The organism is Methanothermococcus sp. (assembly GCF_015523155.1).
Taxonomy (GTDB): Archaea; AGJL01; Methanococci; order Methanococcales; family Methanococcaceae; genus Methanofervidicoccus.
Genome location: NZ_WAKW01000012.1, coordinates 1 through 57,671, shown reverse-complemented (window position 1 = coordinate 57,671; position 57,671 = coordinate 1). Strand labels below are relative to the sequence as shown.

Annotated in this window: 55 protein-coding genes and 1 pseudogene (1 of these 56 running past the window's edge); 23 read left to right on the top strand and 33 right to left on the bottom strand. The window is 30.8% G+C overall.

The window, feature by feature from the left end:
• The 5 genes in view from F7B34_RS01970 to F7B34_RS01950 are tightly spaced (at most 60 nt apart) and all read right to left on the bottom strand, a layout consistent with a single transcriptional unit that may run on beyond the window.
• Positions 1–349, bottom strand: the 5' portion of a protein-coding gene (locus F7B34_RS01970) for a CRISPR-associated endonuclease Cas6 (protein WP_292459933.1). Its footprint begins 329 nt before the window's first position; the window shows 349 of its 678 coding nt (coding positions 1–349); the start codon lies at positions 347–349; the stop codon falls past the left edge of the window.
• 8 nt (positions 350–357) lie between these two features.
• Positions 358–2,688, bottom strand: coding sequence for a CRISPR-associated helicase Cas3' (cas3, locus tag F7B34_RS01965; protein ID WP_292459932.1), 2,331 nt, complete (start codon positions 2,686–2,688; stop codon positions 358–360).
• Positions 2,689–2,705: 17 nt separating this feature from the next.
• Positions 2,706–3,431 carry a type I-B CRISPR-associated protein Cas5b gene (gene cas5b, locus F7B34_RS01960; protein WP_292459931.1) on the bottom strand — a complete coding sequence of 242 codons (726 nt, stop codon included), beginning with the start codon at positions 3,429–3,431 and terminating at the stop codon, positions 2,706–2,708.
• Positions 3,432–3,491: 60 nt separating this feature from the next.
• A complete protein-coding gene (gene cas7b, locus F7B34_RS01955; protein ID WP_292459929.1) occupies positions 3,492–4,487 on the bottom strand; it encodes a type I-B CRISPR-associated protein Cas7/Csh2 in 996 nt (331 codons plus the stop codon).
• The gene (locus F7B34_RS01950; protein ID WP_292459927.1) at positions 4,480–6,342 is read right to left on the bottom strand and encodes a TIGR02556 family CRISPR-associated protein; all 1,863 of its coding nucleotides are present in this window, start codon (positions 6,340–6,342) and stop codon (positions 4,480–4,482) included. The genes cas7b and F7B34_RS01950 overlap by 8 nt, the downstream gene beginning before the upstream one ends.
• Before the next feature lie 146 nt (positions 6,343–6,488).
• Here F7B34_RS01950 and cas1 point away from each other — a divergent pair, with 146 nt between their 5' ends.
• The 3 genes from cas1 to cas4 are packed head-to-tail and all read left to right on the top strand — an operon-like array spanning position 6,489 to position 8,373.
• Positions 6,489–7,490, top strand: coding sequence for a CRISPR-associated endonuclease Cas1 (gene cas1 / locus F7B34_RS01945; protein ID WP_292459925.1), 1,002 nt, complete (start codon positions 6,489–6,491; stop codon positions 7,488–7,490).
• Positions 7,491–7,533: 43 nt separating this feature from the next.
• Positions 7,534–7,779 (top strand): CRISPR-associated endonuclease Cas2, encoded by a 246-nt coding sequence (gene cas2 / locus F7B34_RS01940; RefSeq protein ID WP_367116331.1) that lies wholly within the window; start codon positions 7,534–7,536, stop codon positions 7,777–7,779.
• Complete coding sequence (cas4, locus tag F7B34_RS01935; protein ID WP_292459923.1) at positions 7,780–8,373, top strand: CRISPR-associated protein Cas4; 594 nt, start codon at positions 7,780–7,782, stop codon at positions 8,371–8,373.
• Between the two features lie 317 nt (positions 8,374–8,690).
• On the opposite strand, the gene pfkC is transcribed toward cas4, so the two are convergent.
• The 3 genes from pfkC to F7B34_RS01920 all read right to left on the bottom strand — a co-directional run bounded on the left by pfkC (position 8,691) and on the right by F7B34_RS01920 (position 13,224).
• Positions 8,691–10,133: an ADP-specific phosphofructokinase gene (gene pfkC, locus F7B34_RS01930; RefSeq protein WP_292459921.1), complete on the bottom strand. Its 1,443-nt coding sequence runs from the start codon at positions 10,131–10,133 to the stop codon at positions 8,691–8,693.
• 73 nt (positions 10,134–10,206) lie between these two features.
• A complete protein-coding gene (gene pgi / locus F7B34_RS01925; protein WP_292459919.1) occupies positions 10,207–11,523 on the bottom strand; it encodes a glucose-6-phosphate isomerase in 1,317 nt (438 codons plus the stop codon).
• Positions 11,524–11,649: 126 nt separating this feature from the next.
• A complete protein-coding gene (locus tag F7B34_RS01920; protein ID WP_292459917.1) occupies positions 11,650–13,224 on the bottom strand; it encodes a glycogen synthase in 1,575 nt (524 codons plus the stop codon).
• A gap of 189 nt (positions 13,225–13,413) precedes the next feature.
• On the opposite strand from F7B34_RS01920, the gene F7B34_RS01915 reads away from it, so the two are divergent.
• The 7 genes from F7B34_RS01915 (at position 13,414) to F7B34_RS01885 (ending at position 20,435) form a co-directional block, all read left to right on the top strand.
• Positions 13,414–14,589 carry a glycosyltransferase family 4 protein gene (locus tag F7B34_RS01915; protein ID WP_292459914.1) on the top strand — a complete coding sequence of 392 codons (1,176 nt, stop codon included), beginning with the start codon at positions 13,414–13,416 and terminating at the stop codon, positions 14,587–14,589.
• A 54-nt stretch (positions 14,590–14,643) separates the two neighbouring features.
• Complete coding sequence (locus F7B34_RS01910; RefSeq protein ID WP_292459913.1) at positions 14,644–14,856, top strand: winged helix-turn-helix domain-containing protein; 213 nt, start codon at positions 14,644–14,646, stop codon at positions 14,854–14,856.
• Between the two features lie 91 nt (positions 14,857–14,947).
• Positions 14,948–16,975 (top strand): glycoside hydrolase family 15 protein, encoded by a 2,028-nt coding sequence (locus F7B34_RS01905; RefSeq protein ID WP_292459912.1) that lies wholly within the window; start codon positions 14,948–14,950, stop codon positions 16,973–16,975.
• Between the two features lie 59 nt (positions 16,976–17,034).
• Positions 17,035–18,627 carry a polysaccharide deacetylase family protein gene (locus tag F7B34_RS01900; RefSeq protein ID WP_292459911.1) on the top strand — a complete coding sequence of 531 codons (1,593 nt, stop codon included), beginning with the start codon at positions 17,035–17,037 and terminating at the stop codon, positions 18,625–18,627.
• 30 nt (positions 18,628–18,657) lie between these two features.
• On the top strand, positions 18,658–19,308 hold the full coding sequence (gene engB / locus F7B34_RS01895; RefSeq protein WP_292459909.1) for a GTP-binding protein EngB: 651 nt from the start codon (positions 18,658–18,660) through the stop codon (positions 19,306–19,308).
• A gap of 21 nt (positions 19,309–19,329) precedes the next feature.
• Positions 19,330–19,605, top strand: coding sequence for an RNA repair domain-containing protein (locus F7B34_RS01890; RefSeq protein WP_292459907.1), 276 nt, complete (start codon positions 19,330–19,332; stop codon positions 19,603–19,605).
• Between the two features lie 32 nt (positions 19,606–19,637).
• The gene (locus F7B34_RS01885) at positions 19,638–20,435 is read left to right on the top strand and encodes a CBS domain-containing protein (protein WP_292459905.1); all 798 of its coding nucleotides are present in this window, start codon (positions 19,638–19,640) and stop codon (positions 20,433–20,435) included.
• A 49-nt stretch (positions 20,436–20,484) separates the two neighbouring features.
• Here the strand turns inward: F7B34_RS01885 and hypD are convergent, their stop codons facing one another.
• Positions 20,485–21,600: a hydrogenase formation protein HypD gene (gene hypD / locus F7B34_RS01880; RefSeq protein ID WP_292459903.1), complete on the bottom strand. Its 1,116-nt coding sequence runs from the start codon at positions 21,598–21,600 to the stop codon at positions 20,485–20,487.
• A gap of 108 nt (positions 21,601–21,708) precedes the next feature.
• Between hypD and F7B34_RS01875 the strand changes: the two genes are divergently transcribed.
• The 3 genes from F7B34_RS01875 (at position 21,709) to F7B34_RS01865 (ending at position 23,521) form a co-directional block, all read left to right on the top strand.
• On the top strand, positions 21,709–22,098 hold the full coding sequence (locus F7B34_RS01875; RefSeq protein WP_292459902.1) for a nascent polypeptide-associated complex protein: 390 nt from the start codon (positions 21,709–21,711) through the stop codon (positions 22,096–22,098).
• A 212-nt stretch (positions 22,099–22,310) separates the two neighbouring features.
• Positions 22,311–23,204 (top strand): radical SAM protein, encoded by an 894-nt coding sequence (locus F7B34_RS01870; protein ID WP_292459901.1) that lies wholly within the window; start codon positions 22,311–22,313, stop codon positions 23,202–23,204.
• A gap of 44 nt (positions 23,205–23,248) precedes the next feature.
• Positions 23,249–23,521, top strand: coding sequence for an ACT domain-containing protein (locus tag F7B34_RS01865; RefSeq protein WP_292459900.1), 273 nt, complete (start codon positions 23,249–23,251; stop codon positions 23,519–23,521).
• Here F7B34_RS01865 and F7B34_RS01860 read toward each other — a convergent pair.
• The 10 genes and pseudogenes from F7B34_RS01860 to nifH all read right to left on the bottom strand — a co-directional run bounded on the left by F7B34_RS01860 (position 23,518) and on the right by nifH (position 32,224).
• A complete protein-coding gene (locus tag F7B34_RS01860) occupies positions 23,518–24,069 on the bottom strand; it encodes a methanogenesis marker 17 protein (protein ID WP_292459898.1) in 552 nt (183 codons plus the stop codon). The genes F7B34_RS01865 and F7B34_RS01860 overlap by 4 nt on opposite strands.
• 110 nt (positions 24,070–24,179) lie before the next feature.
• Positions 24,180–24,464 carry a hypothetical protein gene (locus F7B34_RS01855; protein WP_292459897.1) on the bottom strand — a complete coding sequence of 95 codons (285 nt, stop codon included), beginning with the start codon at positions 24,462–24,464 and terminating at the stop codon, positions 24,180–24,182.
• Positions 24,465–24,499: 35 nt separating this feature from the next.
• Positions 24,500–25,837: a nitrogenase component 1 gene (locus F7B34_RS01850; RefSeq protein ID WP_292459895.1), complete on the bottom strand. Its 1,338-nt coding sequence runs from the start codon at positions 25,835–25,837 to the stop codon at positions 24,500–24,502.
• A gap of 61 nt (positions 25,838–25,898) precedes the next feature.
• Positions 25,899–27,238: pseudogene (locus F7B34_RS01845) on the bottom strand (nitrogenase component 1).
• Positions 27,239–27,337: 99 nt separating this feature from the next.
• Positions 27,338–27,658 (bottom strand): hypothetical protein, encoded by a 321-nt coding sequence (locus F7B34_RS01840; protein WP_292459894.1) that lies wholly within the window; start codon positions 27,656–27,658, stop codon positions 27,338–27,340.
• A gap of 11 nt (positions 27,659–27,669) precedes the next feature.
• Positions 27,670–29,085 carry a nitrogenase component 1 gene (locus F7B34_RS01835; protein WP_292459893.1) on the bottom strand — a complete coding sequence of 472 codons (1,416 nt, stop codon included), beginning with the start codon at positions 29,083–29,085 and terminating at the stop codon, positions 27,670–27,672.
• A complete protein-coding gene (locus F7B34_RS01830) occupies positions 29,082–30,512 on the bottom strand; it encodes a nitrogenase component I subunit alpha (RefSeq protein ID WP_292459891.1) in 1,431 nt (476 codons plus the stop codon). The genes F7B34_RS01835 and F7B34_RS01830 overlap by 4 nt, the downstream gene beginning before the upstream one ends.
• A gap of 49 nt (positions 30,513–30,561) precedes the next feature.
• Entirely contained in the window at positions 30,562–30,948 is a 387-nt protein-coding gene (locus F7B34_RS01825; protein ID WP_292459889.1) for a P-II family nitrogen regulator, read from the bottom strand.
• Between the two features lie 17 nt (positions 30,949–30,965).
• Entirely contained in the window at positions 30,966–31,283 is a 318-nt protein-coding gene (locus F7B34_RS01820; RefSeq protein ID WP_292459888.1) for a P-II family nitrogen regulator, read from the bottom strand.
• 89 nt (positions 31,284–31,372) lie between these two features.
• The gene (gene nifH / locus F7B34_RS01815) at positions 31,373–32,224 is read right to left on the bottom strand and encodes a nitrogenase iron protein (protein ID WP_292459886.1); all 852 of its coding nucleotides are present in this window, start codon (positions 32,222–32,224) and stop codon (positions 31,373–31,375) included.
• Between the two features lie 287 nt (positions 32,225–32,511).
• Between nifH and F7B34_RS01810 the strand changes: the two genes are divergently transcribed.
• On the top strand, positions 32,512–33,294 hold the full coding sequence (locus F7B34_RS01810) for an RlmE family RNA methyltransferase (RefSeq protein WP_292459885.1): 783 nt from the start codon (positions 32,512–32,514) through the stop codon (positions 33,292–33,294).
• A gap of 168 nt (positions 33,295–33,462) precedes the next feature.
• On the opposite strand, the gene F7B34_RS01805 is transcribed toward F7B34_RS01810, so the two are convergent.
• From F7B34_RS01805 to eif1A, 3 genes are all read right to left on the bottom strand, one after another.
• Positions 33,463–34,023 carry a KH domain-containing protein gene (locus F7B34_RS01805; protein WP_292459883.1) on the bottom strand — a complete coding sequence of 187 codons (561 nt, stop codon included), beginning with the start codon at positions 34,021–34,023 and terminating at the stop codon, positions 33,463–33,465.
• 141 nt (positions 34,024–34,164) lie between these two features.
• On the bottom strand, positions 34,165–34,977 hold the full coding sequence (locus tag F7B34_RS01800) for a serine protein kinase RIO (RefSeq protein WP_292459936.1): 813 nt from the start codon (positions 34,975–34,977) through the stop codon (positions 34,165–34,167).
• Positions 34,978–35,050: 73 nt separating this feature from the next.
• Positions 35,051–35,359 (bottom strand): translation initiation factor eIF-1A, encoded by a 309-nt coding sequence (gene eif1A, locus F7B34_RS01795; protein ID WP_292459881.1) that lies wholly within the window; start codon positions 35,357–35,359, stop codon positions 35,051–35,053.
• A 142-nt stretch (positions 35,360–35,501) separates the two neighbouring features.
• Here eif1A and F7B34_RS01790 point away from each other — a divergent pair, with 142 nt between their 5' ends.
• Positions 35,502–35,900: an HIT family protein gene (locus tag F7B34_RS01790; protein ID WP_292459879.1), complete on the top strand. Its 399-nt coding sequence runs from the start codon at positions 35,502–35,504 to the stop codon at positions 35,898–35,900.
• A gap of 16 nt (positions 35,901–35,916) precedes the next feature.
• Here F7B34_RS01790 and speE read toward each other — a convergent pair whose 3' ends face one another.
• From speE to F7B34_RS01775, 3 genes are all read right to left on the bottom strand, one after another.
• A complete protein-coding gene (gene speE, locus F7B34_RS01785) occupies positions 35,917–36,759 on the bottom strand; it encodes a spermidine synthase (protein WP_292459877.1) in 843 nt (280 codons plus the stop codon).
• A 69-nt stretch (positions 36,760–36,828) separates the two neighbouring features.
• A complete protein-coding gene (gene speD / locus F7B34_RS01780) occupies positions 36,829–37,182 on the bottom strand; it encodes an adenosylmethionine decarboxylase (RefSeq protein ID WP_292459875.1) in 354 nt (117 codons plus the stop codon).
• Between the two features lie 81 nt (positions 37,183–37,263).
• Positions 37,264–37,752: a pyruvoyl-dependent arginine decarboxylase gene (locus F7B34_RS01775; protein ID WP_394355308.1), complete on the bottom strand. Its 489-nt coding sequence runs from the start codon at positions 37,750–37,752 to the stop codon at positions 37,264–37,266.
• Positions 37,753–37,966: 214 nt separating this feature from the next.
• On the opposite strand from F7B34_RS01775, the gene F7B34_RS01770 reads away from it, so the two are divergent.
• Positions 37,967–39,553 carry a dihydropteroate synthase-like protein gene (locus F7B34_RS01770; RefSeq protein WP_292459871.1) on the top strand — a complete coding sequence of 529 codons (1,587 nt, stop codon included), beginning with the start codon at positions 37,967–37,969 and terminating at the stop codon, positions 39,551–39,553.
• A 151-nt stretch (positions 39,554–39,704) separates the two neighbouring features.
• Here the strand turns inward: F7B34_RS01770 and F7B34_RS01765 are convergent, their stop codons facing one another.
• From F7B34_RS01765 to rnhB, 3 genes are all read right to left on the bottom strand, one after another.
• A complete protein-coding gene (locus tag F7B34_RS01765) occupies positions 39,705–40,160 on the bottom strand; it encodes a 30S ribosomal protein S15 (RefSeq protein WP_292459868.1) in 456 nt (151 codons plus the stop codon).
• A 105-nt stretch (positions 40,161–40,265) separates the two neighbouring features.
• Positions 40,266–41,102, bottom strand: a complete 837-nt coding sequence (locus F7B34_RS01760) for a tRNA (adenine-N1)-methyltransferase (RefSeq protein ID WP_292459867.1) — start codon at positions 41,100–41,102, stop codon at positions 40,266–40,268.
• A gap of 43 nt (positions 41,103–41,145) precedes the next feature.
• Entirely contained in the window at positions 41,146–41,970 is an 825-nt protein-coding gene (rnhB, locus tag F7B34_RS01755) for a ribonuclease HII (RefSeq protein WP_292459864.1), read from the bottom strand.
• A gap of 341 nt (positions 41,971–42,311) precedes the next feature.
• Between rnhB and eno the strand changes: the two genes are divergently transcribed.
• The 7 genes from eno (at position 42,312) to F7B34_RS01720 (ending at position 53,640) form a co-directional block, all read left to right on the top strand.
• Positions 42,312–43,604, top strand: a complete 1,293-nt coding sequence (eno, locus tag F7B34_RS01750; protein ID WP_292459862.1) for a phosphopyruvate hydratase — start codon at positions 42,312–42,314, stop codon at positions 43,602–43,604.
• A 157-nt stretch (positions 43,605–43,761) separates the two neighbouring features.
• The gene (locus F7B34_RS01745) at positions 43,762–44,211 is read left to right on the top strand and encodes an acylphosphatase (protein ID WP_292459860.1); all 450 of its coding nucleotides are present in this window, start codon (positions 43,762–43,764) and stop codon (positions 44,209–44,211) included.
• 257 nt (positions 44,212–44,468) lie between these two features.
• Complete coding sequence (gene alaS, locus F7B34_RS01740; protein ID WP_292459858.1) at positions 44,469–47,171, top strand: alanine--tRNA ligase; 2,703 nt, start codon at positions 44,469–44,471, stop codon at positions 47,169–47,171.
• A 108-nt stretch (positions 47,172–47,279) separates the two neighbouring features.
• Complete coding sequence (locus tag F7B34_RS01735; protein WP_292459856.1) at positions 47,280–48,116, top strand: pantoate kinase; 837 nt, start codon at positions 47,280–47,282, stop codon at positions 48,114–48,116.
• 69 nt (positions 48,117–48,185) lie between these two features.
• The gene (locus F7B34_RS01730) at positions 48,186–49,946 is read left to right on the top strand and encodes a DUF262 domain-containing HNH endonuclease family protein (RefSeq protein WP_292459854.1); all 1,761 of its coding nucleotides are present in this window, start codon (positions 48,186–48,188) and stop codon (positions 49,944–49,946) included.
• A gap of 46 nt (positions 49,947–49,992) precedes the next feature.
• The gene (gene metG, locus F7B34_RS01725) at positions 49,993–52,020 is read left to right on the top strand and encodes a methionine--tRNA ligase (RefSeq protein WP_292459852.1); all 2,028 of its coding nucleotides are present in this window, start codon (positions 49,993–49,995) and stop codon (positions 52,018–52,020) included.
• 108 nt (positions 52,021–52,128) lie between these two features.
• A complete protein-coding gene (locus F7B34_RS01720; RefSeq protein ID WP_292459850.1) occupies positions 52,129–53,640 on the top strand; it encodes an AMP phosphorylase in 1,512 nt (503 codons plus the stop codon).
• Here F7B34_RS01720 and hjc read toward each other — a convergent pair.
• The 5 genes from hjc to F7B34_RS01695 all read right to left on the bottom strand — a co-directional run bounded on the left by hjc (position 53,637) and on the right by F7B34_RS01695 (position 57,479).
• Complete coding sequence (gene hjc, locus F7B34_RS01715; protein WP_292459935.1) at positions 53,637–54,035, bottom strand: Holliday junction resolvase Hjc; 399 nt, start codon at positions 54,033–54,035, stop codon at positions 53,637–53,639. The genes F7B34_RS01720 and hjc overlap by 4 nt on opposite strands.
• Before the next feature lie 89 nt (positions 54,036–54,124).
• Positions 54,125–54,568, bottom strand: a complete 444-nt coding sequence (locus tag F7B34_RS01710; protein ID WP_292459848.1) for a methanogenesis marker 6 protein — start codon at positions 54,566–54,568, stop codon at positions 54,125–54,127.
• A 123-nt stretch (positions 54,569–54,691) separates the two neighbouring features.
• Complete coding sequence (gene cobT, locus F7B34_RS01705; protein WP_292459847.1) at positions 54,692–55,762, bottom strand: nicotinate mononucleotide-dependent phosphoribosyltransferase CobT; 1,071 nt, start codon at positions 55,760–55,762, stop codon at positions 54,692–54,694.
• Positions 55,763–55,809: 47 nt separating this feature from the next.
• On the bottom strand, positions 55,810–56,160 hold the full coding sequence (locus F7B34_RS01700) for a DUF2283 domain-containing protein (RefSeq protein ID WP_292459846.1): 351 nt from the start codon (positions 56,158–56,160) through the stop codon (positions 55,810–55,812).
• A 158-nt stretch (positions 56,161–56,318) separates the two neighbouring features.
• Positions 56,319–57,479 (bottom strand): bifunctional 5,6,7,8-tetrahydromethanopterin hydro-lyase/3-hexulose-6-phosphate synthase, encoded by a 1,161-nt coding sequence (locus F7B34_RS01695; RefSeq protein WP_292459844.1) that lies wholly within the window; start codon positions 57,477–57,479, stop codon positions 56,319–56,321.
• Positions 57,480–57,671: the final 192 nt, after the last annotated feature.

Genomic DNA, 57,671 nt, shown 5'->3' with positions numbered 1-57,671 from the left:
TATATTTTTTTAAATCATCACATACTCCAAATTCCTCAGATTTTACAGAAATATAGCCATCAATAACTTTATAAGTTTCATGATTTAATTCTAACTCTCTGAGCTCAAGCACTATGCCCCCTAAAATATTTGTTCCTTCATCCATGCCAATTATATAGGCATTACCTCCCATTATTTTGTACTGAATTTTAGGGTAAGAATATATAAATCCATTTCCGCTATGATTATGTAATATTTCATAACCGCACTTATCAAACTTATTTAATATATACCCCCTCAAATAAGGAGTTTGAGATTTTTTTAATGGTTTATCTGTTTTTAATTTACAATACATGGTTTTTAATTTCATATTTTCCCTCACAATATTAACATGTTATCTTCAACAACTTTAAACCCTGTTTCCATATCGTAATATGTTTCATCAATTACATTTATATCCTTATTTTCATCTATTAAAATATTTTTTCCCTCGATGGCATACTTAGGGACTGATATTGTATATTGATAAAACTTCTTTTTTATTTTTAAAAATTCATTCCTTCTTTTAAATGGGTCTTTTATACTTTTTATCCGCACATATTCATCATATACTTCCTCTGCATCATCTTCAACATTCACAAATAGATTTATTTGGGGTATTTCGTCAATTAATTTAAAATTTTTAGGTACATCATTATATTTGAACTTTTTAATAATTTCCAAGAGCTCCCTCGATGAATCATCATAACCTTTCAATTTTTCAAAATAACAATTGTTAATATTTAGGAGCTCCCTTTCTTCAATCTCATCATAATTTTTTAATAACTCCTCAGTCTTTGAAATGAGAGCTCCGTTATAAATATACCTACTGAATGGATGACCCTTGTCATTGGTTAGTTTGACTATGTTTATAACCCCCTTTTCTGTTCCTTCTCCGTGTCTGTTGCATCTCCCAGCAGTTTGATTTATTGAATCCAACGGTGCAATATCTCGATATACAATATCAACGCTTATATCTACTCCTGCTTCGATTAACTGGGTGGATACTATAATTTTTCGATTATTGCATTTACCGTCTTTATTTTTATTAATCTTCTCAATACGGTTTAAACGCTCCTTTGGGTATATATTGGTGGATAAGTAATAATATTCGGTATTTTCATAGTTATATCCCTTTAATAAGTCATAAACTTCTTTTGATGATTTTATGGTATTCAATACTATTAAAAAATCTTTATCTGGATTGTTGTTTATGTTCTCGTCCAATACATCTACAAATTCAGTTAAATCCATGGGCTCATTATGTATTTTCATCTTTATTCTATTTAAGTTTGAAAAATAATGTTCTTTATCGTCAAGAAGTTCTACGCATTTATTTTTATCAAAAATCATAGGTAATGTAGCTGTTGTAAGTATAAAATATATATTATACTCCTCTGCCAAAAATTTAAATATTTTATTGACTAAATGCCAGTATTTGTGAGGAATGGACTGTATTTCATCCAATACAATTATGCTGTTAGATAAACTATTAAACTTTTTTAAATCGCTGTTTTTATTTGAAAATATGCTGTAAAACAACTGCATAAATGTTGTTGTAATTATCTTGGAGCTCCATGTTTCTATTAAGTGAAGTGATTTGTTTTCATCCAATATATTTTCTTCCCCATTTTCTTCATGTCTATATACCACATCCGACAGATGATGATGTTTTAAAAGGATATTTGAAGGTGGATTTTTTAAAACTTCGTTTAAAACTTTGTAGTTTTGGTCAATAATACTTAAAAATGGAAGGCAGTATATTATTTTCATATCGATGTTTTTTTCAGTTTTTATCCGATTTGACAGTTTTAAGGCAAAATTAAAAATAGTAAGAGTCTTCCCAATTCCTGTTGGGGCATTTAATGTGTATATTTTCTGATTTAAATCTAAATTATGCACTTTATTTGAAATTTTATAAAATATTTCTGTTCTTAGATGGTCTATTGGTTTAGTTTTAGGTTTATTTTCAATATACTCAATAATATCAGTTGGGATTGTGTCTGAATTCGCTGGATAGTTGTTAGAAGTTTGTCTAAATATGGCATCCTCTTTATCTGATGATATTAATAGAGAAAATAAATATTGATATAAATAATACGCTTCAATTTTCATTTCATCGTTGGTTTCATATTTTAGTTCATCACAAAGATACTCCAATTCTTCAACTTCTGAAATGAGCTCCTCAAAATTACAATTCAATTTTGAGATATTATTTTCCTCTAAAATACAGTTTATAAAATTGAAATCTAATGATTTGAACTGCTTTTTTAAAATATTTTTATCCGATATATCTGCATCATGTATGAGCTCCGATAAACTGCTATGATGATTTTTTACACATAATGAAAATATTTGGTAGTATTTGTTATTTACCTCTTTTGCCTCTAAATAATCCTTTATAATATAGTTTGCTAAAATAAAAGATATTTCTGAATGTCTTTTTAATATCTTTTTTTCTATTTTCTCGTTTCTTATATATTTTTGAAAATAGGTTGTAGTCTTTCCAAAATCGTGAGACAAGCATATTATTTTTAAAATATCCTTGATTAGGTCATTATTAAAATATTTTAATTTTGGTGGATTGTATTTAGATAATGCTCTATTTTTTGTGTTTATAAGATGGTTTTTTAAAGGATAGTCAGGATTGGTATGAGATATAAGCTCCATATAGAGTCCCTCAATATCTAAATAAAGGTAATATTCTCATTTAATTCTGGAATATGATAATACTCTTTAACCTTGCAACTTATTGGCTCTCCATTTCGTTCGTAAAATATGTCTATATACTCCGTGGTTATTCTATTTTCATCCATTTCATTTGGTATTTTTGAAAATAAATACTCTCTATCCATTTCCAAATTAATATCATCATTTATTAAATTATCTCGCCTAATTACTGAGTTAATGGGCGTGTATTCATTGTCAGAAACTTTTTTCTCAACTTCAAATTCTCCCACATATCCAAAATTTGCTATGAGCTCCGATAGTCCCAACGATATAGTATATACTGTTTTATGCTGTTCCAACAAGTTCTTTAATTTTGAATATGATTCTTTATCCGTTAAATAAACATACAACCGATATTTTGGATTTTTAAGCATTTCAAATCGTATTTGTGTTCTGCCGTTTATTAGGTTAAAACCGGGTCCTTTTACCCTACCCTTTTTTGTATCAATTAGATTCAGGGCAATATTGGTTTTTTGTATAGGATTTTTTATTTTTAGGGCTATCTTTACAGTATCTTTATTTATATGCCTTAAATAATTCTCTTTGTCTAATCCTAAAAATGCTCCCAACATGCCATATATTGAAGTTTTTGGGGGAAAATCATAAGATAAAGGACTTGTAGTTGTATAGATTTTTTTAAAATGCCCATAATCCCCCCAAATATCGAAAACTATCATCTTCATATTTTCACCAAAAAGTGTGAAATAAATTAAAATAAAATAATATGGTGTGTGTTGAATATATTAAATATTAATTTCTTTAAACTCAATTTCATTGCCATCTACATTGAATTTAAACTCTTCGTCGTTGTAAGTTAGTTTTAATCTATCATCCCACACATATTCAACATTTTCAATTTTATCTTTATTTTTCAACAATATATCTATTAATTTTGTCATATCAATTTTATAGTCATCGGAGCTCCTAATTTCTTCATCATTAACATTGGATTTAAGTGCTAAACATTTATCCAAATCTCCAACATGGTAGTTGTTTTCCTTGTAATTCACTTTAATTAATAACCTTGGAGTTTGTCCCATCTTACTTCTGCTAATAAGGTTTTTTGTCCCATTCCATAGAGCATCAATAAGTTTGTTTATGTCTTCTGTTGATAGATTGGTGTGTTTTGCAGCATTTTCGTTTATTATTCCATAAAATGATATTAAAGAATATGGAACGACATATTCTTCCCTAAAAGTTTTTTGTCCTTTGTCTTTTCCAGATGCGAATGCCCCTGTTCCCTTTATGAACATCGGTTCTACTTTGTGAAGTGACCTTCCAAATCTAAACTGAACAGGTCCTGTAAGTGTGATGGAGCTCTTCTTGTTTTTATCTAACTCGATAGGAATTGTGCCTCCAAAAAGTCTAACATCTATACAACTGCTTAAAATGTTATTTCTCATTATTTCTTTCATTTCATTCAGTTTTAGTTTTGATTTATTAATTTTATTGTTATTTTCATCATAAAGGAAGTCCTCAGCTCTCAATTTTGCATCTTGAATATTACCTTCATTGTCTTCAATTTCCCTTACAAATATTTCCTCCCCTTTAAATTCATTTAAATAGTCCCTAATGGTTCTTTTTAATCTGACATCACTTACTAAATTTATTCCAGTAGATGGGTCAATCCTTGGCTTGTTATCATCTAATGGGTCCCCATTTGGATTTGCATATTGAACATCGTATAAAAATATTAATTCACTTCTATTTATGCCGTTTGATTCAGGTTTATTACTCATCATCCTCACCCTTGTTATTTTTATTATTTTTTAAGTTGTCAAAGACGGAGCTCATGGCGAGTCCCAATGAAAATATATATGATATTTCGTTGTTTGATAAATTCCAATTATCACCAGATGTTATAAATCTGCGTGCAGTTTCTTCTTTTAAGCGGGAATAATAATTTATATTATCCTCCTGCCCATATTCCATTAACTTTTGAGTTGCCTCTTTGAATATACTTTCAATTTTGGATTTATCCAATTTTAAACCATGAAGTTTTGCTAAAAATGGCTTTGATTGTCGTTTTTGATATTGAAGTCTTAGTAGTTTATCAACTAAAACGCCAGTTAAGAACACAGCCTTTTTATCCTCACTGTTAAAAAAATCTTTATAATCTTCAAAAAACTTATCTATTTCGCCATAATCATATATGGATTTTTCTGTGATGATTTCACCCCTTGATTTTAGGTTATTACTTAGTAAATTTGTGTTAATTAGGAAGTAGATAATCATGAGAGATTTATAAGCGGATAAAGAAATAGATTCACTGGTTTTAAATTCTCGCCGTATTTTTGAGATAAATTGGTTAATTAGATAGTGGTAATCGATTTTTTTATTTGAAAATATGTTATTCATCAGTTTTAAAAATACTTCGTTATCATTATCGACAAATTCTTTAATATATCCAAATAAAAACTTCAATTCTTCCAAATCCTCGTTGTTTTTAAATATTGAAGCAAAATACTTGCGTTGATTTTTATTTAATTTTTTTAAATTATTTTTATTTATTTTATAGTTTTTAAATAGTGGAATGTTCTCAGTTTTTTCCATGGCATTGTATAATACACTAAATCTTGAAGGAAGAACATCCTCAATCATTTGAAGAACTTTGAAATCATTACCTTCATTAAAAAACATAAATGTAGTGTAGCAGTAAATATCACTATTTTTTAGAAATCTCAGCAAAAGTTTTTCTCTTTTAGAATAATCTCTGTTTTTTACATTTTTTACTAAATCATTATAACTATTTAGGATTCGCTCCATGTCTTTGTCAAATAATACCTTTGGAATCATATAAAATTCTGTTCCGTAAAATTTACCTCTTAAATTTTCGTCCAAATATTTTTTCCCCTCTTCAACAGCTAATGCACATTTTAAACATATTGGAAAGGTCTTCCAAGCATTATTTGGATTAAATCCACTTACATTTCCAATTTTATCGATTGAATAAAATTTAAATCGTCCAAATACTCCATATACTTCTTCATTTTCTTTATTACATATAGAGCATATTCCCGAACCTTTTGAGATTATATTCCCTGTTGTCATATAATAATAATCCATAGTGGCTTTATGTATGAAGTAATTTATAAATTCCTCAATATCTCCTACAAAATACTCATTTTCACCGTCTTTAAATGTTATGGTGAGTATTGTGCCGTCTTTTCCCTTTTTATTTAGGATATCTTTTAAAATTTTATCCTCATTATCTTTTAAGGATTTTTCCAATTTTTTAAGAAAGTTTGAGTTTTTATATTTTTCGTATTTTCTGGTTTTAGATACTGCTCTGATTATTTTCTTTTTTAAGGTTCTCTCAGTATCCCCTGCAATTTTTGAAGTTGGTGAAAAATCAGCATCGTTAGCCCCTCTTGATTTTTTATACATTAGTTTTAATAAATGCTTGGTTTTATCAAATTCATCAGGATATACTCCCAAATATTCCAATGTATTGTAATCAAAGGTTATTTTCAATATATTTTTATACTTTCCATTTACATTGGGATTCTCAATCAATATAGACATTGGATTGTTTAAATCCTTTCCTTCATTTTTTATTATATAATTCCCAAGTTGAGCTACACTGGATAACATACTCCCCTCCATTAATACCCTAAATAAACTAAACATTAACTTATAAATATGGTGGTAATCATATTCTATTTAATGCTATATATAAATTTTTTGTTATATTTTTTTCTAATTTCTATTTCAAAAATAAAAGATAAAATTGGGAGAATATGGATTTACTTTTAAAAACTAATGGATTTTTCATATCTAAAAAAGAAGATAGATTCCATGTAGAATTGAAAAATGATGGTAAAACCGTAAAAACAGACATACCTGCAATCAAAGTAGAAAGAATAATCCTTTCAAACAATGGAACAATTACTACGGGGGCTATAACCCTTGCCATTGAAAACAATATTCCAATAATATTTTTAAAATGGGAAGAACCAACAGGTATGGTCTGGCATTGTAGAATTGGAAAAACTGCTAAAACTCGAAGAAGTCAGTTAAAATTCAGCGAATCCATTGAAGGCATAAGGTTTGCATCCAATTGGATTAAAAGAAAAATGAAAAATCAAATGGATTATCTAAAAGATTTAAAAAAGAATCATGGCAATAAGGGTGATTTCGACACAATAATAAAAAACATTGATAACTGTATGGAGGAGCTCACCCAATACACAAACAATATCGATGATAAACTACCTCATAGAGAAATAAAAGATACGATAATTGGAATAGAAGGAATTGCCTCAAAATACTACTTTGAAGGTATAAATTATGCCCTTCCTAAGAAATATAAATTCAAAGAAAGAAGTAGAAGACCTGCAAAGGATAGGTTCAATGCCTTTCTAAATTATGGATATGGAATGCTCTATCCAATGGTTGAAAAATGCCTTATTGTTGCAGGTTTAGACCCATATGTTGGGTTTATACATGCCGATAACTACAATAAAACAACACTGGTTTATGATGTAATTGAAATGTATAGAGCTCACATAGATAGAGGGGTTGTGAATTTTATAAACTCTAAAAAAGTTAAGGATAATCATTTTGATACTTTGGAAAACGGAATTTCATTATCTGATGATGGGAAGGGGGAATTTGCACTATATATAAAAGATAATGTATTTGGAAAGGAGTTTTATTTTAAGAATAAAAAATATTTATTGCCTGATTTTATACAGAAGGAATGTTATGAGATTACTAAATCAATAAGGGGGAAATTATGATTTATGTGATTTATGACATTAGCGACAATAAAATAAGGAAAAAATATCGGATAAATGCTTAAATTATGGACTTTATAGGATTCAGAAGTCAGTTTTTGCAGGAAGTTTAAATAACAATAGGGTGGATGAGCTCAGGGTTTTTTGTGAAAATATTCTTAAAAATGGTGGTGAGAACGATAAAATATACATTATACCGGTATGCAAAAAATGTTTTGGAAGTTTGATATGTATTGGGGAAGAATTTGATAAGGATTTAATCACAGATAATAAAAATACGCTGGTGCTTTAAATGAGCAGTGAAGAGATGATAACAGTTTCCGATGTTGTGGAGTATATGTATTGTCCTAGATTTGTTTATTTTGAGAGAGTTTTAGGCATTCCACAATATGAAGAAAAAAGGGAAAAAGTTATTATTGGAAGGAATATCCATGAACTAAGGGAGAAAATAAACAAAGGATATATTAGAAAAAGTATAAATGCAAAATCAAAATATATTGATGTTTATTTATCATCTAAAAAGTATAGAATTGTTGGAGTAGTGGATGAGATTGTAGAGCTCGGAGATGGTAGCTATTCACCACTTGATTATAAGTTTGCCGAGTTTAAGAATAAGTTATTTAAAACTCATAAGTATCAGTCAGTGCTGTATGGGTTATTAATTAAGGATAATTTTGATGTGGATGTTAAAAAGGGCTATGTGGTTTATGTTAGAAGTGGAAATTTAGTTAAGGAAATAGAATTTAAGAAAAAAGATTTTGATGATGCAGTTGCATTTGTCGATTTGATATTTGATATAATTGAAAATGAAGAATTTCCTGATAATATTAAGGTAAATAAAAGAAAATGTGTTGATTGTTGTTATAGGAATGTGTGCTGTAAATAATTAATATTTTTAACTTATTCCGCAAGAAGTCCCTTTCAGTCTTAAAAATCAAAGATTTTTAAAATCACCAACAAAGTTGGTGAGCTACAAAATGCGAAGCATTTTGTTTAATCTCCTCGCTTCGCGAAGATAAGGTATTAAAAAATCCTTTGGATTTTAGCTAGCAAATAAAGATTTGCGATGAGGGAGTCCATTTTAAGACGGAGGGGAGTAATTCACTCAGAGTTATACTTTATATAAAGGTAATCTCTGGGCTAAAATCTCCTATGAGTAGGAAGGTTTGCCCGAAGGCGAGGGCTACGAAAACCTTTCGGTTTTCATTTAACCCCTCCCTTACGGGAGGGGTAATTCACTAAGGACACATATGTAATAAAAGCACCAGCAGATATTGTATCCCCTAAACCAACAGTAGATTTTGGATTTTTAACCAATCTTGATGGCACCATGGCAATTTTATAATCTTTATATCTATCGCTATTTTTTAAATTTACCAATATTGAATTTAACAACTTGGCATGGGTATTGTAAGGAATACACAAACCTTCTTTTAAATCTTCAATCTTTGATATGTCTCCAAGTTTGGCTTTTGTAGATGCAAGGACAGTAGCCAACTCTAAGGTTTTTTTGAGTTCCTTATCATTTAATGGATTATCCTTTCTACACATGCATACTATATAATACATGGTATGAGTTTGCACGAGTTCTAAATTAGGATATTCATCCAATAATATTTTTGAAGCCTCAATAACATCTTCAATCATGCTATTTTTTATTATACTATTACTTAGATTATCATATCCAAGTATATGGATAATATTTGCAATTTCTGTATCATCCATGCCCAAACAATTAACATTTGGTATTATTCTTTCTGCAATTTTTTTTCTGAGATTTTTACTTTGGATAGATGCAAATTCTAGGTGAATTTTTATATCCATGTTTTTCTGTTTTAAAAGTTTTATATCTTCCTCCGCCTTTTTAAAATAATATTCATCAGTTTTTCCATCGCTGTATTTCTCCTTTATTCCCTGGTATCCTGAAAGTATTGCACAATCCACAACTTCTCCTATTTCGGGCAATTTCTTTTTTAATTCTCCCTTTATTTCAAACCTCAATGCATCTGGTCTTGAAGCTACAATAAATCTATTAGCCTGTGGTGTAATTATCTTTTCATCTCCAAGTTTAAATTCAATACCTTTAATATATTCAAAAATTCTGTTTATTTTTAGAGGGTCTTCTTTTCGGTATGATTCGATAGGTTTTTTTAGAACTAAATTTCCTTTTATAACAGATGGATAAAGTAAATTTTCTTTATTTACAAACATTTCTGCCTGTTTCTTTGATAGTATTGGAGTATATGCCACCACTCTTTTTAAATTCAAAATTGATAAAAGATTTGATATAATTCCAACCTGTCCCCCCATTCTTTCCTCATCATATTTTAGCTCATCAAACCATATATTTAATAGTTTATCCTCTGAAACAGGGACTTCTGCTGGTTTTCCAGTTTTCATAGAATAAACCAACCTTGCTATAAAATCTACCGGACTGTTTATTTTTCTTGGATATAGTTTAATTGTTTTTATAATTTCCCCTTCATCAAACAAGTCAATGAGCTTCTGTACCTCCTTACCATCTTTAAAGTATTTTATAGCATCTACATTAACATTGTATGCTAAAAAAACGCTTATATTTGAAAAATTATCGATATATTTGAGGCATTCTTTGTAGTGCCCTACATAACTATTCCCATTATCCATATATTTCACCAATATAAGATATAAAGACATAATAAAAGAAATAAAAAATAAGAAAAATTATAAAATTCACATTTCACATTTCAATTATATATCTATTATTTAATGATTTAAATCCAGTTAATTCTTCAATGGATTTTCCCATTAGCAATTCACGGGTTATTTTTTTTCCATCTTCAACCGCAGGTTGGTCGAACGCATTTATTTCAAGAAGCTCGCCCATAAATGCAGTTTGCATTTCATACATAAATATCAATTTTCCAAGGGTGTATTCGTTTAATTCATCCAATATAATAGAAACATTTGGAACTCCCTTTGAGGTTAAAGCTGCTTCACTACCTTCCTGCTCTGCATTTATGAGCTCCGATAATGTGTGGTTGTTTAAATAATTCGAATCTTTAATATACAAATCCTGTTTAAAATTATTTACCTTTAAAAATGTAATGATTTTATCTCTTGGACCATCCAAATATAGTTGCAGTTGAGAATGCTGGTCTTTTGCACCAACAGACACAATGGGGGTTTGTCCCTTCCCATCCTTTCCAAGACTTTCTGCCCATAACTGTCTATACCACATACCAAATTTATGCAATCTTTCAATATAAGGCATAAGAACAGAGATAGTTTTTCCATTATTGTTATATAGTATGTAATGAATCGCTGCATTCATAAGAGCAGGATTTTTAAAAATATCGTCATTTTTACATAACTTATCCATTTCCCTTGCACCCTTCATCAGCATTTCTATATCTATGTCCATACATGATAGGGGAGCCAGTCCCACAGCAGATAAAACAGAAAATCTTCCTCCTACATTTTTAGGAACATCAAAAAGCATATAATTTTCATTTTTTGCAATATTTCTTAATGTTCCGTCATTTGCTATTGCAACTATATTTTTATTGTAATTTTTAACATTATTTTTCAATAGGTTTCTGATTATATAAAAGTTTGCAAGTGTTTCAGAGGTATTTCCAGACTTACTTATTACAAATATAAGAGTTTTATTCAAATCCACTAAATTGATAATATCGGATGTTTTTTCCGGGTCTGAATTATCCAAAAAATAAACCTTTTTATTACTGTATTCATTGTAATAAACTCCTTTGATGCCTTCATACACCATCTGAGTCCCTAAAATAGAACCGCCCATTCCAATAACTATGATATATTCAAAATCTTTTGAATGTTCCATTAATTCATAATATTTGTTTAAATCATCGTAAATTATATCCATATATCCCAGTTGTTTATTGCTGTATTTTTCTAGTAGTTTATTGTATGATGCCTCTATTTTATTTGATATATTCTTGATATCTGTTAGAGATAATCCATTGTTGCCTACGGTCTCTACTATGGTATTTGTGTATTTAAACAAACATTTACCTTTCATTTTTCCCCTCTTCTCATTTAAATTACAATTTAATTTATTTTTTTAAATTATATAAAAATATATATTTAATAATTTTTATGAGAATGATAATAATATAATGTTATAAAATATTATAACTTTTTTAAATTATTTTAAAAAATGCTTATAAATTGCCCCTCCATAAATACCCTTATATTTATTTATACTTTCATTATTTTGCCAGCTTAAATTTTTATGGGTATGATTGTAACAATTTTTCATCAATGTTGTCAATGGGCTATCTTTTTCATAAGGGCTTTCTGGGCAATTTATATGTCTATAATTTATATATAAGCATATTTCTTTTAACCTATAAAATGTCCAGTTCAAAGCGTGCTCTACTCCCCATTTTAAACCACATTTATCATAATTTTTAAACAATACTCCTGTTGCTTTGTTGAAATTTGGATTGGTTAATGGGTCTGGGTTTAATGATATAATGGTGTCTCTTAATCCTCCAACTTCCCTTGCTATCACGGGTGTGCAGTATGCCATGGATTCCATTTGAGTTAAACCACATGGTTCCCAAACTGATGGCACAATTGTCCAATCACTTCCTGCATATATAATGGATGTTAATGGAGGACAATAACCCACCAACGAAATAACCTTTTCACTGTAACTCTCAGCTAAATCTTTCATACCATCTTCTATGTGTTTTTCACCTTTTGAAAGCATAACAAATTTTAAATCATGCTCATTGAATAATTCAGGAAACGCTTCAAATATTATATCAAACCCTTTTTGATATGTTGCCCGTGCGACAAATCCTATTAATGGAGTAGTCATATCCTTGCATTTTATATCCCCATAAATTTCAACATCTGTCCCAGATATCTTACTTTTATCCATATTATTCCAGTCTTCAATATAATTTTTTAAATTTTCAGGGTTGTAAAACCATCCATATTTTATCTTTGGTTTTATGGTGTTGGCATCATTCATGCTGTAATTTGAGGTAAAGGCATATTTTCTGGGATCTAATTCACCATTGGTCAAAGATAGCATTCTTTTTATAATATTGGCTGAGTTAAATACTTCAAAATCTATACCATTCAGTATCCCGTGGAAGGGTTTTATATTACTTTGTTCCCTTATAAACTCAATAGATTTTATTTCTTCTGCATGAGTTGGACTTACGGTGTTAAAAGCATCGCTAAAATAAATTCCCAAATCCAAAAAGGACATTACTAATCCTTTATATTCTTTTATTGGTCCTTTAAATGCCTCGTTGTGTATTGTAATGGTGGTTGGTAAATCCAGTTTTTCATGGCATTTTGCTATTGCAAGACCACAAGGCCAATCATGACCTGAAACACAATCTACATTGTCAAATTTGTCCAGATACGCCACAACCAAATCCGCAAATAATTCATATTTTAATGGATCCCATGTGTCTAATTTATTGAAGTTTTTATTACTGAATGCAATTATATCTACACCAGTAAGGGGGTGTTTTGTTTTTATAACTTCAAATTTAAAATTTGTTCCTTGATATTTTATATCCAATGTAGTTATTTTTTCATGAAGGAAATTTGAGATTTTATTGTGATGGTCGTAGGTTATAACTACCACTTCATTTCCCCTGCATTTTAAAAATTTTGGTAAATCCTGCATTACATCTCCTAAACCCCCAACAGATGTTAAAGGTGCTATGGTTGGTGTTAATATTGCCACTTTCAAAAATATCACCTACAATTTTATTAAATGGCATTGCAATATAATGTTATTAGTTATATATTGAAGTGTAATGATATAAAAATATATCGCTATACCTCACGAATACTTAAAATTTAATAATATTTTTATATAATATAGGAATAATAAAAAAATATTAAAAAATAAAAAAATTAAAAACTTTTTAGTGATAGTATGAAAATAGCCATGATAACTTGGGAATATCCACCAATTATGGTAGGAGGATTGTCAGTTCATTGTAAGGGTCTTGCTGAGGCACTTGTTAGGGCAGGCCATAGTGTCGATGTAATTACTGTGGGATATAATTTACCAGAATATGAAAACATAAATGGGGTAAATATATACCGTGTAAAACCAATTGGACATAGTCATTTTCTAACATGGGCTAATTTCATGGCACATTTTATGGAAAAAAAATTAGGTTCATTGGGTGTAAATAACTACGATGTAATACATTGCCATGATTGGATGACCCATTTTGTGGGCAGCAGTATAAAACATCTTTTTAACAAACCATATATCCACTCCATTCATAGCACAGAAAAGGGAAGATGCGGTGGGATTTATTCAGAAGATTCAAGGGCTATAAATGATATAGAATGGTGGAGCACCTATGAATCCCATGCAGTTATTACAGTTAGTAATTCAATAAAGGAAGAGATATGCTCAATGTTCAATACCCCTTGGGATAAAGTGAATGTTATATATAATGGAATAAACCCTGGGGAGTTTGATATACCAATGAGCGATAATGAAAAAAATGAGTTTAAAACTCATATTGGAGTTCAGCCCCATGAAAAAATGATATTGTTTGTTGGAAGATTGGTATATCAAAAAGGGGTGGAATATTTAATAAGGGCAACTCCTAAGATTTTAGAACAGCACCCTGATTCAAAGATAGTAATAGCAGGTTCAGGAGATATGAGGGGATATTTAGAAAATTTGGCATTCCAACTTGGATGTAGGGATAAAATAATATTTTTGGGATTTGTTGGGGGAGATATGTTGAAAAAACTTTTTAAATCTGCTGATATAACTGTAATTCCGTCAGTTTATGAACCATTTGGGATTGTAGCACTTGAATCTATGGCAGCGGGAACTCCTGTGGTTGCAAGTGGAGTTGGGGGTTTAAAGGAAATTATAAAGCATGAGTATAATGGAGTTATTGCATATCCAAAAAATCCAGATTCTATTGCATGGGGTGTTAATAGGATTCTTTCAGATTGGGGATTTAGAGAATGGATTGTAAATAATGCAAAACACGATGTATATACAAAATACAGTTGGGATAGCATAGCAAACAACACACTTGAAGTATATAATAGAGTGATAGATTCCATATATAAATAAAAATATATATTAATAAATATATAATAAATTAAATAACGGCAATGAGGTGGGTATATGAAAGATATGTGGTTAAAGATAGGAGAAGCTGCTGGTAAAATTTATCATTTGTTGGAAGAGGATGAAAAAAATATTACAAAATTAAAAGAATCTCTTAAAAGTGAAGGTTATAATGAAACTATTGTTATTATGGCAATAGGCTGGCTTGCAAGGGAGGATAAGGTAAATATAATAAAAGATGGAAGAAAGTGGATAATAAGATTAAAATAAAATCTATATTTTATCTAAATTTGTTATTATATTAATTATTATAGTTTCATTGATATCCTTATTATTTTTTTAAATTTTTGAAGTGATAAATATGGTAGGAATTGTAGGTAATGGAAAATCTCTTGCGAAATTAGATGATATGGGCTCTATTGAATATATATTTTTTCCACATTTGGGCTTTGAAAAACATATATTTGACTCTGCATTTGCAATATATTGCGATGATGAACTAAAATGGCATTGGGATTATTCGTGGAATATAAATCAGGGGTATTTAAAAGACGCGAATATTTTAAAAACCACATATGAAGATGAAAAGTTTTTAGTATATTCTATGGATTATATAGCCATATCTCACGACATTTTAACTAAAAAGATATCCATTACAAATAAAACGGAAGAAAAAAAGTGTTTAAAATTATTTTTTTATGAAAATTTAAGGATGGGGGAATATCCAAAAGAAAACACTTTAAAATTTTTAAAGAATGATAACTGTTTAATCAAATACGATGAAAAATATGTCTGTTGTATAGGGAGCAGTAAAAATGTATCCTCATATCAATGTGGATTAAGGTCCTCTGAAAGTAGTGCATATAACGACATTGAAAATGGTATTTTGAAGGAAAGAGATACTGCCAAAGGATTAATTACAGATAGTGCGTTATGTTGGGAGATTGAATTAAATCCATTTCAAAAAATAGATATCCCAATATACATAATTATGAAAGAATACAAAAATTACCACAGTATCATGGATATAATAAATATATTAAAAATAGCTGTTAAAAATAGTAAGGATATATATAACCTTTCTTTGAGGTATTGGAAAAATCTCATTCAAGATACAGTTATCAATTTACCTATAATGAATACGGATGATGAGGATAGATTAAATAGAGAGAAATATATGGATATTTGCAAAAGATCTTTACTTACAATATTCATGCTATGCAATTACGAAGGTGGCATAATAGCTTCACCATCATTATATCCTGATTATAGATATGTGTGGAACAGGGATGCAAGTTATATGTCTGTGGCATTGGATTTATGTGGGTTATCTCCTATAAGTGAAAAATACTTTAATTGGTGCAAAAAAACCCAAAATAGTGATGGTTCATGGCTTCAAAATTATTACATTGATGGAAGACCTAGATTAACTGCAATGCAAAATGATCAAGTGGGCACTACAATTTGGGCAACTCTGGTTCATTATAGAATTACCAACAACAATCTATTCTTAAAAAGACATTGGAATATGATTAAAAATGCTGCAAATTATTTAGTTAATACTGTGGAACCATTATCTCCATGTTATGACTTGTGGGAAGAAAAATATGGAGTATTTTCATATACCCTTGGAGCTATATATGGTGGCTTAAAATCTGCCTGCGATATTGCAGATATTTTGGAAAAGGAATGTGATTACAAACTAACTATGGAGGATAGAAAATACTTTGGGAAGTGGGTTTCTGCAATAAATTTGTTAAAAGATAATGTCAATAATCTATATTTAAAAGAAGAAAATAGGTTTGCAAAATCCATAAATCCACTGGATAAAACAATCGATACAAGTATATTGGGATTAAGTTTTCCCTATGATTTAGTTCCAGCAGACGACCCAAGAATGATATTTACGGCATTACAAATTGAAAATGCATTTAACTATAAAATTGGGGGGATTGGGCGATATCCCGAAGATGTATATTTTGGAGGAAATCCTTGGATAATAACGACATTATGGTTATATATGTATTACAAGAGGCTTATTAAATTATTATCATCAAAGGAAGGATTAAAAGAATTAAATTATAAAAATATAAAATTATCAACAAATAAAAATGATGAAAATGGAAAATCTATTCAATCTATTATCCATCAATGCATAAATGAGGATATACCTCTTACGGAGGACATTAAAAAAAATATTATTGAACATTGTATTAAAAAATGCGATGAATTGTTTAATTGGGCATTAAAGCACCAATATAACGGCCTATATCCAGAACAAATTCATAGAGATATTGAAGTTCCTCTATCTGCAATTCCTCTTGGGTGGTCTCATGCCGCTGTTATAATGGCAATTCATAGTAGTAATCACGATATATTAATTCCATAACATAAATGGAACATTTATATTTTAAAAATAAAAGTAAATAAAAAAATAAGGTAGATAATATGTTAATTTCATTTAATTTTGAGGTTCATCAACCCCATAGATTAAAAAAAGCAGTAGATATAAACAGTAATGATATATGGAATAGATATATAGATGTTGAATTAAATAAGGAGGTATTTAACAGAGTAGCAAATAAATGTTATATTCCTACGAATAGAATAATTTTAGAGTTAATAGATGAATATGATATTAAAGTGGCATATAGCATTACAGGGGTGTTTCTTGAACAAGCCATGGAATTTAACGATGAAGTTTTGGATTTATTTAAAGATCTCGTAAAAACTGGAAATGTAGAACTTATTGGAGAAACATATCATCATTCGCTTTCAAGTTTATTTGAAAATCACGACGAATTTAAGGAGGATATTGTAGAACATAAAAAAATTATCAAAGAATTATTTGGATACAGAACAGAAGTTTTTAGAAATACCGAATTAATATATCACAATAAAATAGCTGAAACTGTCAAGAAAATGGGGTTTAAAGGCATATTTACTGAGGGTGCAGATAGAATTCTTAGTTGGAGGTCTCCAAATTATTTATATAAAGCTTTATGTGGGTTGAATGTCCTTTTAAGGAACTATAAATTAAGTGATGATATTGGGTTTAGATTTTCATGCCCTGACTGGGAGGAGTATCCCTTAACTGCTGATAAATATGCTTCATGGCTTGCGAATTCCCCTGGTGATTGTATAAATATATATGTTGATTATGAAACATTTGGAGAGCATCAATGGAAAGAAACTGGGATTTTTGAATTTTTAAAACATCTTCCTGAGGAAATTGAAAAATATCCAAATATCGAATATGCAAAACCTTCCGAAATAATCGACAGATGCATACCAAAAGGAGATATAGATGTTTTTGAGTTTTCTACATTATCGTGGGCAGATTCTGAAAGAGATGTAAGTGCATGGTTAGGCAATAGAATGCAAAAATTGTCCTTTGAGAGATTGAAGGGTGTTAGGCAATATCTTGGAAAATATATATCGTCAAAACATGAAAAACATCTTAATGAATCTAAGTCCTTAACTCCAAATTTTCAAGGAAAAATATTGGAATATATTATATATAAAAATCTTCAAACAAGCGATAATTTTTACTACCAATGCACAAAGGAATTTAACGATATGGATGTGCATTCTTATTTTAGTCATTTTGAAACTCCTTATGATGCCTATGCGGCTTATATGGATGTTCTTTATGATTTCAAAAACCATCTGATTTTAAGCCAACTATTGAATAAATACATTGAAAAAATTGAAAGTTTAAATTTGGAGATAAAGTCGTTAAAAGAGAGGGATATGGATAACCAAAATAACCATTATCAAAAAGAAGAGGAATTAAATTATGAGGTAGAGAATTTAAAAAATGAATTAAAATCCTTGAAAATTGAACTAATTAATAAAGACAAAGATATTCAAAAGCTAAAAAATGAAAATAGTAAATTGATTAAAGAAATTGTAATGCTAAATTCAAAAATTCCGAATAAATTAAAGAGAAAAAATCATGAAAATTTAAAAGATATAGATAGTAAGAAAAAAGAAAAAGAAATAAATCATAATCTTGATGAATTTATAATTGGTTCATAGTTGCATATTTAATTTTTTAAAGGGATTAATATGGATGAAGAATTTAAAAAAAATCTTAAAAAATTTAAAAAAATGGCAAAATTGAAAGATTATATTAAAAAACCACAGGTTATTATAGTGGGACGTTCCAATGTTGGAAAATCCACACTTGTAAGGTTAATTACCAATAAAAATGTTAGAGTAGGTAAAAAACCTGGTGTAACCTTAAAAATAAATAAATATGATATGGGAAATTATATATTGGTAGATTTACCTGGATTTGGTTTTATGACTGGTATTGATAAAAAGGTTCAGGATAAAATAAAAGATAAAATTGTAAAATATATAGAAGACAATGCTGAAAAAATTGCCTGTTCAATAATATTGATAGATGCAAAGGCATTTCCTGAAATAGTTGATAGATGGGACAAACGGGATGAAATACCAATAGACATAGAAATGTTTGATTTTTTAAATGAATTAGAATTGAATCCCCTGATTTTAGTAAATAAAATGGATAAAATAAAAAAGAATTTATGGGATAGGCATCTCGATAACATAGTTGAATTATTCGGTTATCCTGCACCTTGGAGACAGTGGCTTGATATCGTGGTTGTGGGCAGTTTAAAAAATATAATAGGATTAAAAAATATCACTTACAAAATAAACAATTATGTGGAATTATATTACAAAAATTATTAAAATTAAATAAATATGGTTATTATGCTAAAAGAACTAATAAATAAGATAATTTGGCATCCAAATTACAATCCAAAAGATTATGAAATAGTTTATTTGCATAGGATTGGTAATAACGAAAAAAGGAACAAAGACCAATCCATTCTTAAAGCTATTACTGTGGATAAAATATTGATAGAGGACTCATTTATAATTTATGAAGTAAATAATCGCACAATACATATTCCATTTCATAGAATTTTAGAGGTAAGAAATAAAAAAACTGGGAAGGTATTATATAATAAAAAGCAAAAAAGATAAAATTAACATTTAAAAATAAAAAAGGTATCTATATGGTAAAGGTAGAGGAATACATGACGAAAAATGTGGATTATGTCAGTCCAGAGGATAGAGTAAAGGATGTAATAAAGCTTATCAAAAAAACATCCCATGATACATTTCCTGTGGTATCAGATGGTAAGTTAGTTGGTATTGTTTCAGTTCATGATTTAATTGATAGGGACGAGAATGAAAAAATAAAGAATCTCATGATTAGAAGAGAAAATATGATTGTTACCAGACCTGATACAGATGTTAGAGATGTTGGAAGAATCATGTTTAGAACGGGATTTTCAAAACTTCCAGTTGTAGATGAAAATAACAATCTACTTGGTATTATGACAAACACCGATGTAATAAGGTCCCAAATAGAAAAAACCACTCCAACAAAATTGAATAAAATAATAAAAACTTATAAAAATTTAGGTTATGATGTCAAGTTAAAAAAGGGTGTGGTGCCTGTTGAAAAAATTAAACCAACTCAGTCCAAAATATATGAGGATGAGTTGTTTGGAAGGATTTATGAATTAAAACGTGGTTTGGCAGAACCCATAATAGTTATTAAAACAAAAAAAGGAGATTATTACATATTAATTGACGGACACCACAGAGCAGTGGCATGTTATCTATCAAAAATACCAGAATTGGATGCGTATATAATTGAAATAGACACGGATAAGCCATTAGGTATAGAAAAAACTGCTGAAAAACAGGGTTTAAAAACACTGGCTGATATTAAGATAGTAGATGAAGACAAAAATAATTCATGTGAGATATATGAGCTCGGCTCTAAGATAGCACATTTGCATTAGAAGGATTTTTTGGAATAAGTTAAAAAATAAATATTAATAAATAATAAACCTATAATTTATAATTTTTATTGTATTTATAGAATATCCTGCAAGTTCCTTCCTCAGAAACCATACAGCTTCCAATAGGATTTAATGGATTGCATGGATTTCCAAATAATTTACAATCAGTTGGTAATTTTTCCCCTCTTAGTATTTCACTACATATACAACCTTTAACTATTTTCTCCTCTATTTCTGGGATATCCTCATGCTCAAATATGTCGAATTTTTTATATTTTTCCCTAAGTTTCAAGCCACCTTCTTTTATAACTGGAAAACCTCTCCAAGCAACATCAGCAGGTTCAAATACTTCGTTTATCATTTTTTGAGCCACAATATTTCCTTCGTCCCTTACAGCTCTTTTATACTCGTTTTCAACCTTTGGATTGTTATATACTATCTGCTTCAAAATCATGGCAATTGACACCAAAACATCGATAGGTTCAAATCCTGCTACAACCATAGGAACCCCATATTTTTCACAAGGTTCATAATATGGTTTTAAACCCGTAATTGTTGAAACATGCCCCGGACATATAAATCCATTTATATTTGTTTTTCCCTCACTAAGTAAAAAATCCATAACTGGTGGAGTTTGCCTATGGCAGTTTAATATATAGAAGTTTGAATCATTTTTACCACTTAATTTATTGTTAAGATGTATGAGTTCCGCGGCTGTTGTTGGTGCCGTGGTTTCAAAGCCTATTGCCACAAATACAACTTTTTCCTTATTGTTTTCCTTCTGCTCTTTTGCAAGTTTTACGGCATCTCCTATTCCATATACAATCCTTACATCAGCCCCTTCTGATTGAAGTTGCATCAATGATTTTTTACTTCCTGGAACCCTATACATGTCCCCCAATGTGGTTATTGTATATCCATTTTCAGCCAAATAAATTGCCGTATCTATTTCTTTTTGGGTGGTGACGCATACTGGACATCCAGGACCAGGAATAACCGTGATATTTTCAGGAAGAACATCCCTTATTCCATATTTACAGATGGTATGTTCATGAGAGCCGCAGACATGCATTATCTTTACATTATCATCTATTTCATCTGACAGTTTTTTAATTGTATCTATTGATTTTTTTATCAAAGTTTTGTCGTTGATGTTTATTGTCATAATATCCCTACTATTTAAATAATATTAAGATAATATTTTATAAAAATAAAATGTTTACCATATATAATTTTATTTGAAAATTATTATAATAAAATATAAGGTGAAAATATGTTCCCAGGAAGGTTGAATCCAAGAATGTTAAAACAAATGCAGAAAATGATGAAAGATTTTGGAATGGATGCTGAGGATTTAAAAGCAGTTAAAGTAACAATCGAGTTAGAGGACAAAATACTTGTGTTTGAAAAGCCAAAGGTTCAAGTAATGGATATGATGGGAACTAAAACATACTCCATAACGGGAAAGGCTAAAAAGGTTAAGAAAGAAACAGAAGAAAAACCAGAAGAGAAAATAAAAGATGAAGAGGTTAAATTAGATATCACCGATGAAGATATTGAAATGGTAATGGACCAATGTAATGTTTCAAAGGAAGATGCCATAAAAGCACTGGAAGAATGCAACGGAGATATAGCTGAGGCAATTTTAAAACTAAGTGAATAAAGTTATTAAGATTTTAATTTTATACTATAAAAATATTAAAACTTATATTTTTTACATTTTAACTTATTCCGCAAGAAGTTCCATTTACCGAAAGGTTTTCGTTTAACCCTTCCGTAAGGGGGGGTAATTCACATAAAAATATTATTGAAAACTTTTTTATAATATAATATAAATATACTCCATATATTCAAAAAACCTAAATTTGTGATACAATGGATAATGAAAAAAAGATGTCTAAATTTGCACATATAACCAAGGTCCATCCCTGTTATAATGAAAAATTACACGATAAAATAGGAAGGGTGCATTTACCTGTGGCACCGAAATGTAATATAGCATGTAGGTTTTGTAGGAGAAGTATAGGGGAGGAATGCTGTGAAAATAGACCGGGTGTAGCTCATCATATAATGAAGCCAGAAGAGGTTGAAAATTACTTAAAGGATTTAATTAAAAAGATGCCAAATTTAAAAGTTGCAGGAATAGCAGGTCCAGGAGATAGTTTATTCAATAAAGAAACCTTTGAAACATTGGAAATAATCGATGAAAAATTTCCAAATTTAATAAAGTGTTTATCAACCAATGGTCTTTTACTCCCAAAATACGCAAAAAAACTTGCAGACCTAAATGTAAAAACATTAACTGTAACTGTAAATGCAGTTAAACCCGAAATACTTAAAAACATTGTAGACTGGGTTTATTACGAAGGGAAGGTATATAGAGGAGAAGATGGAGCAAGGATACTTATAAAGAATCAAACCGAAGGTATTAAGAAAGCCTATGATTTAGGTCTAATTATTAAAATAAATACTGTGTTAATACCAGAAATAAATATGGAACATGTTGTTGAGATTGCAAAAACATTCAAAGATACAGCATACCTTCAAAATATCATACCACTTATACCAATGTATAAAATGGAAAATCTTAGAAGACCAACATGCGATGAAATAAGTAGAGTTAGGGATGAATGTGAGGAGTATTTGCCCCAATTCAGAGCTTGCCAGCAGTGTAGGGCAGACGCAGCAGGATTACTATCTGAGAAAAAACACTTAGAAGGTAAGGGAAAAGAATTAAATATATATGATTTAAAACATTTCTCCCATTAATTAATATTTATCAAAAATTATCATAAATACGGTTTGGTGTTAATATGGAAAGAGCAGTTATAACAGTTACTGGAAAAGATAGAACAGGAATAGTGGCAAAAATAGCAAATGCACTTGCAGAAAATGATGTAAATATTTTGGATATAAGACAGTCCATTATGGATGGTTTATTTACAATGATTATGCTTGTAGATATTTCGAAATCAAAAAAGGATTTTGAAGTATTAAGTCAAGAATTGGAAAATATTGGAGAAGAGATTGGTGTTAAAGTGATAATTCAACACGAAGATATATTTAAATATATGCATAGAATTTAATTATTTTTTTCCAAATCTTCTTTTAATTCCAAAGCTTTTTTAATCCATTCTTCTGTAAATGGTTTTTCTGATGCCAACATAACCATGCTTTTTCCATAGAAGGTTTTTCTAATTCTCATACCTTCGGGGAATACTCTATTCATAAAGTCAAGAACCTTTAATATAAAATCTTCTTTTGCATCGTGTATTACTTCATCCATATCTATTGGAGTATCGGTTATTATTTCAAATCTTGAAGGTTGGTCAATGATATTTATCTTATTAAATAATTGAGGAGCATAGGTTTCATCCTCTATTTTTAGTTTAGTTATTATTCTACCATTCTCTGTTTTTGACTCTTCCACAGATACAACATCTCTAACTTTAATAGGTTTTGATGTGGATTTTGGAAGAACGCCAATAATAAAAAATGGTTCTTTCTCTCTGCAAATCATTCTCACTTCAATCAATGATTTTCCAAGTATTAAATCTTCAAGAGAGGTTTGAATAATCTTATCATATATTTCTTTTCCAGCTTTGTCTTCACAATCAACATATATCTTAGCCATATTATCCCTCCGTTTTGATGAAATTATTACTTTAAAATTATTTATAAGTTCCTTTAATATATGTAATTAAATATATGGATATTATATATAAAAAAATAAAATAAAAATAATTAAATATAATTGTTAATATTTAAAGAATTTAAATTCAAAAGTATTTTTTTAAATGGCGTAGTTAATTTGGTTTTTAGCAAGTTCATGTTAATATTTATTTCAATAGGCTTAAACTCATAATCAAATTTGTAAGAGTTATAAACCATAATTTTATCCCCTACTTTAACATCCTCAGTTAAAGGCAGTGGTATTTCTAAAATATTTCCACCGAGTTCGATAATTGGAATCTTACAACTGCATTTGTAAGTAAATCCTTTAATGGTTCCAACCTCGCCGTAGCACATAATATCACCCAACAGCATATTTAAGTTATTTATTGTTATTTACCGTCTATTGACACCAATAGGTTTGCAATATCATTTATTATAGTTAAAGCACCGTTGTATCCAATCATCGCCTTTTTAGTGTGTCCATATCTGTCAATTACAGGAAATCCCACCTTTAATAGGGGAATATCCAAAGCATCAGCCACATATTTTCCCCTATAATCTCCTATCAATAAATCAACAGGATGAGACTTTAAAAAATTCTGGAGTTCATAAAGGTCACCCCCCTCAACTATTGCTATATTTTTATCGTTATGTTTTGCAATGCTATTTATTTTTTTCGTAAAGTATTTGGTATTGGTATTTGAAAGCACAGCTACAACATCCATACCTACTTCGTAGGCAAAATCCACAAGAGCTATTACTTTATCAGGGTCTCCATATATGGCAACCTTTTTATTTCTAACAATATGGTTTGTATCTACCATGGCATCCAATGCATATCCCCTATCATCCCATAATTCATCAGGTATCTCTTTACCAGATATTTTTGATAAAGTCTTTATGAGGTTATCGGTATTTTCTATACCTATTGGAAATTTTAAATTGTAAGATTCAACACCAAATTTTTTTAAGTATTTTGCTCCATCTATCCCTTCCATTCCAAATGATATTGTGGCTTTTGAATTTATAGAATTTTTAATATTATCCACCGTTGTATCGCACTTTGGATATTCCTCCTTAGGCAATCTCAAAGGTCTATCCATTGATTTAATATCCATCAATAAGTTATACATAATATCCAATGTTTTAAATATATGTTCAAGCTCTCGGACATCTCCTGGATTTACAACTCCATGAATTATATTTATTACTTCGTTTTTAGTTGTTTTGGTGGTTTTAGTTTTATTCTTTTTACTACTACTGTTCTTTTCTAAAATGCCCTCAATAATACTTTTTACTGCATTGTTGTATCCATCGATATGGGTTCCAATATATGAGGGAGTGTTAACAGCCATTATATTTTTGTTAACATATCTTTTTTTAACCTCTGATTTTACATCCTCTCCTATGGTTTCACTAAGTCCTGTTGTTAATACAACTATCAATTCTGGATTTTTACTGAGTTCTATATTTTCAACTGCTTTTACAATGTTATCTATACCACCACATATAGCATTTGATTCATAAAATCCTGTTGTGGCTATTTCAAGGGGCTCTTTAAAATGCTCTACAAGGATATGCTTTACATAATTTGCACATCCAAGGGAGCCATGCACAAGTGGAATGGTTTTATATATTCCAAGGGATGCAAATACTCCGCCCATGAGCTGATTCATATAAGGGGGATTTATTGTAATAGATTTTTTTAAATCTACATTTGATTGCATGGCTGATTTGTTGGTTACGTTGTTAGTTATATCGGCTGTTTTTATGATAGTTCCACCCCATTTATCTTATCAATCTCCATATTTTCGAATTTATGGCTCCATAGACATCTTCTGCAAAGTTAATAAATCCATCAAATCCAACATACACCGTGCTCGGAGCCCTACCATTTATGTATGGAATGCCCATTTTATGAACCAATTCTTTAGTTTTACTGTCGGATATAAACACATCTGGTTTGCATTCCATCAGTGCCTCTTCCAATTCATAGGTATTTGGATTATCTATGATTATGGCACCTTTTGGAAGTTTCTTTATAATATCTTCGTAATTCTCTTTATTTGCGAAGTATGTGGCAACTCCAACCACCTCCATTCCGAGCTCATCCATTATTGGACCCATATAGTTGAGAACTCTCTGAGCTCCATGGCATAAAAATACCTTTTTACCATTTAATTCTTTTTTGTAGAAATTAAGTTTTTCTTCGTTCTTTTTTAAATAATAATCCTTTGTTTCTTTTATTTTCTCTTTATCAATGTCCAATATTTTTCCAATATTTTCCAATTCATTACAGCAGTTTTTTATACCAAAGAAATTTGAAACAATGTATGGAACCTCATATACATTTCTCATCATTTTGGCAAATTGTATAGAGCTCTTCATACAATGGACAATATTTAATTTTGCATTATCCATAACCCTTATTTTATCTATTGTGGCATTTCCTGTAAATGAGCATAAAACCCTTATTCCCATTTTATTCAGCATCTCTTCTATTGCATTGGAACTTTTTACGCTGAAATCTCCTATTATATTTACATCATATGGTGTAGGATTATTCAATTTTTTTGTAGCCACCAATTCAAATAACTTTTTATTTGCTATCATATGACCTTTATTTTGAGTTTTTCCTTTAAATCCTGCACATTTAAAGGCAAGAACTGGTATATCCACTTTTGATTTTTTTAAAGTCTCGTTTGCCTTTTTTACCACAGCATCTATGTCATCTCCAATTAATGCTGGAAGGCAGGTTTCATAAACAAATATGGCGTCAGGTTTAAATTCATTGGCAACTTTTAGTATTGCATTGTATAATTTTTTTCACCGCCAAATATTACATCCTCTTCCTTTATATCTGTTGTAAAGCAATACGAATATGTTGAAGGCCTATAATCCCATGAGTAATATGCACAACCAACGTGGGAGTGAATAATATGGACCACATTTTTAATATGGCTGTTAATGATAATTCTTGAACCGTGGAATGTGCATGACCTCTCTGAAAAATCCCCTGGTTGTGTGGGTTCTTCACAGGCAGGCACTATATTGTCATTGCACTTAACGATACAATGACCTATCCTGTCCTTTCTACCTCCAATTTGATTTAATATTTCTGTGTCCATATTATTCACCATTAAATTTATTAAATTTATAATCTTTTTAAATTTTATTTTTAATTTATAAAATAAAGTAAAATTAAAATAAATAAAAATTTTTAATACTTATATCCAATCTATACCTTTTGAAACACATATTTCTTTTAATTCCGAAATTAAATCCTCAGATAATCCATATTTTTTAAGTTCTTCGAGATTTGGTATATCGTCGGGCCTTTCAAAACTACCTCCAAATTCATCACATACATATTTTGCAACTAGAATAGGAACTCCTTTTATATTGGTAATTTGAACAAACAAATCACCATTACTTGGCTTACCTTCCTTACCTATGTTAAAGGTAATATATGTAAATTCATTGTCATTGTTTAATTTTTTCCCGTATTTATCGTAGTATCCAGTTCTCACAATTTTCACCTCTGGCATTTTATCACCCTTTACTGCTGCACTTCATCCCATGGGATTTTTGTATCCAATATTGTATTTACAATTTCATCAAAGAACCTTAGACTACCCATATATCCCATGATAGGCCATCTTGCATAACCTACTCTATCATATACTGGAAATCCAGTCCTAACAAGTCCAATTCCCATATCCCTTGCTATTGTAACTCCTCCTCTTGGATGACCTATAAGTAAATCTACATTCTTTTCTTTTACAGATTTTTCAAAATCCCAAAGATCTGAGAATTGAACTTCTATATTTATACCATATTCTTTTGCAATTTTTTCCATTTCCTTCTTGTAAATTCTTGAAGGTGTTTGAGTATTAACTACTACGGGTTTCATACCTATTTCACAGCAGAATCTTGTAATAGCAATTACTTGGTCAGGGTCTCCAAATATACCAACCTTTTTATCCATCGTATAATGAACTGTATCGGCAATAGCATCCAATAATTTACCCCTTTCATCCAGAAGCTCATCAGGTATCCCTTTACCTGTAATTTTTGCAACATTTATAAGGAAATCATCGGTATTTTTAATTCCTATTGGCACCCCATAGAAATCGGGTATTTTAAATTTCCTTTTTAATAGTAGGGCTCCTGCTCCACCTGCGGATTGACAGAATGCAAATGTTGCCTTACCATTTCCAGCATCTATAAATTCTTCAATTTTAGTTCCAGCAGTTGGGTAATAGAGTATTTCTTCAAGAGGATACCTTAAAGGTTTGTAAAGATTTTCACTAATGTCAAACAATATTGAGAAATCTTCACCTTCATCCAATCCCATAATTTTAAGCATTCTTTTTATTTCCAATATATCTCCTGGGTTGGTTCCAAATCCTGGAATTATATTTATTTTTTTAGGTTCTACCTCTGGGTTTTTTTTGGCGAAATACATTAAAAATGCCTTTGAGGCATTGTCATAACCTGTGGCATGACTTCCTACATAAGATGGACAATGGATAGGAACCACAGGCAATTCAGCCTTTTCCTCTCCGAGTTCTTTTGCAATATTTTTTTTCGCAGCTCTAATAAATGATTCAATATCATCTCCTATGGTTTCTGATGAACAGGTTGTAATTACAGATATTATTTTTGGATCGTATCTTGCTACAAGATTTGTCAATCCATCAACGAGATTTTTCATACCACCATAAACAGCAGCGTGCTCGTGAAATGATGCTGATGCAATGGGTGCAGGTTCTCTAAAATGCCTTGCAAACTGATATCTTGCATAGGTTGTGCAACCCTGTCCTCCTTGAATAAATGGAATTGCTTCACAAACTCCCAGTGTTGCCCACATAGCTCCAATTGGCTGACATATTTTGTTTGGATTTATTGTTCCTTTTCTGGTTTTTTTAACATAATTTATCCCACCACAATTATTAGTTTCAGTATCACTCATTGTTTCACCTTATACTCTTCAAATTTAGCCTCTTTTTCTTGGATTGTACTCCAGACTGGGTGGCAAACAGCTTTATAAATATCCCTTGCAAAATTCACGAATCCTCTAAATCCTGCATAAGGCCCTTCTTCATAACTGTGTGAATTTATTGTAGGTATTCCAAATTTTCTAAACAAGTACCTTTCTTTCAATCCTACAAGCATAAAATCAGGTTTATATAACTCCGCTGCTTCTTCTAACTCTGGTTCGTTTGGAGCATCTATTACAAGAATATCATTTAAACCTGCTTTTTTAAAGTTGCTGTTTAATTTTTCATAGTCATCGTCGTGTGAGAATGTACAACAGGCCACTACATATTCCACTCCAAGTTCTTTCATGGCTCTAACCCAGTGCCAAGTTCTTGGACCGCCAACATAAACCATACATTTTTTACCTTCAAGTTTTGATTTATAGAAATCCAATTTTTCTTTTATTGCTGCCAATTCTTCTTCAATTACTTTATCCACTTTTTCCTTTGGAATATCCAATTTTTCGGCTATATTGTATAAAGCCTCTGCTGTTTGATTTATTCCAAAGAATGAAACTCTTGTAAATGGTATATCAAATCCATCTTTAATCATATGGGCAATATATTCAGCAGACCTTTGGCAATGGACAACATTCAACTTCACATCAGGTAGTTTAAATAAATCATTTATTGAAGCATTTCCTGTAAATGTTACCACATTCCTTACTCCAATTCTTTCCAATAAATTGTTAATTACAGCAACATCCCAATCCATGTTGTAGTCTCCAATTAATGCAACATCGTATGGGGTTTTATCCTCTTCTTTTAAACATTTTTCAGGAAATAATTTTCTCTCTTTTTTTAACCATCTGTAAAACATGGTGTTAAATACATGGTGCCCTTTTGACTGAGATACTCCTGCGAATCCAGGACAATTCATTGGAAATACTGGTTTTTTCACATGTTCTTCAACTTTCTTAGCTACTGCATCTATGTTATCTCCAATAAGTGCCGTAGGACAGTTGGTATATATTATCATACCATTAGCTTGTGGAAATTCTTCAAAGGCTTCCATACATGTTTTTTCTAAGGTTTTTTCTCCACCATAAACAATATCTGATTCTTGCATATCCGTAGTCCAACAGTATCTTCTATGCAATTCATTATCGGATAAATTTCTTCTCGTTCCCCATGTGTAAAATGCACAACCAACTGGTCCATGTATCATGTGAATTACATCTTTAATAGGTCCTCCAACCACACCACGAGCTCCTGCAAATGCGCAACCTCTTTCGGTCATATCTCCTGGAACTGTGTTTATATTACATGCCGGGATTATCTTTTCTTCTGGGTCAAATACATAGGTATGTTTCATTCTTTCAGGGATTGGTTTATCACAATCCAGTAATACATAAGGCATTATTTCACCTTTTTATTAATTATTTTTTATATTTTATTTATATTTTATTTTAATTCCCAATTGCTATTTCTCCTGTTTCTCCTGTTCTAATTCTTACGGCTTCTTCTGTTGGTAAAACGAATATTTTTCCATCACCGTGTTTTCCAGTTCTATTAACCTTCATAATTAAGCCAATAACCAATGGGACATCTCCATCCTCAACAACCACAGAAATTAACCTTTTAGGAATGTATTTTAAATATAAACCCATTTTTTCTCCTTCTTTTATTACCTTTTCCATATCCACTACATCTGGCATATTGGCTGCAAAATATCCTTTCTGTTTTCCCCTACCAAAACATTCTGCCATGGTCATTGCAGGAAATCCCACACTGGAAAGGGCATCTATGGTTTTTTTTACATGGTTTGGTCTTATTACTGCTATTATTTCTTTCACACTTTCACCCTTATTATTTAAATTCCCTTTTCTCCTGTTCTAATGGTGTATGCCTCTTCCAAAGGTTGAATAAATATTTTTCCATCTCCAAAATTTCCCGTTAATGCAGAAGACTTAATAACACCTACAACCTCATCCACTTCATCATCATTTATAGCGAGTAATAAAAGTGTTTTAGGTAATTCATCATAGTATATTTCTCCAACCTGTAATCCACCCTGTTTTCCCCTACCTACTACATTTAATTTTGTGAAAGCAGGATATCCAGCTTCTTCAAGAGCATCTACTACATCATCTACTTTTTCAGGCCTAACAATAGCTTTTAATAATTTCATTTTTTCACCCTTTTTTAATTTTAAATTAAATTTTTATTAGATTTAAGATTTTTAAAATTTTAAAGAAATATTTAATATTTAGATAATTTTTAGTCAATTAGTCCGTATTTTACAACTAATTCCTCTAATTCATCCATTGTTAATGGTGTAGGTTTTACAAGTTCATCGTTCTTATTAATGTTTTTGGCAAGCGTTTTATATTCATGAGCCTGATTGCATTCTGGGTCAAATTCTACAACAGTCATCTTGTTAAATTCTGCCTTTTGAACGATATTGTCTCTTGGAACAAAGTGTACCAATTTTGTTCCCAATCTATCAACAAACTCTTCCATCAATTCTTTTTCTCCATCCACATTTCTTGAATTACAGATGATTCCTCCCAACCTTACACCTGACTGTTCAGCGTATTTCAAGATACCTTTCGCAATGTTGTTTGCAGCATACAATGCCATCATCTCTCCCGATGTAACGATATAAATTTCTTGTGCAAGACCATCTCTAAGTGGCATTGCGAATCCACCGCATACAACATCCCCAAGAACATCAAAGAATAAATTGTCTAAATCGTCTGGGTATCCTTCGAGCTCTCTCATCATTTCTACTGCGGTGATAACTCCCCTACCTGCACATCCTACACCAGGTTCTGGACCACCACTTTCTACACACAATATGCCTTTAAATCCTACTTTTCTAACCTTATCCAGTGTTACCCCTTCTTCTCCCTCTTCTCTAAGTACATCCATGACAGTTTCTTGAGGTTTTCCGTGAAGAATCATTCTAGTTGAATCTGCTTTTGGGTCACATCCGTGAATCATTACTTTTCTATCAAAGTAGTATGCCATAGCTGCGGCAGTATTTTGAGTTGTAGTTGATTTCCCTATACCTCCTTTTCCGTAGATTGCTACTTTTTTTGCATTTGGAGCTATTTCGTCAAAACTCATATTACACACCTCTTTTTTGTAGTCACTTACGAAGTAAGTGAGCAACGAAATCACGAAGTGATTTCGTCTAATAGTTTGATTTATTATTTATTAAATTTAGGAAATATAATTCCTATGTTATCATATTCATAAGGAAGTATATTTCCTGTTTCACAACATTCCTTATGGGTTTATCATATATAAAGCTTTTTATTTCAAAAATTTAAATTAACAAATAAAATAGTTTTTAAATTAAAGGAATATATAATATAAAATAAATAAAAATAGAAAATTTTTATGTGATAATTATGGGAAAAAAAGACAAAAGATGGCTCTTACAGAGAAAAAAAGATTTTTATTACAAACTTGCAAAGAAAAACAAATATCGTTCCAGAGCATCATACAAACTTCTTCAATTAAATGAAAAATTCAATATCATAAAAGAGAATAATGTAGTGGTTGATTTAGGATGTGCCCCAGGTGGATGGTTGCAGGCGGCAAGAAATATTGTAGGAGAAGGCGGATTTGTGGCAGGTGTAGATTTACAAGCCGTAAAGCCTTTGAAATATGAAAATGTAGTGGCAATTAAAGGAGATATGACCAAAAAGGAAACAATTGAAAAGCTCGCGGAGCTCATGCCCTCAAAAGCTGATACTGTAATTTGTGATGCTTCCCCTAATATAAGTGGAGTTTGGGAAAGAGACCATGCAAGGTCCATAGAACTAACTACAATAGCACTTATGACTGCCACAAAATTATTAAAAAAGGATGGAAATTTTGTTGTTAAAGTATTTCAAGGTAGTTTATTTAATGACTATATAGCCCTCTTAAAAAATTACTTTAAAAAGGTTCAAACTACGAAGCCAAAGGCTTCAAGAGATGTAAGTGCAGAGGTTTATGTTGTTGGAAAGAAATTTTTAGATAAACCTTTCGATAGGAATTTAAAATCTCCAATATTAAAATTAATTGATTTTAAAGCAATTGACGGGGAAGAAAAAGGAAAAAAAATTAAAATAATCGAAGGTGTTCAGGAAGACGAAGGTCTTATGATAAAAAGAATAAAAGAGCTCCGAAAGGAAAAGAAGGGATAAATCGTTTCTTAATTTGGTGGTCGCATGACTAAAAAGCCGAAAAATTATTTATATAATATTCGATATATAAAATAATACTTACTTTTGCTATTGACTGAAAAGCATCCAATTGCATAATTACCACCAACATATACCATTATGCAAATAGTTATTTTTATAATTATTTAGTTATTTCCAGAGCTCTAACTCTCTTCTTTTAATGTCTTGTCTATGTCTTTCAAGATATTTATACATCTTGGCATGAGAAGAACCTCTTAGAATCATAGATACTGCTTCTTTTGCTATTTGGACAGGTTCATATTCTCCAAGTATGGCAATGGTTTTTCCATAAATAGATATATCCGTATCTGTTAAGTCCTCAATATATCTTCTTGATTTTCCACCACTGCCTATTACTCTTCCTTTAAGTCTCCTAATGGCATTATCTGAATGTGCGTAGTCAGTAATATCAATTATTTCAAGAATATAATCGTCTGAAACTAATTTTAAAGCTTTCTCTGGATTGAATCCTCTTCCAACTGCTCTAACAATGTCTCTCGCTTTCCATGTTGCCAATGGGTCTTTCATCTCTTCTGTGGAATATACTGTAATCTCGCCGTCTTCGTCTATCTCTATCTCTACACCCAATTCTTTCTCGATTTTATTTTTAGTCTCTCCTTTTTTACCAACTAAAACCCCAATTCTATCTTTTGGGATTTTTAAAACTTCGATATTTCCTTCCATATCCATAATCTCACATTTTACATCTTTATAATATTAATTAAAATTTTGATAAAATAACTTAAAAATAATATGAAGTAATTTATAATATATAATACATAATATATAATAAAATATTATTTTATTTATTTTATTTAATTTTAATAGTATTTAGTAGTTATTTGCGAGCTCCTCATCTATTGGTTGGAGCTCCTCTCCTGTGATGTATTTATATAATTTTTTATAATCGCATGCTACTCCTTTTCTTTTAAAGAAATTACAGATATTCTTTATATCTCTAATTAAAAGGGATTTTGATAATGGATGCTGAACAACAACGCCCTGTGAAAAGTCAATATATACCGGTTCGTTATCCTTAACCAATATGTTATATTCTGATAAATCCCCATGAACAAGCTGGGCATCATTATAAAGTGTTTTTAAGTCCTCTCTTATTAATTCATAAAATTTGCTATAATCAACATTGACAGCATCTTTTAATCTTGGTGAAGGAGCTCCTCCATTATCATCACTTATGAGCTCCATAAGAAGTATGTTTTCCCTTCTTAATAATGCCTTAGGGCTATTTACATAGTTATTTGCTCTTTTTAAATTTCTATATTCTTTCTCAACCCATGCATGTATGATTTGTCTTGTAGAGCTCTTCCTTAAATGGAATCTTGGGTCTCCTTGAATATATTTCCACATGGTTTTAAAATCACATGTGGAAACTCTATATACTTTTACAGCAAAATATTTGTTTTCCTTAATTGCTGAAAAAACTATTGATTCCTTTCCAGAGTTGATTATTCCAAGAAATTCATCAACATGCTTTCCATTCAATAATCCGTGAAGTGTTAAAAGAGTTCTATTATCGAACACTCCATCTTCTGTTTTTAAATCTTCTAAAAACCTTTTTTTTCTTTCCACTATTTTTTTCTGATATTCCCTATCTAAAAGTTTTTCGTGTTTTAATCCTGACATATCGTTATTTTTTTTGTTGTTATTGCTATTATTATTACTATTATTATTTTGCTGTTTATTCATCCTATCACAGTTAATACAGCTCTTTTAAGTATCCTTTTTTAGCTAACCAGCTAACCTGTCCTTTTGTGTATCTCCATATTATATCACATTTTTCATCAGACTGAACTTCCCAAGGGACCACTATTACAACATCTCCTTCTCTTACCCATATTTTTCTTTTTAATTTTCCAGGTATTCTACCCATTCTTGTTTTTCCATCCATACATCTTATTCTAACCCTACTGGCTCCTAACATCTGTTCGATTACTCCTAAAATTTCATTTTGGTCTTTTCTTGGGGTTCTAACTCTTGTAGGTTGTTCTGGACTATGATTATGCACGATTTCACCTTCTATTTTATCTTTTATTTTGCTATTTTATTATATTTAATTTAAAATAATATCTTTTTATCGGTGGAGATATTAAGTGGTTATTTATATATATAGTTATTTACAAATTATTATCAAAATGATGGGTGATGTTATGTGTATATTTTGCAAAATAGTGAATAAAGAAATTCCTGCAAAAATAATATATGAGGACGAAAATACTCTGGCGTTTTTAGATATAAATCCAAGAAGTAAGGGACATACCCTTGTGATACCAAAGGAACACTATGAAACATTTGATGAGCTCCCAGAAGAAACTGCTGTAAATCTGACAAAAACTATTAAAAAAGTTGTTGATATATTAAAATCACTCAATCCTGATGGTTATAATATATTAAATAATAATAAACCAATAGCAGGACAGGAAGTCCCTCATGTTCATTTTCATATAATTCCAAGATATAATGATGAAAAAGAAGATGTAATAAAGTTCTCTGAACCTGTAAATGTTGATTTAGACGAAGTTTTAAAGGAATTGGATATAAATAAATAAAATTTAAAATTAATTATTATTCCTTTAAAAATTTAGGAACTGCCAAAAATACGCCCTTATGAACATCTTCGTCATAGTATTTTGTTTCCATATTATTAAGTTTTTCTTTAATTTTTTCAGATGGAACTTCCAATGGATTATATTTCTTTGAAGCTAATGTGAAACTCCAAAATCCACTCGGGTATGTTGGAATGGCATATACCAATGGTTTGATTATGTTAAATCCAGCTTCTTTTAAGTAGGTCTGAATATCTTTTATTAAATCTTTATTAAACAGTGGGCTTTCTGTCTGCTGAACCATCACTCCATCATCTGTTAAACATTTATATACATTTTTATAAAATTCTTTTTCAAATAGTCCTTTTGCAGGTCCAACTGGGTCAGGACAATCCACAATAATTACATCGTATTTTTCCTCGGTTTCAGCAACATACTTTATTCCATCTGTGAATATGGTATTTACCTTTTCATTGTCGATTTCACAGCTCAATGTTGGCATGTATTTTTTACACACCTCAACAACTTTTTCATCGAGCTCTACAAAATCAACCTTTTCAACAGTCTCGTGTTTAACAACTTCCCTAACTGTTCCGCCGTCTCCTCCTCCAATTACCAATACCTTTTTTGGATTTGGGTGTGTAAATAATGCAGGGTGGGATATTAACTCATGGTATATAAATTCGTCCCTTTCTGTTGTTTGATATGTGTTGTCTAATATGAGAGCTCTCCCAAATTCCTCGGTATCCAATATCTGAATCTCCTGATATTCTGAATTTCCAGTATATAATACATCCTTTACTTTTGTGGATAATTTAAGTGCCTTTGTTTGATATTCTGAAAACCATAATTCACATTTCATAATATATCCCTCTCAAAATTATATAAAAAAAATCTAATAAAAATAAAAAAATAGTATAAATATCATAACCTAATCCACAATATTTCCTCTTTTAATGTCAATAACTTCAAAATTATCAGGTTTTAAAAAAGACCTTATTGTTGGAATGGCATCCTCTGGATTCACATGCTCCCCGCAGGTGAATATATCCATTGCAGCATATCCGAGCTCAGGCCATGTGTGTATTGATATATGACTTTCGGCAAGAACGGCAACTCCTGTAACGCCCTGTGGTGAAAATTTATGGGTTTTTACACATATCAAAGTGGCTCCGCAAGAATCAACAGCATCTACGAGCATATTTTCAATACCTATTTGGTCATCTAAGGCCTTGCTCTCGCATCCCCATAACTCTAAAATCAAGTGTTTTCCTAAGTGTTTCAATTATTTTCACCTCCTATTTTATATTTATTAATTATTTAAAATTTAAATTTAAATAAAGTATATAAATCTTATTTAAAATTATTATTTATACCATAGTGCTGCTGCGGCAAATGCACATCCTATGTTTTCTACTGTATGTTCAGAAGCTATTGAAATGATTTTATCGATTTCCCAGCCTCTCATTTCAAATCCTTCCTTAGCCATATTTTTAACTATATCCTCTGCCTCCTTTTTGCCGCAAACTCCTTCGTATTCCATGATAAGTCCACACAATTCTTTATCTTTTGGAATGGCAATACTGACGGCAGCAGCTATTGTTTCTCCTTTTACATCACTTATTTGGTGTCCATATGCTGTTGGAACAAGGGAACCCATTGGAATCTTTGGCAATGGTACAATATCAGCTTTTGGAGGCATGATGCTGCTGATTCTAATTAGATTTAAATTACCTATTCCTGCATCTAAAAGTGCCATGTCAAATGCATTTAATGGATTGTTTGCATCACCAACACCTGCAACAAGTGAAACGGTATTTGGAACTTCGAATGGGGAATGAATAGGACTTCTCATGCTTGAACATCCACAAGTTTTATCACCCATAAAATAAAACACCTCCAATATATTTTTTTGTAAATTCTAATAAATTAAATAAATAATAAAATATTAAAAAATTAATTATTTTTTAAATTTATATTTTAAATTAGTATATTTTTTCACATAGAATAAAATTTTCTCATATATAAAGTATTCGGTTTGGTAAAAAATGAATTATTATTGTGATATTATGAAAATAATGGTAATTACGGGAAAACAAGCGTATCAGAAGGTAAAAAACGCTGTAAAAAAATATGATTTTATAGATGTTCATAAAACAGACATATCAATAGCAGCTTTTTTAACTCCAAATATGATTATTGATGAAATTAAATCATTAGAAAAAGAAAAGAACATAAGATTATCAGAAATTTATGATTTTATACTAGTTACTGGATTAATTAGGCATGATTTAAAAAAAGTGGAAGAAGAAACTGGAATAAAATGTTATAAATCAACGAGAGAAGCGTCGGACATCCCTCTTTTGATAGACAACCTTAAAGATATAACATTATCTACAAAAGATTATGCCGATAACCAAATTATAAAGTTTGTAAAGCAGAAGTCAGAGGAAGAAATAAAAAAAGCAGAGGAAAAGCCAATAGATTGTTCAAAGGGAAATATTAAAATAGGAGCTCTAAAAGTGGGGGATGATTATCCCATGAGAGTTTTAGGGGAGATTGTCCATACCCCATGGTTAAGTGACAAAGAACTGGAAGAAAAGATAATATACTACCTAAACAGTGGTGCAGATATGATTGATTTAGGGATGGTATCCAATGAAGACCATTCCAAAGATTTAAAGAGAATAATAGGCATTGCACGAGATATTACCGATAAGCCCATAAGTGTGGATACCCTTAATACAAAGGAATTGATTGAAGCAATAAATCTTGGAGTAGATATGGTATTAAGTGTTGATGCAGGGAACATTGAGGAGCTCATCCCATATTTAAAAGATGGAAATACAGTAGCGGTAGTTCTCCCAACGAATTACAAAGTAAATTATGTTCCAGAAACAATAGACGATAAAATAAAGAGTTTAGAGGAGAACATAAATAAATTAATTGAAAATGATATAAAAGTCGTTGGAGACCCAATATTAGAGCCGATAAATAACAATGGGTGTAATTTTACAGAAAGTGTGATTGCATGCAAAATATTTAAGGAAAGAAATAATGTTCCAATGTTTTTTGGAATAGGAAATGTTACCGAGTTATTTGATGTAGATAGCAACGGAGCTCATGCAACACTTACTGCAATAGGTTCTGAAATCGGTGCAAATATATTATTTACTCCTGAGGCTTCATCAAAATGTAAATTTTCAATAAAGGAGTTAAAAATTGCTACAAAAATGATGTTTTTAGCAAAAAAAAGAAATTCACTTCCAAAAGATGTTGGATTTGATTTAATCAATTACAAGGATAAGAAATTTGACGAGCTCACCACATATAATAATTATAAAGATATTCCAATAATAATAGCGGAGGAAAATGAAAGGCAGATTTTAGATGAAGGTAGCTTTAAAATTGAATTGGACAGAAAAAATAAATTGATTGTTGCCATTTACTTCGATAGAAGAAAAAACCCAAAATACATTATCAAAGGAAAAACACCAAAAGAAATATATGAAACTGCCATAAGGCACAATCTAATTAAAAAAATAGACCATGCATCGTATTTAGGTAAAGAACTGCAAAAGGCTGAAATTGCTTTGAAGATTGGAAAAAAGTATAATCAGGACTTTAAATTGTTTTATAATGAGTTTTGGAAATAAATGACCCTATTTTATAAATTATAATTTTTTATATGTTCTATCAAATTCCACATAAAATTATCAATTATAAAATTAACAATGCATGAATTACATCAAAACAGTTAAAAATGGCAAACCCTAACCTAAAAAACTAAAAAAAGAATAATTAAATTTATTCTACCAACAACCTTGCGGTTTCTGGTGAATATCTCCATTTTGCAGGTAATACTTTCGTGTTTCTGTAGTATTTTACTAATCTTCTAATTTTTGATTCAATTAATTGTAATCCTCTTCTTGAATGGATATCTCTTGGATTCTGTTCAAGGTGGTTTCTTAAATTAATTGCTCTTTTCATTAAATTTAACAAATCTTCTGGAATTTCAGGATAAACATTGTTTTCCTTCATTATTTGACTTATGCTTTTTCCTGTGATTAATTTTACATCAGGAACCCCATAGGAATCTCTTAAAATTGTTCCTATAAGTGCGGATTGTTTCCCTTCTTTAGCCATTTCTACAATTTTGTTTTCAATTTCCTCAACTGTCAAATTAACCCATTTAGGAGGTTCTGTCCTTAAAGGTTTCTTTGAACCGGAGGAACCTCTTTTTCTTGAATGCAATCTTGCCATAATATCACGCTCATTTATTTATTTTTTCATTCCGATGATTCCCAGTTCAAAGTCATTATGACTTCATCAAAATTATAACAATATATTATATATATTTTATGGTTATTACTTTGGCCTAACTCTTGCAATGGTGATATATCCAGTATGGCCTATCATCCTTGTAGATGGTCGAGCTCCCTTTTCAGTAATTTCAATATTTCTAACAATACACTCAACAGTTTGGATATCTAAAAAGCCATGTTCCTTTAAGGCATCCACACTCTTTTTAGCCTGTTCGATGTATGGAACATATATGGCAATTCGTCCCTTTGCCTTATTTAATGAGTTTTTAGCATGTTCAACAACATTCCATGGGTCAGGCATATCTAAAACTATTACATCCACATCTTTTTCTTCAATACCTTCGGTAATATCTCCGATTTTTTGAATTACATTGTATAATCCGTTATGTTTATCATTATTGGATGTTTCATTTTCATTTTTTTCATTTTCATCTTCTTCTAAACCGATGATTTTTTGATTTTTTTTCACAGCTCCAACAATTTCTAAATTTTTTCTAGCTATCTTTGCAAATTCTGGTCTTTTTTCATAGGTAATTACTTTCCCATTTTTTCCCACAGCATTTGCAAGGTATATTGTCAGAGCTCCTGAACCTGTTCCCGCCTCTACAACAGTTTCACCATCTTCTATTCCACAGTAGGTTAATATCATACCTATGTCCTTTGGTAAAAGTGTTGTCACGCTTCTTCTCATCTTTTTTACAATGTCATAAACTGTTGGTTCAACGATATAAAATGTATGGTTGTTATGTGATGTTATTGCAGTTCCTTCCTCTACATTTTCTAAATCAATTACACCTAAATCATTTCCAAAGTTATTTAAATCCTTTTTTATAAGATATTTTTTTTCTCTTTCATCGATTATGAGTTTTTTAGTCTTCAAAGTTTCACCATGTATTTAATTTTATTTTATGATTTTATATATTTTATATTAGCTTCATTTGTATAGATTTTTTATTTTTATTATTTTTATTAGCTTTATTATTTCTACTGCTTTTATTTTCATCTTCAAATTCATTCAATATGTTTTTGGAAGTTTTCCAACTTTTTCGAGCTATTTCTGGAAGAGCTCCGTGTTCTTTAACATAATTTTTTAAATAATTTATGGTAATTTTATCACTGGGGTATCCACTACCTATCTCGCCGTATATTTTTTTGTAATTGTCAATTATTCTATCTCTAATAACCTTTGCTATGATTGACGCCGCAGAGACGATTTTATATTTATCATCCGCTTTATGTTCGGCTATTATTTTAATGTTTTCATTATATACCACTAATTTAGATTTTATTTGGTTTGAAAATGCCTTTTCATTACTACTACATGCGTCAATGTATATATTTATTTTTTTATTATTATCCACCTTATAGTTTTTATCCTTATAGTCCTTATATTCTTCCTTTAAAACACTGTTTATCAGTTTTGAAAATGCCATCAATTCAATTTTATTTAAATTAGTCTCCTCCATCATTTTGTCTATATCCTTTGCTTCAAGGATTATGCTCTTAACTTCATAATTATTCATAATGATTTTGTAGAGCTCCTCTCTTCTGTTCTTACTCAACCTCTTACTGTCCTTTAATCCCAATTCATCAAATTTTGTTAAGTCTTTTTCAGTAGCTTTAACAAGTGCAACTACCATAGGACCTAAAACTGGACCTCTTCCAGCTTCATCTAACCCAATTATTATTTTATCATCCATGTCATCATCACTATTACGGTTGTTGGTGTTGTTTTTATTATTATACATTTTAAACCTCAATTAAATTAATTAACTTATCATATGAATAATTAAAATAATAATTAAAATAAATCAAATAGATAATAAATGAATAAAAAAATTAATATACTTTAAGATAATATTATAGTTTGCAGTTGATTTGATGATACTGCACCTAGACAATCCCACCTATAAGGCGGTCGTATGGAGTAGCCATCAGGTTTCAATGAACATGCGATTTTCCAATGGTGGGTATATTTTATGTCTTAATTAGTAGTTTATTATTTTATAATTATAATTGATTTTTTATAATGAGTTATTATATTATATACTATTATTACTAAATACATCACTTAAATAGAGGTGAAACTTTGTTAAAAAACATGGACGATTCATTTGATATATACGATATTAAAGCAAGAGAAGTAATCGATTCAAGGGGAAACCCAACAGTAGAGGTTGAGGTTTTAACAGCTGGCGGTGGATACGGTAGTGCAATAGTTCCAAGCGGAGCTTCAACAGGAACCCACGAGGCTGTGGAGCTCAGAGATAAAGACCTAAGGTTTGGAGGAAAGGGGGTATTATTGGCAGTAGATAATGTTAATAGTATTATAAAACCAGAATTAATAGGCTACGATTCAAGAATGCAGAGAGAAATCGATATAATAATGAGAGAGTTGGACAATACAGAAAATAAAGGAAAACTGGGAGCAAATGCAATACTTGCTGTTTCATTGGCAGTTGCAAAGGCAGCAGCAGATACTGCATCATTACCACTTTATAAATACATTGGAGGATGCAACTCATATGTAATGCCTGTTCCAATGATGAATGTTTTAAATGGTGGAGAGCATGCAGGTAATGAGCTCGACTTCCAAGAGTTTATGATTATGCCAATTGGTGCCGACTCAATAGCAGAAGCAATAAGAATGTGTGCGGAAACCTACCATACATTAAAAAAGGTAATCCTAAATAAATACGGAAAAGATGCCATAAATGTTGGGGATGAGGGTGGATTTGCACCGCCAGTAAATGACATTAGAGAAGCATTGGATTTGTTAAATAACGCCGTGAAAAATGCAGGATATGAGGATAAAATTGTATTTGCATTAGATCCTGCCGCAAGTGAATTCTACGATGCAGAAAAAGAAAATTATGTTGTAAAAGGAAATGACATGTCCAGAGATGAGCTCATATCATTGTATAAAGAAATAGTAAATGAATACCCAATAATATCAATTGAAGACCCACTTCATGAAGAGGATTTCGAAGGATTTGCAATAATTACAAAGGAATTAAAAGGTATCCAAATAGTTGGCGATGATATATTTGTTACAAATACCGATAGGTTAAGAAGAGGCATTGAAATTGGTGCAGGAAATGCCTTACTATTAAAGGTAAATCAGATAGGTACATTATCAGAATCAATAGATGCGGCAAATCTTGCATTTAGGAACGGATATGGTGTTGTAGTATCCCATAGAAGTGGTGAATCAGAAGACACAACAATAGCTGATTTATCAGTTGCACTTAACACAGGACAAATAAAAACAGGAGCTCCTGCAAGGGGTGAAAGAACTGCAAAATATAACCAACTTATAAGAATTGAAGAGGAGCTTGGCTATCCAAAATACGCAGGAAAAGATTTCAGATGTCCTTTTTAAATAAATGATATTATTTTATTTTTTTAATTATTATTTTTTTACTTTTTTATTTTATTTCAAAGTTATTACAATTTTTAGAGTTTTATAAATATTATATCGAATAATTTATATATAATTAAGGACATAAAAGGCACATGATGTAATAAATGGTGATGTTATGGCTACAACCTACGAATTAAAAATATGCGGTAAAACTCAGCATGTGGGATTTAGGGACAGAATCGAAAATTTAGGGCACGCATTAGGTGTTGATGGAATAGTTTATAATTACAAGGATGGAAGCGTTAGAATTTTGGCAAATTTTGATGATGAAGAAATAAAAGAAGCATTTAAAAACAATATTAAACTACTGGGAAAAAAAGATGAGTTAATAGATATAGAAGAGATTGAAGAAAAAGAATTAAACACATTTATTGAATTTCCAAGTGGAATAAATAGGATTTCAGCAGATGATTTATTAGAGCTCAATAAAAAGTTAGATGAAGGAGTTAAATACATTAAAATGATATTCGGAGTTTTGGAAGAAGTTAAAAAAGGACAGGACGAAATAATAAAGGGTCAGAATGAAATAAAAGAAATCCTAAAAAGAATTGAACAAAAACTTTAAGATATAAATGGAGCTCCCACAAAAACGGGAACTTAATAAGAGTGCATATATAAATTTTCAACAATCCTTTTTTAAATAAATCTATTTTTAATTTTTTTAATTTATATCAAACGAAAGATTTTTAAATATTTATTATATATTCTTAAAAAACTATTATTATCATTTTCATTAAAACTTAGTCGTAAATAAAACAGTAATTTTTTAGAGAAACCTTCTATTTTATATTAAAATCCTAAAAAAAGAAAAAGCGTGATTTTATGGAAATAAACCATGATTATAATGTGGAATTGTTTGAAAAAAAAGGATTCATGAGAAAAAAATGTAAAGAATGCGGACAGTATTTTTGGACATTAGACCCTGAGAGAGAAACCTGCGGAGACAGTCCGTGCGATAAATACTCATTCATCGGAGCTCCGATTACCGATAAAAAATACACATATAGCGAGATGGTGAAGGAATTTTTAAACTTCTTTGAGGAAAATGGGCACACGCCAATAAAAAGGTATCCCGTAACTGCGAGAAGATGGAGAAACGATATTCTTTTAACAATTGCATCTATTGCAGTATTTCAGCCATGGGTAACAAAGGGAGTTGTAGAGCCAATTGCAAACCCCCTTGTAATAGCTCAGCCATGTATTAGATTAAACGATATAGACAATGTTGGAAGAACAGGAAGGCACTTAACATGCTTTACAATGGGAGGACACCACGCATTTAATAAAGTGGATGATTTTAAATATTGGACAGATAGAACCGTAGAATTATGCTTTAATTTCATGAAAAAGCTCGGTATAGACGAAAAATCCATAACATTCATAGAGAGCTGGTGGGAAGGTGGAGGAAATGCTGGACCATGCTATGAGGTAATCACCCACGGTGTAGAGCTCGCCACACTTGTGTTTATGCAGTATGAAAAAGTTGGAGATAAATACAGGGAAATGCCTTTAAAAATAGTAGATACTGGATATGGTATAGAGAGGTTTGTGTGGGCATCACAGGGAACACCGACTGTTTATGATGCAATATTTGAAAATATCGTTGAAAAATTAAAGGAAAATTCGGGCATTGACTATATTGAAAATATTGATGATAGGATACTTGCAGAAAGTGCCACGCTTGCTGGGCTTATGGATATAGAAAATGTTGGAGATTTGAGAATTTTAAGGCAGAAGGTTGCTGAAAAACTGAAAATGGATGTGGATGAACTGGATAAATTGCTTACGCCCCTTGAAAATATATATGCCATAGCAGACCATACGAGATGCCTTGCATTTATGTTTGGGGACGGTATCGTTCCATCAAATGTAAAAGATGGTTATTTGGCACGATTACTTGTAAGAAAAACTTTGAGATACATGAAAAATGTCGGCATTACAATGTCTTTAAAGGATATAATAAATTTACAGCTTGAAGAGTTGAAGGGGCTCTACCCAGAATTACTTGAAATGAAAGATTACATGGTGGATGTAGTTGATGAGGAAGAGAGAAAATATATTCAAACAATTAACAAAGGAAGAGGTATTGTGGAAAGGTTGGTTAAATCCAAAAATGAAATATCCCTTGATGATTTGATAGAGCTCTACGACAGTAAGGGGCTTCCGCCGGAGGTGGTGGAAAATATTGTAAATGAAATAAATAATAAGAATAAAACCAAAAAAACTATAAAATTAAACATCCCAGACAATTTCTATACAATAGTTGCAGAAAGGCACGAGCAGAAGAAAATAGAAGAATCCGATGAATTAGAATCTCAGAAAAAAATACTTCCAGAAGTAGAAGGTATTGAAAAAACCGAATTATTATTCTACAAAAACCCAAAGCAGAAAGAATTTGAAGCTAAAATCTTAAAAATAATCGATAATTATGTAATTCTCAACAGAACAATATTCTATCCAGAAGGTGGTGGTCAGAAATACGATATTGGAACTATCAACGGCAAACAGGTTGTTGAGGTTCAGAAGAAAGATGATATTGTATATCACAAATTATCCGATGTAGATAGTCTCAATGAAGGAGATATTGTAAAAGGAGCAATAAATTGGGAACAAAGAATTAATTTAATGAGAAACCACACCGCAACACACATAATAAACGCCGCAGCTCGGAAGGTTTTAGGAAAACATGTTTGGCAGACGGGTTCAAATGTTGAGCCAGATAAGGCAAGGTTGGATATCACACACTACAAGAGAATAAGCAGGGAAGAAATAAAGGAAATAGAAAGAATTGCAAATGAGATTGTTTTAAACAGCGTTCCTATAAAAAGCACATTTATGGACAGAAACGAAGCAGAACAAAAATATGGATTTAGAATATACCAGGGTGGTGTAGTTCCAGGAAATGTTTTAAGGATAATCGATATAGAAGACATAGATGTTGAGGCATGTGGTGGAACTCACTGCGAAAACACTTCGGAAGTTGGATATATAAAAATATTAAGAACCGAAAGAATCCAAGATGGAGTTGAAAGGCTCGAATATACAAGCGGAATAAACTCAGTTAATGAAGTAAGTGCAATGGAAGATATATTATTAAAATCTTCTAAGATATTGGGAGTTACAGCTGAAAATCTTCCAAAAACTGTTAAAAGGTTCTTTGAAGAATGGAAGGAGCAGAAAAAAATAATTGAAGAACTCCAAAAGAAAATTGGAGAATATAAAAAGTATGAGCTCGCAAATAAATTTGAAAAAGTTGGAAACTACAATGTTTTAGTTGAGCAGGTTGAAGGAAATCCAAAGGAATTAATGTCGATTGCAGATAATTTGGTAAAAGAGGGCTCTATTGTTGTTCTTCTAAATAACAACGGCTATATCTTGTGTAAAAGAGGAGAAGCCGTAGATATTAGCATGGGAGAGCTATTGAGGAAAATAGCAAAAGGTGGAGGAAAGGACAACTTAGCACAGGGTAAGTGTTTAGATGACATTGAAACACTTAAAAATAAAGTATTTGAAGAATTGAAATAAATTATATGATTATATATATTTTTTATATATTTTAATAACTTTTATATACTGTTTTATTTCATTTATTTATCTTATTCATTTTATTACAATAATATATGGGGTGTATTTATGTTTATACCGGGTCATATTACTGGTTTTTTTAAAATATATAAGGATAAAGAATTATTAAAAACAGGTTCAACAGGAGCGGGCATTACACTGAATAAAGGAGTATATACAAATATAGTTGAGGGAGATGGAGAGGTATATTTTAACGGCGATAAGATAGAATTATGCCCCACAATTGAAGTGATTAAAAACTATTTGAATTATCTAAATTACAACGAATCGGATAAATTTAATTACAACATTATCCATAAATCAGATTTTCCATTGGGATGTGGAGTGGGCACATCAGGTTCCTGTGCATTGGGGACATCACATGAGCTCAGCAAAATTTACAACATGGAGCCTGACAAAGTTTTGGAATTTGCACATACTGCTGAGGTAAAATGCGGAACTGGGCTTGGGGATGTGGTGGCACAATATACAAGAGGTTTTGTAATAAGAAAAAAACCTGGGCTACCTATAAATGTGGAAAAAATAAATATAAAAAATATCAATGATTATAATGTAGTTGTTGAAATACTTGGAAAAAAAGAAACTGGCACGATTATCAACAATATAGAATGGATTGATAAAATAAATAAAACATCGGATGAGCTCTTACAAAAGCTGTTAAAAAATCCCACATTGGAAAACTTCATGAGTTTATCATACACCTTTGCAAAGGATACAGGTCTTGCAACAGATGAAATTACATCATTGTGTGATGATTTGAGTTTTACTATTGGGAGCTCCCAGGCGATGCTTGGAAATACTGTATTTTGTATATGTGAGGATAAAGATTTAAATGATGTATTATCTATATTAAATAATCCTATTGTATGTAAAATTTATCAGTAAAGCTTGATAGATATACAATACAGTATAAAGAAGTTTAAAGAATGAGGTATTATCTAAATGAGGGGAAATATGAGAATAGAAACTAATGAAGTAAATATAAATAGACTATTTAGCAATGATTTTTGGTTTGTAATTCCAGAATATCAAAGACCTTATTTATGGAAGGAAGATAATGTAAATGATTTATTAGACGATTTATGGTTTGCCTATAAGGAATATGGGGAATATCATGGATATGATGAAGATAAATATTTCTTAGGCTCTTTGGTATTGTATAAAAGAAGTGAAGAAAATAATGGCATAAGATATATAGTTTATGATATAGTGGATGGTCAGCAAAGATTAACCACACTTATGTTATTAATGGCTGTTTTAAGAGATATAACTAACAACGAAATGGCTAAAAGGCAGTTAAACGAGCTAATATATCAAGAAGAAAATGAATTTGGTAATATACCTGAAAGAATAAAAATAAAGTATATAATTAGGGACGATGTCGAAGAGTTTATAAAAAGTTGTGTTGTATTGGATAATGAAACAATAAATGTAAATAATAGAATGAATGGTTCGACAGAGGAGAACAATATTTCAATATCAAATATGAAAAATGCAATATCAACTATGCATGACTTTTTTAAAGATGATGAAAAACAGCAAAAAATAGATAGATTTATTAGATTTTTATTAAATAATATAGTTTTCGTGTATATATCGACAGAAAATTTAACAGATGCTTTTAGATTGTTTTCAGTATTGAATAATAGGGGAATTCCTTTGACTAATGCAGACATATTAAAGGCAGAAAATATTGGGAAAATAGATAACGAAAATGAGCGAGAAGAATATGCAAAAATTTGGGAAGATTTGGAAAATTATTTTGAACTCATAGGGGAAAACTACTTTGATAGATTTCTATCATTTATTAGAACGATATTCTTAAAAGAAAAAGCAAGAAAAACATTATATGAAGAATTTAAAAAAATATATGATAAAAAAATGTTAGAAAGGGGGGAAGAAACTATTGATTTACTAAAAAAATATAAAGAAATATATAATAAACTTATTGAGTTAAACAATTTTGAAATAGAAAATGGCTATAAAAATTTGATAACAATAATGAAAATTGGAATTAAATCAGATGAGTGGATACCGCCATTGCTGTATTTTTGGTATAGGTTTAGAATTGAAAAGAGAGAAGACGAAACAAAACTTAAAAGTAATCTTGTAAAATTTCTTAAAAAATTGGAATACAAATTTTCAAGTGATTGGATTATAGGATATACACCAACTCAAAGAATAGAAAATATGAACAAAATTTTAAAAAGAATAGCTGAAAGCAATAGTTCCGATGAAGTTATTAATAATAATGAGATATTTAAAGTAGATGCTGAAAAATTAAAAGAAGTGTTGCATGATGATGACATATATAAAAAGAGGTATGCAAAATTTGTATTATTGAAATATGCATATTTAAGAATGGAAAATGACATGGTGCATTTATCAAATATTAAAAATATATCAATAGAACATATTTTACCACAAAAACCAAAAGAAAATAGTCAGTGGGTAAGGGATTTTTCAAAAGAAGAAAGAGAATATTGGACGGATAAACTGGCAAATTTAGTGCTAATTAGTGGTAAAAAGAATTCATCACTTAAAAATTATAATTTTAGAGAAAAAATAGAAAAATTAAGAGAATTGCAGAGAAAAAGAGGATTTGGAATTTTTGATTTCATGTATGAAGAAGTAATAGGATATAACGAATGGACACCTAATAATTTAAAAAATCGTCAAGATAAAATGGTAAATAAATTAATATGTAATCAATGATACCTAATTGATAATTTTAAATCTAATAACATTAAAGAGGGAAATCATGAGTGAAAAATACCTATTAACAACAGCTTTGGCATATACAAATGGACCTCTTCATTTAGGACATGCGAGAAGCACATATATTCCTGCTGACATCATGAAAAAATACTTAAAGTTAAAAGGAAAGGATGTAATCCATGTTGGTGGAACAGATAACCACGGTGTTCCTATCACCCTTACAGCAGAAAAAGAAGGCGTAAAACCTGAGGATATTGTAAATAAATACCACAATGAGATAAAGAGAGATTTAGACAATTTAAATGTAGAGTTTGACAGCTACGGAAAAACTCACAGCGATATCCATATAGAAACAGCTCAGGAATTTTATTTAAAACTTAAAGAAAATGGATACATTTATGAAAAAGAGATAGAACAATTCTACTGCCCTAAATGTGATAGATTTTTGGCAGATAGATATGTGGAAGGAACATGCCCCTTCTGCGGTGGTGAGGCGAGAGGAGACCACTGTGAAGTTTGTGGAAGACACCTTGAACCAACGGAGCTCATAAATCCATACTGTATAAATTGCAACACCACACCGGAGCTCCGAAAAACAACCCATAGGTTCTTTAAATTAAGTGCATTATCCGACGATTTAAGAAAATATGTTGAGAGCTCCGATATGCCTGAGCATGTTAAGAACATGGCATACAGTTGGATAAATGAGCTCCATGACTGGGATATTTCAAGGGATATAAAATGGGGTGTTCCAATACCTGACAGCGAAAACCAAGTAATGTATGTATGGTTGGAGGCACCAATTGGCTATATTTCATTTACCAAGCAGTTGGGAGATGTTTGGAGAGATTATTGGTTAAAAAAAGACAGCAATGAAAATGAAAACAACAACTACAATACAAAAGATGTAAAAATATGGCATTTTATTGGAAAGGACATAACAGTTCATCACTCGGTATTCTGGCCAGGTATGTTAATTGCCAATGGTGAATATAACCTTCCTTCATCGGTGATAAGCGGTGGTTATTTAACACTTGAAGGAAGAAAGATGAGCACTAGTAAAAAATGGGTTGTTTGGGTAGATGATTTTGTTAAATATTTTGATTCCGATTATTTAAGATATTTCTTAATGGTAAATGCACCATTAAATAGGGACTGTGATTTCTCATTTGATGAATTCCAGAAGAGGATAAATACAGAGTTAATTGCCATCATTGGAAACTTCACACACCGAGCTCTTGTATTTTCACACAGGAAATTTAAGGCAATTCCTGTTGTTGATGAGGAAAATCTCAAAGATGAAGATAAAGAATTGATAAACAAATGTAAAGAAACTGTTGAAAAGGTTGATAAACACATAATGGAATTTAACTTTAAGGACGCCATAATGGATATTATTCATCTTGCAAAAGAGGGGAATAATTACTTCCAGAAGATGGAGCCTTGGACTGTTGAGGATGAAAACAGGTTAAAAGAAATATTATACACCTGTGCAGTGGTTGTAAAGCATATAACCTATTTGCTTTATCCATTTATGCCAAATAAAACCATGAAACTTCTTGATTTAATGAATGAAGAACTTGATTTGGAAATTAGAGGAAATGATTTGAAAAAGCCGAAGGTTGTATTTACAAAAATTGAAGATGACCAAATCAAGATGGTTAAAGAAAAACTATTAAAATCAGAAGATGCTAATGAAAAGAGGAAAGAAAAAAATAAAATAAAAAGAAATGAAAAAGGTGATTCTATGGATTTAATAAGTATTGATGACTTTGCTAAAATTGAGTTGAGAGTTGCACAGATTTTAGAAGCTGAGGAAGTTCCTAAATCCAAAAAATTGTTAAAATTGATTGTAGATATTGGTGATGAAAAAAGACAGGTTGTTGCAGGTATAAAAGGACACTATGAACCAGCGGAGCTCGTGGGTAAAAAAATCGTATTATTGTGTAACTTAAAACCTGCTAAATTATGCGGTGTAGAATCACAGGGTATGGTTTTAGCCGCAGGGGACGAAGTTGTAGCTCTTTTAACACCAGATAAGGATGTTCCAGTTGGAAGTAAAATCTGCTAATAAAAATTATAAATAATTATACTATAATTTTATTTTATAAAACTTATCTAATTTTTTATAATCTACATTGTATAGATATAAGTTATTAAGGTACTATGGAGGGAAATTATGCTATTTTTAAAAGTAAGATATTTAGACTTAGATTTAGAAACCAACGCAATTATTGCAAATGAGAAGGATTTAAAGGGAACTGCATATTATCCCCACGATAGAGTTCTAATAGAAACATCGGGGGGCTCTTTTATAGGGACGTTATACTCAACAAAAACAATGGTGAATGTGGGGGAAATTGGCATTAGCAAATCTGTACCTGTACCTTTAAAGGAAGGTGAAGAGGTTAGGATAAGACACGCTCAAAAACCAATATCTTTAAACTATATTAAGAAAAAAATGGAGGGTCAGATATTAAAACCTCATGAGATACATACGATAGTAGATGAGATAGTGTCAAGAAAACTGTCAAATATTGAACTATCTGCATTTGTGGTTTCCACCTATATAAATGGATTGGAAACAAATGAAATTGTCGAAATGACTAAGAGAATGGCAGAAACTGGAGAGAAACTTGAATGGGAAAGTAGTCCTGTTGTAGATGTCCATAGTATAGGTGGAGTTCCTGGAAATAAATATGCTCTTCTAACCATTCCAATAGTGGCGTCAGCTGGAATTACCATTCCAAAAACTTCATCAAGGGCAATTACCTCAGCAGCGGGGACAGCGGATGTTGTGGAAGTGCTTGCAAATGTAAATTTAAATGCAGAGGAAATAAAAAGAGTGGTGAAAGCCACAAATGGATGTTTGGTCTGGGGTGGTGCGGTAAATCTTGCACCTGCGGATGATATTATAATAAATGTGGAGAGACCATTGGCAATAGACCCAAAACCTCAATTATTGGCAAGTGTTATGGCTAAAAAGATTGCAACAGGTATAAATTATACTGTAATAGATATCCCCATTGGATATGGTGTAAAGATAAAAAATGAAAAAGAAGGAAATCAACTTGCAAGGAAATTTATAGAGCTCGGTGATTTACTTGGAATTCGTGTTGAGTGTGTTCTAACATATGGGGGGCAGCCAATAGGTAGGGCAATAGGGCCTGCACTTGAAGCAAGGGAAGCGTTAATGGCATTAAATGATCCTGAATCGGCACCAAAGAGTTTAGTTGAAAAAGCCACTTCTCTTGCAGGGGTTTTATTGGAACTTGGAGGGGCGGCACAACCTGGAAAGGGCAATGAGGTGGCATGGGAGATTCTCTCATCTGGGAAAGCATTGGAAAAATTTAATGAGATAATAACTGAACAAGGTGGAAAAGAAACAAAACCTGATGAGATTGAAGTGGGAAATTTTACTGCGGAGGTAGTTTCTCCGGACAGCGGATATGTAACAAAAATATCAAATAAATTAATTACAAATGTGGCAAAGGAAGCAGGAGCTCCGAAGGATAAAAAGGCAGGAGTTCTCCTACATGCAAAAACAGGAAATAAGGTAGAAAAAGGGGATGTGCTATATACAATTTATTCGAGCTCAGAGGAGAGATTGAATGCCGCAGTTAATCTTGCAAGAAGAACATACCCCGTGAGAGTTGAAGGTATGCTTCTTAAAAGAATTAGCAGATTTTAAATAATAAATTTCATCTGCTTTCCTTCCCCTATTAGCTCTTTAAAATCCGTAGCGATGGGGCATATTTTGTAATAATCCAATGAATAGTTTTTTCCAGAGGTTGTTAAAAGATGGGGATTTATAAACAAAATTTTTCCATTCATTTTCAATGCAATATATGGGTGAGCTCCGAAAGTTTCTGAAAAATTTATAAGTTTATCCACATCCTCCTTTGAGATGTAGAATTTCTCTTTTGATGTGGTTTTGCATTCAAATACGTAAATTTTTCCTCTTTTTCCTACAATTAAATCAATACCATGACTTCCAGCACTTCTAACCACTGCAAACCCTTTATTTTCAAACATTTTTTTGAGCTCTCTTTCAAAATTGGAACCTTTTTTATACTTATATCCCATCAAAAAAACACCATTCAAAATGAAATAAATAATAATTTTAAAATAAAATGATAATAAATAAGATAAAAGATAAAAATTAAAGATATAACTTATAATCTATCAGCAATCTCCTTAAATTTATTAATATCAAGTTTTTTATCTTTTTCCAATATGGAATTATATTTGCTGTCGATTTCTTCAATATTTAGTTCTTCCCCTTTTTCAACCTCTTCCAAACCTTTTGAAATTAATTCCAATGCCTTCTGCTCTGCTTCAAGCTGGTGAAATCCTTCCCTTGGACCTCCTTTTCTGAATGCCCTACATCTTCTCTTATCCCATATTGGAAATCCCCTATCTTTACAGAATATTTTATTTTTTTCAAGGTTTCTAACCATATTCGCTATTTTATCAACAACTTCATCTTCTCCTTCAATATATGCCCCAAAACATGTTTCTTTAACTTTTATATCGTAATCCAATGAATTTAAAAACCTAAATAGTCTTGAAGGAGATGTTTTTGCATCCTCTGATAAAACTATTACTTTTGTTTTCATGCTACCACCTATATATTTTATATATTTATATTTTTCATTTATTTTATATTTTTTTGGTTTCTTTTTCATGTCCTTTTATTCCCAAGTTTTTTCAATTTTGTGAGCTCATGCTATTACTAAATATTATTTATCTTCATTAAACCATTTATGATAATTTCTCTCAACATACTCCCTTACTTCATCAGGATTTAACCCATTTGTATAAGAATATACTGAAATTCCCCCGGCTCCTACTCCCTCTTTTACAGAACCTTTGCAGTATGATTTTAAACCCTCAATATCTGATTTATCGTAGTTAAATTTTGATGCAAATATGGGCACATTCTCATCTATTTGCTCAACAATTCCCTTTAAATCCGCGTTTTTGTCATTTAAAACAAATTCTGTTGTTCCTATTGATATTAATCCTGATTTTAATATATTTTCTTTTATATGGTTTTTATCTATTTCGTTTATCACGGAAAGCACGGAAGCCATTTGGGTTCCACCTGCCAATATTACAGGTTTTTCCTGTTTAGCTGATGAGAATGCCATTCCTGCAACAACAGGCATCATCTTATCTCCAACTGCATTTAGGACATCGAATACATCCTTTGATTTTGCAGATTTTAAACCATTTTCAACAACATTTAATTTTAATTCCTTTGGATTTTCAACAGAGCCGGAGCTTATTTTGTCCTTTGCATCATATCCCAATCCAAGCAATACTCCCAAAGCTGTGGTTGTTCCGCCGGGGACACTTTCACCAATTATAAGAACGTCGCATGTTAAATTTTTTCCAATTATTTCCCCCATTTTAAATAATTCCTTTGAATTGTCCATGGCCTTACCTTTGTAAATATCCCCTGTTGGTTTTTCATCCACAGAAATGTAGGGTATTTTTGGTTTTACAGCACTTCCCGCATCTATTGTTAAAACAGGGATATTTTTTAAATCAACATTTGCCCTTGTTATGGTGGCTGGGCTTGGGCATCCTGTGGCATCTATCGGCGGTGTTGATATGGATATACTCTTACCTAATACTACGAGCTCCATATCTGCGGCTGGCGTGTATTCAATTACACTTTTATTAACTCCCGATATTGGAATGTATTTTGTAGTTTCTATTGATGAAATTACACAAGAAAATTGGACTTTTTTATTTTTTATCTTATCTAAAAATCCATTATTATCATTTACAGAGATTATAGGCATATTTTCACGCTTTTTCTTTTTTTAATTAAAACTCAAAGAGTTTTTTATTAACAAGCAATTTCCATTTTTCCCTCATTTAATCCAGTATAATTTAAACCTTTTAAGGTAGATTCCCTAACTATCCCTTTATTTCTTTTCAATACTTCCAATTTCATATTTAATTTAATTACATCCTTCGTTATTTTAATTACAGCTTCAAATTTAATTAAATTTTTTAACAAATCGTATTTATCGACTTTAAACATTTTTGACGCATCTAATATTTCAATTCCCACAATGCCTTCATTATCAAAATCCAATAAAACATCATCTAAATCAAGAGTCTCTTTTGATTTTGCACCTTTTTTATATATAAATAAGTCATCATTTTCAAAATCATAATCAACACTAATAGTCATTATTTTCCCTCTATTCCAATCTTGTTTCATAGTGTTTAGTTTTATTAAAATTCTCCTTTTTAGAAGTAAAATAGATAAGATAACACTTCATCAATATCCATCCTTTCACCACAGGAGCTCCTAAACCAACCTAAAAGTAAAGTATTAAATTATTATATTTATAAATCAATATCCTCATCCTCATCTAAATACAATCTATACTGCTCTATATCGTCACCCAATTTATTTACAATTGCCCTAGCAACTCTTCCAGGGTCTCTTGATTTTGTAATTCCCCTTCCAACAACCAAGATGTCATATTTGGTTTTTAATTCATCGATGCTATCCATTGAAACTCCACCGGCAACTCCCAGTATTAATTTTTTCATCTTTTCATTGTTTGTATTGAATATATTTATCCTATCTTTATTAAATGTTTCCTCATCAATACCCCTATGTACCATTAAAACATCCGGTTTTATCTCCAAAGAGCTGTATAATTTTAATGGGTCATCCATATTTATTGTATCCAAATAACTCATTATTCCGCATTTTTCACATTCATGAATACCTTTTAAAATTGTGGCTTTTGGGGCAACACCACTTAAAACCACTGCATTTGCTGTGCATTCAAAAGCCATTCTAACCTCTATCCTGCCGGTATCAAGTGTTTTTAAATCTGCCACAATGTATCCATCGTAGAGCTCCCTTATATGTTCTATAACTTCGATGCCGTATTTTTTAATAAGGGGGGTTCCTGCCTCAATTAATATCCTATCACTTTTTGGAAGGGATTCGATTATAAATTCCATATTTTCAATTGTGGGAACATCCAGAGCAACCTGTAAATATGGCGGTCTTTCTAACCTAATATCTCTGAATCCTACTAATGGATGTAGAGCTCTGTATTTTTCTTTTTTTATTTTTTCTTTCGATGGATATTCATTCAGAGCTCTGGTGATGGCAAGTTTTGTTGCACCATAGTAATAATGAAACAACTTTCTTTTATTTAATGTAGTATAGGGAACATCTGGAACTGAAACAGTAATTACTGCCTTTAAGTCTTCGTCAAGGTCTAAATCTGCCACCGCCTTTGCCACGCCGTATTGAATTACTCCATATAGGAGCTCATCCTGAATTTCATTCTTGATATCATGTCTTGGAACCACAATAGATAATGGTTTCACAATTAAATTATCTCTTAAATTTGCAAATATTGGAGATGGTGTTCTGGTTAATGCGTTTGTGAAAGCAATATCCATTTCACTTCCTTTTCCAATAATAACATTAACAACTGCCTTTAAATTTTTTCCAAGAACTGCTTCACCAAATTTTATCATAATATCATCGCTAATTCATTTTTTATATGTTTTCTGATGAAAGAGTGTGTCTAAGATAGGAATTACATACAATACCAAATATTAATAAATATATATACCCAGATAAATTCGAGTAATAGAAGTTAGTTAAGGAAGTATAATTTATCTCTGAATCTGTTTTAAAGCTCCGAAGAAACTATATATTCCTCTTTT

Coding starts and splice junctions, on each gene's coding strand:
- cas3 (WP_292459932.1), bottom strand. CDS start 2,688: ATGGAGCTTATATCTCATACCAATCCTGACTATCCTTTAAAAAACCAT.
- cas5b (WP_292459931.1), bottom strand. CDS start 3,431: ATGAAGATGATAGTTTTCGATATTTGGGGGGATTATGGGCATTTTAAA.
- cas7b (WP_292459929.1), bottom strand. CDS start 4,487: ATGAGTAATAAACCTGAATCAAACGGCATAAATAGAAGTGAATTAATA.
- F7B34_RS01950 (WP_292459927.1), bottom strand. CDS start 6,342: ATGTTATCCAGTGTAGCTCAACTTGGGAATTATATAATAAAAAATGAA.
- cas1 (WP_292459925.1), top strand. CDS start 6,489: ATGGATTTACTTTTAAAAACTAATGGATTTTTCATATCTAAAAAAGAA.
- cas4 (WP_292459923.1), top strand. CDS start 7,780: ATGAGCAGTGAAGAGATGATAACAGTTTCCGATGTTGTGGAGTATATG.
- pfkC (WP_292459921.1), bottom strand. CDS start 10,133: ATGGATAATGGGAATAGTTATGTAGGGCACTACAAAGAATGCCTCAAA.
- pgi (WP_292459919.1), bottom strand. CDS start 11,523: ATGAAAGGTAAATGTTTGTTTAAATACACAAATACCATAGTAGAGACC.
- F7B34_RS01915 (WP_292459914.1), top strand. CDS start 13,414: ATGAAAATAGCCATGATAACTTGGGAATATCCACCAATTATGGTAGGA.
- F7B34_RS01910 (WP_292459913.1), top strand. CDS start 14,644: ATGAAAGATATGTGGTTAAAGATAGGAGAAGCTGCTGGTAAAATTTAT.
- F7B34_RS01905 (WP_292459912.1), top strand. CDS start 14,948: ATGGTAGGAATTGTAGGTAATGGAAAATCTCTTGCGAAATTAGATGAT.
- F7B34_RS01900 (WP_292459911.1), top strand. CDS start 17,035: ATGTTAATTTCATTTAATTTTGAGGTTCATCAACCCCATAGATTAAAA.
- engB (WP_292459909.1), top strand. CDS start 18,658: ATGGATGAAGAATTTAAAAAAAATCTTAAAAAATTTAAAAAAATGGCA.
- F7B34_RS01890 (WP_292459907.1), top strand. CDS start 19,330: ATGCTAAAAGAACTAATAAATAAGATAATTTGGCATCCAAATTACAAT.
- F7B34_RS01885 (WP_292459905.1), top strand. CDS start 19,638: ATGGTAAAGGTAGAGGAATACATGACGAAAAATGTGGATTATGTCAGT.
- hypD (WP_292459903.1), bottom strand. CDS start 21,600: ATGACAATAAACATCAACGACAAAACTTTGATAAAAAAATCAATAGAT.
- F7B34_RS01875 (WP_292459902.1), top strand. CDS start 21,709: ATGTTCCCAGGAAGGTTGAATCCAAGAATGTTAAAACAAATGCAGAAA.
- F7B34_RS01870 (WP_292459901.1), top strand. CDS start 22,311: ATGGATAATGAAAAAAAGATGTCTAAATTTGCACATATAACCAAGGTC.
- F7B34_RS01865 (WP_292459900.1), top strand. CDS start 23,249: ATGGAAAGAGCAGTTATAACAGTTACTGGAAAAGATAGAACAGGAATA.
- F7B34_RS01860 (WP_292459898.1), bottom strand. CDS start 24,069: ATGGCTAAGATATATGTTGATTGTGAAGACAAAGCTGGAAAAGAAATA.
- F7B34_RS01855 (WP_292459897.1), bottom strand. CDS start 24,464: ATGTGCTACGGCGAGGTTGGAACCATTAAAGGATTTACTTACAAATGC.
- F7B34_RS01850 (WP_292459895.1), bottom strand. CDS start 25,837: ATGCAATCAAATGTAGATTTAAAAAAATCTATTACAATAAATCCCCCT.
- F7B34_RS01840 (WP_292459894.1), bottom strand. CDS start 27,658: ATGCCAGAGGTGAAAATTGTGAGAACTGGATACTACGATAAATACGGG.
- F7B34_RS01835 (WP_292459893.1), bottom strand. CDS start 29,085: ATGAGTGATACTGAAACTAATAATTGTGGTGGGATAAATTATGTTAAA.
- F7B34_RS01830 (WP_292459891.1), bottom strand. CDS start 30,512: ATGCCTTATGTATTACTGGATTGTGATAAACCAATCCCTGAAAGAATG.
- F7B34_RS01820 (WP_292459888.1), bottom strand. CDS start 31,283: ATGAAATTATTAAAAGCTATTGTTAGGCCTGAAAAAGTAGATGATGTA.
- nifH (WP_292459886.1), bottom strand. CDS start 32,224: ATGAGTTTTGACGAAATAGCTCCAAATGCAAAAAAAGTAGCAATCTAC.
- F7B34_RS01810 (WP_292459885.1), top strand. CDS start 32,512: ATGGGAAAAAAAGACAAAAGATGGCTCTTACAGAGAAAAAAAGATTTT.
- F7B34_RS01805 (WP_292459883.1), bottom strand. CDS start 34,023: ATGGATATGGAAGGAAATATCGAAGTTTTAAAAATCCCAAAAGATAGA.
- F7B34_RS01800 (WP_292459936.1), bottom strand. CDS start 34,977: ATGTCAGGATTAAAACACGAAAAACTTTTAGATAGGGAATATCAGAAA.
- F7B34_RS01790 (WP_292459879.1), top strand. CDS start 35,502: ATGTGTATATTTTGCAAAATAGTGAATAAAGAAATTCCTGCAAAAATA.
- speE (WP_292459877.1), bottom strand. CDS start 36,759: ATGAAATGTGAATTATGGTTTTCAGAATATCAAACAAAGGCACTTAAA.
- F7B34_RS01775 (WP_394355308.1), bottom strand. CDS start 37,752: ATGAGAAGTCCTATTCATTCCCCATTCGAAGTTCCAAATACCGTTTCA.
- F7B34_RS01770 (WP_292459871.1), top strand. CDS start 37,967: ATGAAAATAATGGTAATTACGGGAAAACAAGCGTATCAGAAGGTAAAA.
- F7B34_RS01765 (WP_292459868.1), bottom strand. CDS start 40,160: ATGGCAAGATTGCATTCAAGAAAAAGAGGTTCCTCCGGTTCAAAGAAA.
- rnhB (WP_292459864.1), bottom strand. CDS start 41,970: ATGTATAATAATAAAAACAACACCAACAACCGTAATAGTGATGATGAC.
- F7B34_RS01745 (WP_292459860.1), top strand. CDS start 43,762: ATGGCTACAACCTACGAATTAAAAATATGCGGTAAAACTCAGCATGTG.
- alaS (WP_292459858.1), top strand. CDS start 44,469: ATGGAAATAAACCATGATTATAATGTGGAATTGTTTGAAAAAAAAGGA.
- F7B34_RS01735 (WP_292459856.1), top strand. CDS start 47,280: ATGTTTATACCGGGTCATATTACTGGTTTTTTTAAAATATATAAGGAT.
- F7B34_RS01730 (WP_292459854.1), top strand. CDS start 48,186: ATGAGAATAGAAACTAATGAAGTAAATATAAATAGACTATTTAGCAAT.
- metG (WP_292459852.1), top strand. CDS start 49,993: ATGAGTGAAAAATACCTATTAACAACAGCTTTGGCATATACAAATGGA.
- F7B34_RS01720 (WP_292459850.1), top strand. CDS start 52,129: ATGCTATTTTTAAAAGTAAGATATTTAGACTTAGATTTAGAAACCAAC.
- hjc (WP_292459935.1), bottom strand. CDS start 54,035: ATGGGATATAAGTATAAAAAAGGTTCCAATTTTGAAAGAGAGCTCAAA.
- F7B34_RS01710 (WP_292459848.1), bottom strand. CDS start 54,568: ATGAAAACAAAAGTAATAGTTTTATCAGAGGATGCAAAAACATCTCCT.
- cobT (WP_292459847.1), bottom strand. CDS start 55,762: ATGCCTATAATCTCTGTAAATGATAATAATGGATTTTTAGATAAGATA.
- F7B34_RS01700 (WP_292459846.1), bottom strand. CDS start 56,160: ATGACTATTAGTGTTGATTATGATTTTGAAAATGATGACTTATTTATA.
- F7B34_RS01695 (WP_292459844.1), bottom strand. CDS start 57,479: ATGATAAAATTTGGTGAAGCAGTTCTTGGAAAAAATTTAAAGGCAGTT.